This is a genomic window from Desulfovibrio sp., from assembly GCF_018379785.1.
Classification (GTDB): domain Bacteria; phylum Desulfobacterota; class Desulfovibrionia; order Desulfovibrionales; family Desulfovibrionaceae; genus Desulfovibrio.
Genome location: NZ_JAGZUV010000046.1, coordinates 1 through 42,698 on the forward strand (window position 1 = coordinate 1; position 42,698 = coordinate 42,698).

The 42,698-nt window shown below is 63.2% G+C and carries 36 protein-coding genes; 19 read left to right on the forward strand and 17 right to left on the reverse strand.

Annotation, left to right across the window (positions count from 1 at the left end):
• The 5 genes from KH208_RS10360 to KH208_RS10380 all read right to left on the reverse strand — a co-directional run.
• On the reverse strand, positions 1–445 hold a 445-nt coding region (locus KH208_RS10360; RefSeq protein ID WP_291436053.1), incomplete at its 3' end, for a transglycosylase domain-containing protein.
• A 377-nt stretch (positions 446–822) separates the two neighbouring features.
• A complete protein-coding gene (locus KH208_RS10365; protein WP_291436055.1) occupies positions 823–2,304 on the reverse strand; it encodes a DUF3999 family protein in 1,482 nt (493 codons plus the stop codon).
• A gap of 10 nt (positions 2,305–2,314) precedes the next feature.
• Positions 2,315–5,242, reverse strand: a complete 2,928-nt coding sequence (locus KH208_RS10370; protein WP_291436057.1) for a DUF2339 domain-containing protein — start codon at positions 5,240–5,242, stop codon at positions 2,315–2,317.
• Positions 5,243–5,396: 154 nt separating this feature from the next.
• Entirely contained in the window at positions 5,397–5,714 is a 318-nt protein-coding gene (locus KH208_RS10375) for a TusE/DsrC/DsvC family sulfur relay protein (RefSeq protein ID WP_008682206.1), read from the reverse strand.
• Between the two features lie 344 nt (positions 5,715–6,058).
• Positions 6,059–6,727, reverse strand: a complete 669-nt coding sequence (locus KH208_RS10380; protein WP_008682205.1) for a CBS and ACT domain-containing protein — start codon at positions 6,725–6,727, stop codon at positions 6,059–6,061.
• Positions 6,728–6,906: 179 nt separating this feature from the next.
• Here KH208_RS10380 and KH208_RS10385 point away from each other — a divergent pair, with 179 nt between their 5' ends.
• Complete coding sequence (locus KH208_RS10385; protein WP_291436063.1) at positions 6,907–8,055, forward strand: LarC family nickel insertion protein; 1,149 nt, start codon at positions 6,907–6,909, stop codon at positions 8,053–8,055.
• Between the two features lie 82 nt (positions 8,056–8,137).
• Positions 8,138–8,668: a hypothetical protein gene (locus tag KH208_RS10390; protein ID WP_291436065.1), complete on the forward strand. Its 531-nt coding sequence runs from the start codon at positions 8,138–8,140 to the stop codon at positions 8,666–8,668.
• A gap of 321 nt (positions 8,669–8,989) precedes the next feature.
• Here the strand turns inward: KH208_RS10390 and KH208_RS10395 are convergent, their stop codons facing one another.
• From KH208_RS10395 to KH208_RS10410, 4 genes are all read right to left on the reverse strand, one after another.
• Entirely contained in the window at positions 8,990–10,198 is a 1,209-nt protein-coding gene (locus tag KH208_RS10395; RefSeq protein ID WP_291436067.1) for an FprA family A-type flavoprotein, read from the reverse strand.
• Between the two features lie 115 nt (positions 10,199–10,313).
• Positions 10,314–10,451, reverse strand: coding sequence for a rubredoxin (locus KH208_RS10400; protein WP_009302824.1), 138 nt, complete (start codon positions 10,449–10,451; stop codon positions 10,314–10,316).
• 57 nt (positions 10,452–10,508) lie between these two features.
• Positions 10,509–10,889 carry a desulfoferrodoxin gene (locus tag KH208_RS10405; RefSeq protein WP_291436070.1) on the reverse strand — a complete coding sequence of 127 codons (381 nt, stop codon included), beginning with the start codon at positions 10,887–10,889 and terminating at the stop codon, positions 10,509–10,511.
• A gap of 237 nt (positions 10,890–11,126) precedes the next feature.
• Positions 11,127–12,263: a phosphodiester glycosidase family protein gene (locus KH208_RS10410; protein ID WP_291436072.1), complete on the reverse strand. Its 1,137-nt coding sequence runs from the start codon at positions 12,261–12,263 to the stop codon at positions 11,127–11,129.
• A gap of 283 nt (positions 12,264–12,546) precedes the next feature.
• Between KH208_RS10410 and KH208_RS10415 the strand changes: the two genes are divergently transcribed.
• The 12 genes from KH208_RS10415 (at position 12,547) to fliW (ending at position 25,297) form a co-directional block, all read left to right on the forward strand.
• Positions 12,547–13,416: a methylenetetrahydrofolate reductase gene (locus KH208_RS10415; RefSeq protein ID WP_291436074.1), complete on the forward strand. Its 870-nt coding sequence runs from the start codon at positions 12,547–12,549 to the stop codon at positions 13,414–13,416.
• Between the two features lie 43 nt (positions 13,417–13,459).
• Positions 13,460–14,833 (forward strand): MFS transporter, encoded by a 1,374-nt coding sequence (locus tag KH208_RS10420; protein ID WP_291436076.1) that lies wholly within the window; start codon positions 13,460–13,462, stop codon positions 14,831–14,833.
• A gap of 109 nt (positions 14,834–14,942) precedes the next feature.
• The gene (locus tag KH208_RS10425) at positions 14,943–16,334 is read left to right on the forward strand and encodes a DUF2235 domain-containing protein (RefSeq protein WP_291436077.1); all 1,392 of its coding nucleotides are present in this window, start codon (positions 14,943–14,945) and stop codon (positions 16,332–16,334) included.
• A 124-nt stretch (positions 16,335–16,458) separates the two neighbouring features.
• A complete protein-coding gene (locus KH208_RS10430) occupies positions 16,459–16,893 on the forward strand; it encodes a DVU0524 family FlgM-associated protein (protein WP_291436078.1) in 435 nt (144 codons plus the stop codon).
• An 88-nt stretch (positions 16,894–16,981) separates the two neighbouring features.
• Positions 16,982–17,290 (forward strand): flagellar biosynthesis anti-sigma factor FlgM, encoded by a 309-nt coding sequence (gene flgM, locus KH208_RS10435; protein WP_291436079.1) that lies wholly within the window; start codon positions 16,982–16,984, stop codon positions 17,288–17,290.
• A 188-nt stretch (positions 17,291–17,478) separates the two neighbouring features.
• Positions 17,479–18,591: a flagellar basal body P-ring protein FlgI gene (locus tag KH208_RS10440; protein WP_291436080.1), complete on the forward strand. Its 1,113-nt coding sequence runs from the start codon at positions 17,479–17,481 to the stop codon at positions 18,589–18,591.
• Position 18,592: 1 nt separating this feature from the next.
• Positions 18,593–20,071, forward strand: a complete 1,479-nt coding sequence (locus tag KH208_RS10445) for a rod-binding protein (protein ID WP_291436081.1) — start codon at positions 18,593–18,595, stop codon at positions 20,069–20,071.
• A gap of 227 nt (positions 20,072–20,298) precedes the next feature.
• Positions 20,299–20,766 (forward strand): flagellar protein FlgN, encoded by a 468-nt coding sequence (locus KH208_RS10450; protein WP_291436083.1) that lies wholly within the window; start codon positions 20,299–20,301, stop codon positions 20,764–20,766.
• Between the two features lie 3 nt (positions 20,767–20,769).
• Positions 20,770–22,905: a flagellar hook-associated protein FlgK gene (flgK, locus tag KH208_RS10455; protein WP_291436085.1), complete on the forward strand. Its 2,136-nt coding sequence runs from the start codon at positions 20,770–20,772 to the stop codon at positions 22,903–22,905.
• A gap of 17 nt (positions 22,906–22,922) precedes the next feature.
• Positions 22,923–24,482, forward strand: a complete 1,560-nt coding sequence (flgL, locus tag KH208_RS10460; protein ID WP_291436087.1) for a flagellar hook-associated protein FlgL — start codon at positions 22,923–22,925, stop codon at positions 24,480–24,482.
• 78 nt (positions 24,483–24,560) lie between these two features.
• Positions 24,561–24,800 carry a carbon storage regulator CsrA gene (gene csrA / locus KH208_RS10465; protein WP_008682049.1) on the forward strand — a complete coding sequence of 80 codons (240 nt, stop codon included), beginning with the start codon at positions 24,561–24,563 and terminating at the stop codon, positions 24,798–24,800.
• On the forward strand, positions 24,776–25,297 hold the full coding sequence (gene fliW / locus KH208_RS10470) for a flagellar assembly protein FliW (protein WP_291436091.1): 522 nt from the start codon (positions 24,776–24,778) through the stop codon (positions 25,295–25,297). Before csrA ends, fliW begins: the two co-directional genes overlap by 25 nt.
• Before the next feature lie 523 nt (positions 25,298–25,820).
• Here fliW and dnaJ read toward each other — a convergent pair.
• Both dnaJ and rpoZ read right to left on the reverse strand, forming a co-directional pair.
• Positions 25,821–26,936, reverse strand: coding sequence for a molecular chaperone DnaJ (gene dnaJ / locus KH208_RS10475; RefSeq protein WP_291436093.1), 1,116 nt, complete (start codon positions 26,934–26,936; stop codon positions 25,821–25,823).
• Positions 26,937–27,298: 362 nt separating this feature from the next.
• Positions 27,299–27,538: a DNA-directed RNA polymerase subunit omega gene (gene rpoZ / locus KH208_RS10480; protein WP_291436095.1), complete on the reverse strand. Its 240-nt coding sequence runs from the start codon at positions 27,536–27,538 to the stop codon at positions 27,299–27,301.
• Positions 27,539–27,824: 286 nt separating this feature from the next.
• Here rpoZ and KH208_RS10485 point away from each other — a divergent pair, with 286 nt between their 5' ends.
• Positions 27,825–28,604 carry a tRNA 2-thiocytidine biosynthesis TtcA family protein gene (locus KH208_RS10485; RefSeq protein ID WP_291436098.1) on the forward strand — a complete coding sequence of 260 codons (780 nt, stop codon included), beginning with the start codon at positions 27,825–27,827 and terminating at the stop codon, positions 28,602–28,604.
• A gap of 367 nt (positions 28,605–28,971) precedes the next feature.
• Here the strand turns inward: KH208_RS10485 and KH208_RS10490 are convergent, their stop codons facing one another.
• Positions 28,972–29,451 (reverse strand): SMI1/KNR4 family protein, encoded by a 480-nt coding sequence (locus KH208_RS10490; RefSeq protein WP_291436100.1) that lies wholly within the window; start codon positions 29,449–29,451, stop codon positions 28,972–28,974.
• A gap of 235 nt (positions 29,452–29,686) precedes the next feature.
• Here KH208_RS10490 and KH208_RS10495 point away from each other — a divergent pair, with 235 nt between their 5' ends.
• The 3 genes from KH208_RS10495 (at position 29,687) to KH208_RS10505 (ending at position 33,397) form a co-directional block, all read left to right on the forward strand.
• Positions 29,687–30,577, forward strand: coding sequence for a M23 family metallopeptidase (locus tag KH208_RS10495; RefSeq protein WP_291436102.1), 891 nt, complete (start codon positions 29,687–29,689; stop codon positions 30,575–30,577).
• Between the two features lie 304 nt (positions 30,578–30,881).
• Positions 30,882–32,081 carry a dicarboxylate/amino acid:cation symporter gene (locus tag KH208_RS10500; protein ID WP_291436104.1) on the forward strand — a complete coding sequence of 400 codons (1,200 nt, stop codon included), beginning with the start codon at positions 30,882–30,884 and terminating at the stop codon, positions 32,079–32,081.
• Positions 32,082–32,110: 29 nt separating this feature from the next.
• Positions 32,111–33,397, forward strand: coding sequence for a serine dehydratase subunit alpha family protein (locus KH208_RS10505; protein ID WP_291436105.1), 1,287 nt, complete (start codon positions 32,111–32,113; stop codon positions 33,395–33,397).
• A gap of 192 nt (positions 33,398–33,589) precedes the next feature.
• On the opposite strand, the gene gatA is transcribed toward KH208_RS10505, so the two are convergent.
• The 4 genes from gatA to dnaK form a co-directional block, all read right to left on the reverse strand.
• Positions 33,590–35,056: an Asp-tRNA(Asn)/Glu-tRNA(Gln) amidotransferase subunit GatA gene (gatA, locus tag KH208_RS10510; protein WP_291436106.1), complete on the reverse strand. Its 1,467-nt coding sequence runs from the start codon at positions 35,054–35,056 to the stop codon at positions 33,590–33,592.
• A 224-nt stretch (positions 35,057–35,280) separates the two neighbouring features.
• Complete coding sequence (gene gatC, locus KH208_RS10515) at positions 35,281–35,577, reverse strand: Asp-tRNA(Asn)/Glu-tRNA(Gln) amidotransferase subunit GatC (protein ID WP_291436108.1); 297 nt, start codon at positions 35,575–35,577, stop codon at positions 35,281–35,283.
• A gap of 26 nt (positions 35,578–35,603) precedes the next feature.
• On the reverse strand, positions 35,604–37,010 hold the full coding sequence (locus KH208_RS10520) for a hypothetical protein (protein ID WP_291436109.1): 1,407 nt from the start codon (positions 37,008–37,010) through the stop codon (positions 35,604–35,606).
• 298 nt (positions 37,011–37,308) lie between these two features.
• The gene (gene dnaK / locus KH208_RS10525) at positions 37,309–39,228 is read right to left on the reverse strand and encodes a molecular chaperone DnaK (RefSeq protein WP_291436111.1); all 1,920 of its coding nucleotides are present in this window, start codon (positions 39,226–39,228) and stop codon (positions 37,309–37,311) included.
• Positions 39,229–39,689: 461 nt separating this feature from the next.
• On the opposite strand from dnaK, the gene KH208_RS10530 reads away from it, so the two are divergent.
• Positions 39,690–40,529 (forward strand): C-GCAxxG-C-C family (seleno)protein, encoded by an 840-nt coding sequence (locus tag KH208_RS10530; protein WP_291436113.1) that lies wholly within the window; start codon positions 39,690–39,692, stop codon positions 40,527–40,529.
• A 194-nt stretch (positions 40,530–40,723) separates the two neighbouring features.
• On the opposite strand, the gene KH208_RS10535 is transcribed toward KH208_RS10530, so the two are convergent.
• A complete protein-coding gene (locus KH208_RS10535) occupies positions 40,724–42,364 on the reverse strand; it encodes a methyl-accepting chemotaxis protein (RefSeq protein ID WP_291436115.1) in 1,641 nt (546 codons plus the stop codon).
• Positions 42,365–42,698 lie beyond the last annotated feature (334 nt).

Sequence of the window (42,698 nt, forward strand, 5' to 3'; positions counted from 1 at the left end):
TCATCTTGCGCGTGTAGCTGCGCTCGAAGGTCAGCAGCAGCTGCTTGATGAGATGCTGGGTGATGGTGCTGCCGCCCTCGCCCGCGCGGCATTTGCGAGAGTTGTTGATGGCCGCGCGGGCGATGGCCACCGGGTCCACGCCCATATGGCGGTAGAAGGAGTCGTCCTCGGCGGCCAGGAAGGTCATGGGCAGAAAGCGCGACATGTCCTTGAGGCCGATGACGAAGCGTTTTTCATGGTAGAGAGTGCCCAGCACCGAACCGTCGCGGGCCAGCACTGTGGTGGCCTGCGGCGGGTTGTAGTCGGCGATGCGGGTGATGTTGGGCAGATCGCGGGAAGCCCAGTACAGCAGCAGAGCCGCGGCGCCGCCGCCCGCCAGGCCGCAGAACAAGAAGATGCCCACCAGCCAGAGGGTGAGCTTTTTCCAGGAGAATCTGATCTTCATGGCAGTGGCAGTATCGTTTTTTTGCCCCGACGTAAAGGGTGGGAGGGGAAATCCGAGGCCAGAGCATTTCAATGTCGAAATGCTCTGACGAGGCTGCGGGAGCGGTCCCGCGCTGCGGGCGTCAGCCGTTGGCCGCTGTGCAGCCTTACGGATGACGACAGCGGAGTTGGCCGTAAGCGCAATGTGTTTGCGCTGTTGCCTCTTCCGTTAGCGCATCTTCGAGCTTTACGGACGAAACCAGCTTTGCCAGGCGGCGGAGTAAGTGTGCCTTTACCTTTAACTCACGGCATTTCAAAGGTAATCTACCCCGGACAAAGCGGGCGTGCCGGTCAAAAGGCCGCCGCGCGAGCATTTCCCTGCAAAATGCGGACCGTCGCCTATTCCTTGGGCTTGCGCAGCAACTGCACGGCCATGAAGGCCATGCAGGCGGCTCCGAGCAACAGCACGCCCCAGAGCAGCAGGCGCTGGCCGCCGGAGGTTTCGGCATAAGCCGTGGGCGGCGTCTGCGCATGCAGCTTGTCCATTTCCAGTCTTGCGGGCGCGGCCTGCACGGGCAGTTCGCGCAGGGCGGCGTCCCGCGTGTCGGCGGCTTCCTCCGCCTTGAGACTGCCCACGGCCAGGATGTAGGGCCCGGGCCCTTCGGCCATGAAATAGAGTTGCTGGCGCGCCCAGCGCACCAGCAAGGCCGGGGCTTCCGCCCTGTCGCCCCGCAGGCGCAACAGCAGGGTGAACGGCGCGTCACGCAGCAGGGGAGCGTTGTTCTCCGGTCCCAGCCAGTCCCGGTCGAACGGAACCGGGTCGCTGTGCCGGAAGTCCCGGCCGTTGCCGCCCAGCCGATAGTAAAAAAGAGGCGCGCGTTCTTCCCAGACCAGTTCCGTTTCATTCTGCCGCCGGGCGACCCGATGCCGCGCGTTGCCTCTCTCGGGCAGAGCCGGAGTCAGAATGCGGCCGCGCAGCAGAACATTGTCCGAGTCCAGCTCGGGCTCCAGGTTGAGCACGGGCAGGCCGCGCGGAACAGCGTAGCCGAAGCCTCCGGCCTTGTCGTCCTTGCGGCCGTGCAGGCGGACGCTCTGGACCGACGTTGCGCTTTTGGCTTTCTCGCGCGCGAGGAGTTCCCGCACCGGAAAAAGTTCGCTCCCGGCGGCGGGCACAAGCAGCATGTAACGTTGATCAAGCTCTCCGACGGGCAGCTCCAGCATTTCCAGGCTCTGCCCGTCCACGCGCAGGCGGCCCAGGGAGGGACGCGCCGCCAGAGACCAGTGTTGCAGATCCCGGCTGACATAGAGCCGGGTGCTGAGCATGGAGCCGTGCTGGCCGTCCGGTCCCGCCGCACTGTTGGAAAGTGTCTCTCCCGGCACCAGCCGTACGCGATCGAAGCGCGGGCGCTTCTGGTCGAAATCCACCAGCAGGCCACGGGTTTCGTACGCTTCGTTTTTGTCGCGTCCCGGCCCGGAGGCGGGCGCGTCCCGGCCGTCGCGCAGCAGGGCGACGCCATCCGGGCTGACGCGCACCCTTAGGCTGAAACAGGGGAATGCGTGTTCCCGCCCCGGTTCCGGCAGAGATTCGGCGGCGTTGATGTAGATGGCTTCGGCCTGCCCCAAGCTGTTGAAAACACGCACGTCGCGCAGGGGAGACAGGCGGGAACGCTCATAGACGGAAAAGGGCAGATCAAGCCGGTAGACCGGGGCGTTGCCCTTGGTTTCAATGGGAATCAGGGTGCTGAAATCCCGTGGCGTCAATTTCTGCTCCCCCGTGGCGGCATGGACGGGCAGGGCCGCCAGCAGCGCGGCCAGGGCCAGAGCCGGGAGCGGAAGCCATGTGGACAGATGGAAGAAGGAAGGTCGGCGGCTGGAGGACATGGCGGCTCCTTTACGGCGCTGGGCTGGAGTTCTGTTCGGAGGCTTCTTCCCGCCGCTTGGGAGGCAGAGGGCAGAAATAGCCCATGCCCAGCATCAGCAGGCCCAGGAAAAGGAAGGAAATAATCCGGTAAACGGTCTGGCGGTCGGCCAGATCAAAGAGCAGCAGTTTGCAGAGGGTCAGGCCCAGCAGGGCCGCCCCGGCGAACCAGAGTTTCCGTTGCCGGAAGACGCGCGAGGCTGTGAGCACCAGGCCCAGGGCGATGCTGCCCCAGAGCACGGACAGCACGGCCTGGAGCACAGGCGAACGGACCAAGGCCGCCGCCGTGTAGGGGCAGTATGCGTACCAGGAAACGGCCCTGGCCGCGACGACCGTGCAGAGCGCGAAAGCGCCCGCGCCGAAACCCGCGAGCAGCCCGCGGTACAGGCGTTCGGGCGGGAAACCCGTATGCCGCATGCCGCGCAGCCAGTACAGGCAGGTCAGCAGGCAGAGACTCTGGGCCATGTCCAGGGGGCCCAGCAGGGGAATGTACGGAAGCGGCGCTGCCGCGCCGGGCAGGGCGCAGAAGAGGCAAAACCAGCAGGCCAGGACAAGGCTCAGGACAAGGCCGCTCCAGCGGACCGGATCGGCCGGGCCGGACAGAATCGGCAGGCGGGAACCCCGGCGGAGCAGGAAAAGAAAGGCGGCCGCCAGAATGGTCAGAAGCAGGAGACTCCAGGCCGGGCCGAGCAGCGGCAGGCGGCCCAGGCCGTTGCTCGCGGCCGGAAGCAGCAGGCCCGGCACGGAAAGCAGGACGGCGTTTGCCACGATTTTCCGGTAACGGTCGCCACTACTGGGCCAGGGCATGGTGCGGAGGCAGAAGACAAAGGAGGCCCAGGCCAGGGGCAGGGCCGCAAGGCCGCCGTGGCTCCAGGCCAGTGGGGAGACTGCGGGCGGAGGACGCAGGGGCAGAAACGGCAGGAGCCCAAGGTCCGGCAGAAAACGCCATTGCGAGAGCAGCAGGGCCGGAAGCAGCAGATGCCCGGCGGCGGCAAATGCCCGCCAGTTCAGGCGCGTCCCGATGCGGACCCAGAGCACGCAGCTCAGGACCGTGAAGACCAGAGCGGCATTGGCGAAAAGCTGTTCCTGAACGTCGAGGAAGCCGGAGAGTATGTTCAGGCCGGTGCTCAGCCACCAGATCATGGCCCAGATCTGCCAGGGCAGCAGCATTTCGCGTTCCTGCCGGCCCAGGACGTTCCGGTGCCGCGAGCAGAAATGCACCAGCAGCAGGGCCGCCAAGGTCATGACCAGACCGCAGACCATGCGGTTGTCCAGCAGGCCGCCGGGCAGAGAGATCAGTTCACGCAGGGAAAAGAGATCCATGAAGGTTGTCGCCGCCAGCAATTGCAGCGCATAACCCAGAAAACGCAGCAGGGGGCGCTTCTGCCGCAGGCCCAGCCAGATCAGGCCCAGGCCCTGCAAGGCCCAGGTGCAGGTGGTCCAGCTCAGATTCAGGGCCAGGGGCACGGCCAGAGCGGAGAAGCCCAGACCCAGCACCAGCAGCGCTTCGCGGGTCAGGCGCCGGGCCGCTCCGTCGCGGCGGCGCAGCCGCCAGCCCAGGCCTATGTGCCAGGCGGCCATGCCCAGCGCGCTGAAGGCGGCCATATAGGGATAGGGCCGCACCAGATAATACTGGTAGCTGAACGTCAGCAAGGGCAGGCCGAACAGCAGGGAGGCGTGCAGATAGCGCCGGGCCGCGCCGGCGCGCCCGGCCGTGCGGGCGTCCATGGCGTCGGCGTGCGCGGCCAGTTGCAGCTGCATGAAGCTGAACAGGACGAAGAAGAACAGCAGAAAGAGTTCCACAGGAAAGAACATCCGGGCTTCATAGGAGCGTCCGCCCCAGAGCCCGCCGATGCCGTAGACAGCGGCAAAGGAGATCAGCGCCGGGATGTCCCAGGCCCTGAAGCGGAGCAGGAAGGCATTGCCCAGACACAGTGCCGCGTAATAGCCGAACAGGCCGAGATAATCGGCGCTGCCCGTGGAGAGCAGCACCGGGGCCAGAAAGCCGCCCACGGCGGAAAGCGCGGCCAGCACCTCGGCGTCGGCGGCCAGAGCCAGCACGGCAACGCCCAGAACCAGAGCGACCATCATCCCGAGGGCGGCCAGGGGGGAGAGCAGTTCCAGGCGGGCGGCCGTGAACAGCACGAAGTAGAGCACCACCGCGCCGCCGCCCATGAGACCCAGGCCGTAAAGGGCATTGCGGCGGCGCAGCCGCCAGCCCAGAGCCTGCATGCCCAGACCGGCCAGACCCACCAGAGCCAGGCGGACTTCCAGACTGACGTAGCCGTGCCGGACCAGATAGCCCAGGGCAAAAGCGATGCCGGTCAGAAACACGCAGAGTCCGGCGTAGAGCATGGGATTGGCCCGCAGCCAGCCCCAGACCACGGCTAACGCTCCGGCCAGGGCGGGCGGGCCTGCCTGGGGAGGACGGCGCGGGCCGCATGGTGTCGCGGTTCTCGTGGGCGGCTCGGATTGCGCGGCCGGAGCCTCTTCTTCCAGCGCCGGGCCAGGGGGTGATTCCGGGGGCGGGCTTACATGTCCAGCACTGGCATCGCCCGCATCGGCAAAGCTGAACTCCAGTTTTTCAGCCGTGACCGGAAGAGCTTGCGGCAGCACCCGCGCTGTCGGGTCAGGCAAGGGATTCCCTTCGTCGGCGTCGTCGCTTTGGGGCTCAGCGTCCCCGGGGGGCGGCATTTCCTGGTCCAGCACGTCCTTCCGGCCGGATGCGGAAAAAGATGTCGCGTCGGCGCACAGGCTCCGGACTTCCCGGCGGAGTACGTCAACCTCGGCGCGCAGGGCCGCCAATTGCCGACGTTGGCCTGCGCCGCGCGCAAAAAGGACGATCAGACAGATCAGGATCGCCAGCGGCACCAGTACTATCAGAGCGACTATTTCCTCCACGCGGCCTCCCGGATGCTGTGGCCCGGACGGACAGCCCGGCTTTGGGCCAACATAGCGTGGACGGACACGGCGGGCAAGCTGAGGAGGCGGAACGCGGACAATAAAAAAGCGGAAGGGCGAACCCTTCCGCTTTTTCCGAAAATTGAAGCCCGGACTACACGCAGCCGGTGGGCTTGGGCAGGCCGGCCATTTTGCAGGCGCCTTTGCCGGGGCCGGAGGGGAAGAGTTCGTACACTTCCTTCAGCTTGTAGCCGGTGTTTTTGGAAAGAATGCGCACCATGGGAGCAATGCCGTTCTTTTTGTAGTAATCCTGCAGGAAGTCGAGGATCTTCTGATGATCAGGGGTGATCTCGGAGATGCCTTCGGATTCCTTCACATATTCCATCCATTCGGGGCACCAGTCGTCAAAACGCAGCAGGAAACCATCTTCGTCAACTTCAAAGCTTTTACCTTTATAGGTGATCTCAGCCATGCGTGTCCTCCTTGGACAGATATTGCTCAACTCGCCGGGACGATATGCCCTGGCGCTACGCCAGCCGGAATGTCCGACCCCGGCCGAATTCCGCTTGGAAGCGCGATTGAGAACCCAATCGCAATACACGAGCCCTTATGTCATAAAACGGTGTCGATGGCAAGCCCCGCGCACTTTTTTTCACGTCTCCCAGCACATTTGTCGGAAAAATTTGCTATATATTCCAAATAGCTATTCCAGATGGCGACGCGGCCCGGATCAAGCTCAGCCCTTATTTACCGCCGTTGTTTCGCGACGCGCCGCGCATGGTGAAGGCGCGAGAGCATTTCAACGTGAAACAGCCCCTAAACCAGATGCACTTCGTTGCGCGCCCAGTACAACAGATGGGCATGTTCCTTGACGTCGGCGATGACCGCTTCCTCGGCTTCGCGGTTTTCCATTTCGCGCAGACGCAGGAAGACCTTGCGGTTGCCTTCCTGATTGTTGGCCGAGAGCACGGAGAGTATCCGGGCCCCGTGCGCGCGCAGCAGGTCGAAGACGGGCTTCATGGCTCCGGGCTGGTTGGCGATTTCAATGCCCAGCTGGATGCCGCCCTCGCGTACGCCGGTAATGCTCACCAGGGCCTTGAATACGTCCTGGTCCGAAATGATGCCCACCAGGCGTCCGCTTTCCTCCACCACGGGCAGGCCGCCGAACTTGTTGTCCAGCATCAGCATGGCCGCTTTTTCCACGGTATCCGTGGGTTTGACTGTGAAGGGCCGGGGCGTCATAATATCTTTGGCCTTGAGTTCGGCCAGCAGGTAATGCATCTCATACATGTCGAGGGTGGTGGCCTTGGAAGGCGAGGCGTCCCGGACATCGCGGTCTGAAATGATGCCCACCACATGGCCCTTGTCGTCCAGCACGGGCAGACGGCGCACGCTGTTGTCGCGCATCAGCTTGCCGATTTTGAGCAGGGACGTTTCGGGCGTCACGGTAATCACCTCGGTGGTCATCCAGTTCTGTACGAGCATGCTTCCTCCCATGGGCGGTTGAAATCGTTGGCGCGGGCGTGGCGGGCGGCCGACCGGTTCGCGCGCCGGGAACCCTGTTCCCGGCTTTATCCATACACCAAGGGCGGGCTGCCGCACAAGCCCGTCATGGCGCGACGCCTGCGGGCCGCGCGTCTTTTTTCGGCGGAGGGAGTGGAGATATGGATTTGTATCTGGATTGCGGCAACGGCATCAGCGGCGACATGACCTTGGCCGCCCTGGTCCACCTGGGGCTGGATCTTGCCCCCCTGGCGGCGGCCCTGGCCCGCGCCGGTGCGGATTGCCGCATTGAGGCCCGGCCCGAAACGCGCGCCGGCGGCCCCGGCAGGCGGGTGGACGTGAGTTGGGATGAGGTCCAGCCCCTGCGCCATCCGGCGGACATCGCGGCCGTCTTCGCCGTTCTGGATATGGGCGACGCGGCGAGGCAGCGGGCCCTGGCCGTGCTGGATGCCCTGACCCTGGCCGAGGCCGAGGCGCATCAGATTCCGCCGGAAGAGGTGCATTTTCATGAGGTGGGAGCCATCGACACCCTGGTGGACATCGCCGGGGCCTGCTGGGGCCTGGAGCAATTGGGCGTGCGCCGGGTTACTGCCTCGCCCCTGCCCTGGTTTTCCGGCACGGTGCAATGCGCCCACGGGCTGATTCCGCTGCCCGCGCCCGCCGCGGCCTGGCTGATGCGCGGCAAGCCCGTGCGGCCCACGGGCGCGCGCGAGGAATTGGTCACTCCCACGGGCGCGGCTCTGGTCCATGTGCTGGTGGATGAATTTACGGACGGCCCGCGGGGCGTGCTGCGCGCCCTGGGCACGGGTTACGGCTCGCGCCCGGCCCCGGGGGGGCTGCGGGCCTGGCTGGCGGAGCCCGTGCCCGAAGCCGTGTCGCACGCGCTGGGCGGCCGGGAACAGGTGCTGCAACTGGAGGCCCATCTGGACCACCTCAGCGGCGAGGAACTGGGCATGGCCCTCACGGCCCTGGCCGCGTTGCCGGAAGTGCTGGATGTGCTCTGGCTGCCCGGCATCGGCAAGAAAAACCGTCCCGCGGGCCTGCTGCGCGTGCTCTGCCGCCCGGAGGACGAGGAGGGCGCGAGCCTGGCCGTGCTGCGCCATACCCACAGCCTGGGCCTGCGGCGGCAATGCCTGGAACGGCTGGTGCTGCCGCGCGAGGCGGCGGAACTGGCCGGCGCGGGCGAACGGCTGGAAGCCAAGGCCTATACCCTGGAGGGGCGGCGCTACGTGCGCGCCGAGGCCGAGGCCGTCAAATCGGCGGCGGCCCGCCTGGGCGTGGGCGCGCCCGCCCTGCGGTTCAAAGCCTGAAGCGCGGGCCGGGCTTGATTCCGCCCCGGCTTCAGCGTATGAGCGGGGTAAGGCATTCATGCCTTTTATTAGGAGGTAAGCAATGAAAATGTACGCTGTATGGCGGCCCTTGAGCCTGTGCGCCGTGGCCGCCGTCGTGTGGATGGCCGGAGGCTTGAGCGCCAATGCCGCGCCCGTCGCCGACACGGAAAATACCCCGGCCGTGGCCGGCCATGCCCTGCCCGGCAAAACCGTGGCGGACAGGGACGACGACCGTAAGCGCGAGGACTTTGAGCGCCGCCAGGACCGCAAACGCGAAGACTTCGAACGTCGTCAGGATCGCAAACAGGATCAGTTCGACCGGCGCGGAGACCGCAAGACGGACAAGCAGGATCGCAAATACGACCGTCGTAATGACCGCCGGGACGGTAAATATGATCGCCGGGACGACCGCCGCTATGACGGACGCCATGACCGCGACCGCTACGACCATCGCCGGGATGATCGCGATCACCGCCGCGACGGTCGCTATGACAAGCGTCGCGACGACCGGCGGGATTATGACCGCCGCGACCATCGCGGTCCTGGTCCCCGTCACGACGACCGCCGCCCGGACCACATGCGCACGCTGTAAAAAAATGAACTCGGATTCTTGAATCTGAATGGAAAAAGCGCGCCCCGTATGCACGGAGCGCGCTTTTTTGTCATTAATTTCCACGGACTGGGTTCAAGGCAGCCAGTTGCTGGCTTTATCCGTACGGATCATAAGTTTGCCTTTCCCGGCAGAGAACGGAAATCCTTATTCAGGAACAGCCCTCTAGTGAAATGTCACGCCTTACCTGTCGGTTCGGCGTGAAGATCATACAGCAAAAACCGCGGTTTTTGCTGTGCTTACGCCGCCTGCGGCGGCGCGCAACCCCTTGCGGGTTTGCGACATGTGTCGCTTGACGCGGCACTAGCCTTCCTGGCACTTCCGCTTGAGGGTCTCGGCCACGGTTTTGCCCAGCTCATGGCAGGCGCGGAATACGTCCTTGTCCGGAGCCCAGTTGCACTTCACGGGATCGGCGGGCATGTCCATATTCATGGCGGCCAGCTGTTCCTGGAGATATTTGGGCGCTTCGCCCGACCAGCCGTAGGAGCCGAAGGCGCCGCCCACGCGGTTGAGCGGCCGCAGCCCCTTCATATAGGTGAGCTGCGCGGCCACCAAAGGCAGCACCGTGTTGTTGTGAGTCGGCGAACCGGCCAGCACGGCGCCGCAGTCGGCCAGTTCGGTCATCACCGCGCTGTGGTGGTTGTGCTTCACGGACATGATCCGCGTGGGCACGCCGTTTTCCTCCAGGCCGCTGCATGCGGCGTAGGCCATGCGCTCCGTGGACTGCCACATGGTGTCGTAGAAGATCAGGGCGCGCTGCTGCGGCTTCTGCTCGGCCAGGTTGCGGTACATGTCGATGATAAAGCGCACGGCCTTCTCGCCCCGGTGGATCAGGCCGTGGTCCGGAGCGATCATGTCGATGTCCAGTTTTTCCACCACGGGCAAGGTTTTGAGCACCATGGGGGAATAGGGCAGCACAATGTTGTAGAAATATTCCTTGATCCGCTTCACGAATTCGCCGTCGTCCCCGAAATCGTCCGCGAAACGGGCGCTGCTGGCGATGTTCTGGCCGAAGATGTCGTTGCTGACCAGCAGTTTCTCCTCGGGGATGTAGGAAACCATGCTGTCCGGCCAGTGCAGCATGCGGGTTTCCTGGAAGACGATGTTACGGCTGCCGATGTTCAGGATGTCGCCGCTCTTCACGGCCTGCACGGGCCAGTTCTTGCCCGCGAAATACCCGGCCATGGACTTGAGCCCGGCCTGGGAGACGAAGATTTTTTCCGGCTTGACCCGCTCCACCACTTCGGCCAGGGAGCCCGAATGATCCAGTTCAATGTGGTTGCAGACGATGTAATCCACTTTTTCGGGCGCCAGAGTCTTGGCCAGACGGCAGAGCAGCGTGCCCGCGCAGCCAGGAGCCACGGTGTCCATGAGCACGTTTTTCTGGTCTTTGATCAGATAGGCGTTGTAGGTGGAGCCGTCCGGCGAGCGGGAATAGCCGTGAAAGTCGCGGTGATCGTAATCAACGCAGCCCACCCAGAAAATGTCTTTTTTGATTTCAACAGGTTGCATGTCAATTCTCCAGAAAGTGCAAAGTGGAAAGGAAATTCTCCGTTATGAAAAGCCCCGCCCCGCCGGGGGACCGGCAAGGCGGGGAAAGACGGAAAATACAAACCGCAATCAAAACTTAGGCGGGATTGAACTGATCCTTGCTCACGCCGCACACCGGGCAGACCCAGTCGTCGGGAAGCTGATCGAAAGGCACGTTGTCATGTTCCGCCGGGTCATATTCATAGCCGCAAACGCTACAGACATATTTCTGCATGGATATTCTCCTTTTCTCGCTACGCGCGCTCGAACCGCGCGTTTGTGTTTGCCTGAATCAGTTCTCAGCCTTCCACAGCCCGTGCAGATTGCAGTATTCACGGGCGGTCACCTTGGCGGCGTCAATTTCGAAGAAGGCTTCGGGCGCGTCGCCGGGCTTGAGGAACTTGGTGTAGCTTCTGCCGTCGGCCAGCAGCTCGATCCATTCAATGTAATGCTTTTCTTCCATGGGATGGGGCAGGCTGCCGATCTTGACCTTGTAGCCGCCGTCCACTTTTTCGATCACCGGCACGTGTTTTTCCAGCGCGCCGTCGGTGGAGCCTTCCTTCATGAGCTTCATGGGCTCGCCACAGCAGACGAGTTCGGCGCCGCCGCCGTGCAGAACCTCAACAATATTGCCGCAATGGGTGCATTTATAAATTTCCAACTGATTGGGCATAATATTCCTCACTATGTCATAAAAAACTATGAAGGCATCGGTCTCTCGGGGCCCGGATGCCCGGCCCGCAAACGGGGCGGATTTGCAAACACACCGGCGGGCCGGACCCGCTGGAAGGCCTTTCGGCGTTATGGCCGGGCCGACTGCGCCAACCTGCCGTTCACCGAAATTCCAATAAAGATTCTGGACTAAAAATGGTTTTTTGTAAAGGGCTTTTATAAGTAATAAGAATATTTCTTAGTTGTGGCCGGATTCAGGCAATGGAACCGGGTTGGACGATGCCGGATCAGTACGCGCCGGAGCGGGAGAGCTTTCAACCGGTCCCGCCGGTCTCGCAGGGGGCTGGTCAGAAGTTCGGGCGGAGGAGCCGGCGGCTTGAGCGGACGGCTTTGCGCCGGACGCCGGGGCGGTTGCCGCCTTGCGGCGCGCGCCCAGCACATTGGGCAGGGTGGCTTTGAGATTGCCGGTCACCAGAAAAGAGACGGCGTGGCGTCCGGCCAGCTCACGCCGGAGCGAGGCGGAACGCACCAGCAGACCGGCCTGGGCCCCGCCTTCCACATACATGACCGTGCGCACGTCCAGCGGCAGATGCAGGAGCTGCTGGGCAAAGGCATAGGCCTCCACGGGTTCGCGGCAGTGCAGGAAGAGGATTTGGCCGTCGCCGTCCTGGGCCACGGCGGAAATGGAGTAGAGCGGGCCGCCCGGCGCCCAGAGAATGCGCCGTTCGGCATTGATCATCCGGTAGTTCTGGACCACCAGGCCGTAGTGGTCGATGCGCTGCCGCCAGTCGGGGCTGTCGCGGTCCAGTATGGCCGCCGGGGGCAGGTCCGGGTTGTCGGGCCGGGCCACGAAAAAGGCCCCGAAGCGCTGGACCAGCCGTTTGTTGTTGACATGACCGTCCTGGCGCATGTAGCCGGTGCTCGTGCTGCCGTCGGGCAGGTACATGCTGGCGTTGATGGCCGCTGTAAGATCATACTGTTCGCCCCAGTCGCTCAGGGAGCGGGCCGGGCGGCCGTCCTGCGAGCTGGCGCAGAGTATGAAGTCGAACCGAGCGGGGTCAATGCGCAGGGCCGTGAGCCGCGCTTCGCTGTCGTTGAGCTGGAATTCGCCGAAAGCCAGGCCGGACTCCAATTGCGTCCAGGCCGCCCGGCCGTCCCGATCCACGCCCTGCTGGCCGGAGACCGGCGCGGGCGGAGGCATGTTGCCGTTTGTCCCGTTGCGGGCCTCGGATTCGCCGCCGGGGTGATTGTCCGCGGCTTCAGGAAGCGTGGCCTGATGAGCCGTGAAATCGGATGATCCGTCGGACGCAAGGTCCGCCGCCGGAGCGGCCGAAGACAGGAGCAACAGCCAGCAGAGCAGGGCCAGACCGCGCACGGGCGCAAACCTGAGGCGGGCACGGGGACGGGCGTGCTGCCGCGCGCGGGACGGCACCAAGGGGAAAAAAGCCGAAACGCTGTCATCACAGCGGGTTATCTTTGATCGTAAAGGCACGTACATAATTTCCCCTTACGTCCAAGTCCGGTATTTGGCAAGACGGGGACCAGAGAGCGACATTGACATATCAACTTATCTTGATATATACATAATTAAATTGCCCAAACGACACGCAAGCGGCCCGAAATTTTTGCAATCAGACACCAGGGCCAAGGAGCGGAACATGCAGATCGGCACGCTGATTCAAGCCGCCAAAGCGCCTTTTTTCTCCCTGGAATTTTTTCCTCCCTCGGACGAGGCCCAGCTGCCGGGCTTTTACGCCACCGTGGAGCAACTGCGCGCCCTTGATCCGCTCTTTGTGTCCGTGACCTACGGCGCCGGGGGGGCGCGGCAGCACAGCACCCTGGCCGTCACGGCCGAGCTGGTCCGGCGCGGCTTCACCACCATGGCCCATCTGACCTGCGTGGGGGCCGAACCCGGGAACATTGCGGCTTTTCTCAAGGAATTGCGCGCCGCCGGTGTGGACAATGTGCTGGCTCTGCGCGGCGATCCGCCCAAAACAGGCAACTGGGACTGGAAGCAGGGCTATTTTCAGCATGCCGCCGATCTGGTGGCCTTCACGCGCGAGCACGAACCGGACATGGGCATCGGCGTGGCCGCCTATCCCGCGCCGCATCCCGAATCCCGCTCCTTTGCCCTGGACCGCCGGTACACGGAGGAAAAACTGCGCGCCGGGGCGGGCTTTGCCGTGAGCCAGCTCTTTTTTGACGTGCGCGAGTATGAGGCCCTGGTGGAAGATCTGCGCGCCAAAGGGCTGAATGTGCCGGTGGTGCCGGGAATTCTGCCCATTCAGAGTTTCGATTCCCTGCGCCGGGTGCTCTCGCTGTGCGGGGCCAATATCCCGGGCAAGCTCTATCTCAGTCTGGAGGAGGCCCACCGCAAGGGCGGGGCCGAGGCCGTGCGCGACGCGGGCCTGGATTTCGCCGTGCGCCAGATCTGCCAGTTGCTGGAGTGCGGCGCGCCGGGCATCCACCTTTATACTCTGAACAAGGGTGACCTCTGCCTGCAGATTGCCGAGGAAGTGGGCATGTAGCGTGTGTTGACCCTCCCCCGCCGCCGGAGATATATGCTGCGGCATGCCCATTGAAAAAAATCATCGCCGTCTGCTGCTGGCCGTCTGCACGGCGCTGTTCTTCATGCCGTTCATGATGGCCGGGGTCAACGCCGTGCTGCCGCCCCTGGGCGAGAGCCTGCGGGCCAGTGCCCGCAAGCTCGGCCTGGTGGGGGCTTTCTATTCCCTGGGGCTGGCGGTGTTCCAGCTGGCTTCGGGCAGCTTGGGCGACATCTGCGGCCGCCGCCGCGTCTTCCTCTGGGGCATGGGCGTCTTTGCCCTGGCCGGAGCTCTGCTCGGCTTTGTGGATTCCGCGCCGCTTTTTCTGGTTTTGCGTTTTGTGCAGGGCGTGGGCGGGGCCATGTTCAACGCCAGCGGTCTGGCCCTGCTGGCCTCGGCCGCGCCGCCGGGCCAACGCGCCAGCTATCTGGGCTTCAGCGGCGCGGCGGTCTATGCCGGTATTGCCTGCGGCCCGCCCGTGGCCGGATTCATCGCGGGCTGGCTGGGCTGGCGCTGGCTGTTCTGGGGCAATGCCCTGGCCGCCGCCGGGGCGTTTCTGCTCATGAAGTACTGCGTCAAGCTGGAATGGCGCACGGCCGAAGGCCAGCCCTTTGACTGGTGGGGCTGCATCATCTACGGCTGCGCCATGGCCGCCCTGACCTTCGGCGCGTCGGAACTGGCGGAAAGCCCGGTTCTGGCCTGGAGCCTGCTGGCGTCCTTCGCGTTTCTGCTGGCCGTATTCTGCCTGTTGGAGCTGAAAAGCCGCTATCCCCTGCTGGACATCCGCCTGCTGACCCGCAACCGGGTCTTCGCCCTGTCCTCGCTGGCAGCCTTTGTCAATTACAGTTCCTTTTTCGGCATGTTGTTTTTTTTCAGCCTCTATCTACAGGTGGGGCGCGGCATGAGCGTGCAGGAAGCCGGTTTCTTTCTGGCGCTGCAATCCGTGGTGCAGGCTCTGACCACGCCGCTGGCAGCGCGCCTCTGCAATGCCTGGAATCCCGGTTATGTCAGCGCCGTGGGCGTGGCTCTGTGCGGCCTGGGGCTCACGGCGGCGGCCTTCCTGCAACTGGACTCCCCCCTGAGTCTGCTGCTGGGGGCGCAATGTCTGCTGGGCGTGGGCATCAGCCTGTTCGCCCTGCCCAACACCACCATCATTCTGGAAAGCGCCGGGCCGGATCACGTGGGCCAGGCCTCCGGGCTCACCGGGGCCGTGCGCACCGGCGGCCAGCTCTGCAATATGGTGGTCATCACCCTGACCCTGAGTCTTTTTCTGGGCCAGGAAGCCGTGAGCATGACCAATATCGACGGTTTCCTGTGCAGCATGCGCACGGACCTGATCATTTTCGGCCTGCTCAACCTGCTGGCCGTGGGTTTTGTCCTGGCGCGCAACCGGCAATAAGGCGGGGCCGCTTTTTGCCCTCCGGCCGCGCCGGGCAACCGTCCTGTAATGCCCCGGCCCCGGCATCAAGGGATGCCGACAGGCCCTGGCCGCAACCGGCGGAGTCGTTATGCCATCATCCTCTTTATCAACGGATACCGGCGGGCCGGACCTGCGTATCGGCATTTTTTTTGACGGCACGGGCAATCATAAGGATCTGCGCGCAACCGCGGCCCGGCCCACCAATATTGCCGCCCTGTATGATCTCTACGCCACGGACGGACAAAGCGTGTTCGCGGTCTATGTGCCGGGCATCGGCGTGTATGATTCCGCGGGCAATCTGCGCGGCGATCCCCTCTCTCTGGCCACGGGCCTGGGCAAGTCCGGCGGCTATGCCCGCATGGCCGACGCGGCGGAAGGTCTGCTGGCGGTCTTTCAGCGGGTCTGGCCCTTCCCGCCCGCGCGGATCGTGCTGGATGTCTTCGGTTTCAGCCGGGGCGCGGCTCTGGCCCGGCACTTCGTCAACGCGGCGTTACTGGCCGGTCTGCCGGACCCGCGCCGCCCCATGGACGCGAGCGCGGTGCCCCGGCCCATCCGTCCCAATCTACGGATCATCCGGAACCAGGGCCATGGCCGTCTGGACTGCCCGCTGGAGATCGGTTTTCTGGGCCTGTTTGATACCGTGGGTTCCTTCGGCCTGCCCGGCAATGCGGACGAAGGCGATTTCGACGTGACTCTGGGGCCGGAAGTCGTGGCCCGGACCCTGCACCTGACCGCCGCCAACGAGTATCGTCGGAATTTTCCCCTGCGCTCCATTTACGACGGCGCGTCCAATACCGGCAATGAGGCGGCCTGCCCCGGCGCGCACGGGGATGTGGGCGGGGGCTACGCGCCGCCCGGCGCGGCGAATCCGGAACATATCCTGGTGGGCGCGGCGGAGGCCAGCGCCCGACGCGGCGGCGGATCCACAGTGTACGTCTTTCCCGACACGCCCCCTGAACTGGAAGCCCTGTTCCGGCGCATACTGGCCCCCTGGCCCGGCAGGCCCCTGGCCGCTCTGGCCCGGGAAGCCCTGGATAAGCACGGCTTGGTGCTGCGCCGTGCTCCGCAGGCGGCCAGCGAGGGGGACGAGGTGTTGCGGGCGCGGTTTTTCGTGCCCACGCGCACGCGGGAGACGCTCGGCCTCGTGCCGCTGCGCCGCATGCGGGACAGTGCCGCGCGCCATGGCGCGCCTTTTCGGGAGCTTGATCCGGAGCGGGAGCGAGAGGCTTCGCGGGTCGCGGCGGCACGGGCGGAAGATCCCCCGGCTTTCTGGCTGAATTATATCCACCTTTCCGCCGTGGCGGATACCCGCTACAGCCGCTGTTTCAGCCTGGACGCCGACGGGCGGGTGACGCTGCGGCCCGGCTTGGCGGAGGCGGACCTGCCAAAAACGCGACATATTGTGGACGGCATTTTTCTTGTGGACGGTCCGGCGGCAAGCGGCAGACGGGTCATTTTTGATAACGGACAAAAAAAGTAAGAAATTTACTTTAATGTATTCCACTGCTTGTCTGAAAAAAATGGCGCCATGACGCCAAAAAGCGTAAAAAAGTCTAAAGTTTTACGGCAGAGGGTCGAAAACACCAACAGGGACGGAAAATACCATGGCCGATACGACCACCGCGCAAATGCGCATCATGCTGCAAGGCTATGAGCAGCAATTGCTGGCGGCCCGTCGGCTGGCCCGTTTCCGCGTGCGGCGGCGTCTGGCCGAGGGGTTGGAGCCGCAGGATCCCGATCCGTCCGTCAAACGTCGCGCCTATGTGGAAAAAGTGGCGCAGGAATTGTTCGACAGCCTGATCTTTACCGGCAGCGACAATCCGGTGGTGGAAGAAATCCGCCGGGAACTGGGCAAGGCCGTGGGACAGGATGTGCAGTTCACCTACCCGCCGGGCGGCAGGCTCTGCATCGTGGGCCAGGGCCCCGACGGACCGCGTCCCCTGAGCGAAGAGGAGCAGCGCCGTACGCGGCATGTCCTCTGGCGCATCACACGCCAAAAGGTTGACCAGAGCATGTTGGAAAAGCCGTCCGGGCAATAGCGGGTATGCGCCCCGTGCCGGACGCGAGCGGCGTCGGCGTCGAGAAGCTGTGACGCGTACGGACGCTGCCCCTGATTGGAGAAAAAGTATGGAAATTCAGACCAATACAAATCCGTTGCTGGATCCTTACACCACCGGCCTGGAAAAAAGCGGTGATGTCCGCGCCCGAACCAGGGCGGAAAGCCGGTCCGACGGGGATCTGGGCGATACGGTGAGCGTCTCCCAGGACGCTCTGTTGCTGACCGAGGCCCGCCGCACCGCGCAGAATACGCCGGACGTGCGCGCCGACAAGGTGGAGTCTCTGCGCATCCAGGTCGCCAACGGCACCTACAAGCCGGACAGCCGCCTCATCGCGGCCGGACTGGTCCGGGAGGAGCCCGGCCTCTTCCGGATATAGGCACGTGCCGCCGTCCCGTCCGCGTCGTCTGCTCGGCGGCGGGCGCATGCACGATGTTTTTCGCCGCCTCCCGCAAGGGGGGCGGCTTTTTTCATCAGGCCATACACTCAGCCCGCCGACATCTTTTATATCCAGGCATGCTTCCTGCATAAAGATTTACGCCGGTTCTCCGGCAAGGAGCATGCGCCATGATATTGACGATCACCCGCCATTACGCCCTCCGGCTGACCATAACGGCCCTGCTGCTCTGCTGGGCCTTGCCCGCCCAGGCGGTGCGCATCAAGGATATCGCCACTTTTTCCGGAGTGCGCGACAACCAGCTCATCGGTTACGGCCTGGTGGTGGGTCTGGCGGGCACCGGCGACAAAAAGGATTCCGTCTTCACCCTCAGTTCCATGAAAAACATGATGGACCGCATGGGCATCGGCGTGAATTCCTCGGCCCTGAAAATCAAGAACGTGGCCTCGGTCATGGTCACGGCGCGCATGCCGGTCTCCTCCAAACCGGGCAGCCGCCTGGACGTGACCGTCTCCTCGGTGGGGGACGCCACCTCTTTGCTGGGCGGCGTGCTGTTGCAGACCGCGCTCAAGGGCGTGGACGGCAAGACTTACTGTCTGGCCCAGGGATCGCTGACCGTGGGCGGCTTTTCCGTCACCGGCGCGGCGGCCAGCACCCAGAAGAACGTCAATACCGTGGGCCTGATTCCCGGCGGCGGCATTGTGGAGCGGGCCATCCCCTTTGAGTTCAACCAGCAGGACAAGCTGACCCTGAACATGCGCGTGGGTGATTTCTCCACGGCCCAGCAGATCGCCGAGCGCCTCAACGCGGCCATGGGCGGCCCTTACGCCAGGGCCGTGGACGCCATGAGCGTGAGCGTGGACGTGCCTCCCCAGTACAAGAGCAATCTCGTGCCCCTGATGGCTTCGGTGGAGAATCTGGAAGTAACCCCGGACACCGCCGCCAAGGTGGTGGTGGATGAAAAGACCGGCACCGTGGTGTTGGGCCGGGACGTGCGCATTTCGCGCGCGGCCGTGGCTCACGGCAACCTGCAGATCACCGTGCAGGAAAGCGAGCAGGTTTCGCAGCCCGGTCCCTTTTCCCAGGGCCAGACCGTGGTCACGCCCCAGACCGACATCAACGTGCGTGAGGAAAACCGCCGCCTGGTCATGGTGGAAGGGGCCACCCTGCAGGAACTGGTGGACGGTCTGAACGCCATCGGAGCCACGCCCCGCGATCTGATTTCCATTTTGCGCAGCCTGCAGGTGTCGGGCTCGCTGCATGCGGAACTGGAGGTGATCTGAGATGACCGCGCCCCTCAATGCCGTCCCGGCCGCGATCCCGCCGGAAAGCGCCCGCAGCGAAGGTTCCCGCCGCGAACTCCAGGCCAGGCTCGCCGGACTGGGCGATCTCGGCGGCAAAAAGATTTCGCCCGAGGCCAAAGCCAAGAAGCTGCGCGAAGCCTGTGAAGGTTTCGAGTCGGTCTTCATCCAGAAGATGTGGCAGGAAATGCGCAATACCCTGCCCAAGAACGGCCTTCTGCACGGCCGCGATGAGCAGTACTGGCAGGACATGTATGATCAGGAATTGTCCAAGAGCATGACCTCGGCCGGCGGCATCGGCCTGGCGGACATGATGTACGAGCAGCTTTCGCGCAATCTGGTTTCCGCCAGCCGCGGCACCGCCGGGTCGGGCCGCGGCGCGTCCTTTACCCCCTCGGCGGCTCCCCTGCTGCAAGCGGCGCCGAAAACTCCGGAAGCTCCGGCGGTTGCCGCCGCCGCGCCGTCAGCGGCCCAGACCGCTCAGGCCCCCCATGACGCAGCCCGCGGGGAGGCCGTGCCTTCCGTTTATGACGGCGCGGTTCCGCAGACCGGCGTTATCAATCGGCAAGCCGCCGCCGACAAGGGCACGGACGCGCACAGCGGGACAGAAGCCCTGAGTAATCCCGAAGTGGAGCGGGCTCTGGCCGCCCTGCGGGCGCAACAGGCCCTGACCGCGCCTGCACAGGGCCGGGTGGAAGCCGTGCCCGCCGGACAGGGCGTGAGGCGGCAGCAGGCGTCTTCCGGCCTGGAACTGGCGCAGATGGCCCAGCGCGAGGCCGGGGACAAGCTCGGCCCGCGTGCCGTGCGGCCTCCTTTGCGGCATCCGGCGCGGACCGACGGAACCCCGCTTCAGAACGCGTCCTTTACTCAGGCCGCGCCGTCGGCACAAAACATGGGGCAGCCCGCAGGCCAGGCGGGCATGCCCGCGGGAACGCCCACGGCCGTGCAGGCGGCCATGTCTTCCGCGGGAGCCATCCCCGGCGCGCCTTTGGTGTCGGCCGCGGCGGGGCCGGGCGTCATGGCCGCATCGCAGGCACAAGGCCCGGGGCAGGAGCCGGCGCGGACCGCCGAAGCCGCGCCGCAAAGCCGCACGGTGCGCTATACCACCAATATTCCGCAGAAAGGCCGCACTCGGCGCGGCCAGGAACTGATCCGCACCCTGAACACGGACGGCACAGGGCCGGGCAGCCGCGCGGGCGCGGGTCTGGCCGCTTATCATGCCGCCCAGGCCCAGGCACAGCCTCAACCCGCCGAGGACGCCGCCCAAAGCTCCGCGCGGAATTCCGTCCGGACTGTCGCCCCGGCTGCCGCGCAGGCGGCGAATCCGGCAACGACTCAGTCCGGCGGCCAGGCCGTGCCGCCGCTGACCGCGCGTTCGGCGGAGAGCCGGAACGCATCAGGCAACGGCGCGGCGGATTCCTTTGCCATCCCGCCGCTGACGGCCGGGGATCTGCGCGGCTAGGTGCTGTTTGCGTTTAAAATGTGTAAGCGGAAAACCACGTTTTTTGTACTGCCTTCACGCCGAACCGGCAGGTGGGGCGTGGCATCCCGCCAGGGGCGCTGATTCAGGCATGGTCGTTTAAAAGGGCATGGATTTTGCTTGATTGGGGTCAGGCGGCAGTTTCTGCCCGGCGCGCGGTATGCCGCCCACGGACAGCCCCCCTGATCGTCAAGGCCAAGCGAGGCAGTATGTACCAGAGAATTCAGGAAAGTTTATCCCGCCAGGACAAGGCGCTCGCGCTGTTGCGCGATCTGCTGGAAGAGGAATACCACATCCTGCTGGCGCGCGACACGGACGGCGTGGTGGCGCAGGAATTTTCCGTCCAGGAGCTGATCCGTCAGCTGGCTGTGGAAAAAACCACGGTCATCAAGGCCCTGGACGGCGTGCGCGTGACGGAATACGCCCGCTCGTTGCCCCGGGAGCAGGGCGAGGCCCTGCGCGCGTTGTTCCGTTCCGTGGACCAGAGCGAGCAGGAGGTTTCACGCCAGGCTTCGCGCAACGCCCAGCTTTCCCTGGCGCTGCTGGACCAGAGCAGCCGCACGTTGCAGGCCCTGACCAGCAGGGCCATGCCGCCCAGAGCCGAGACCTACGGGCGCAGGGGCGGCATGCGCCCTGAAATGCATCCTCAGGCGGCCATTATTTCCGGGAGGCTCTAAACCATGCTCTATGGTCTGCTCAACATCGGCCAGTCGGCCCTCAACGCCTCTCAGGCCTGGATCTCGGTCACCGGCAACAATCTTGCCAATGCGGATACCGAGGGCTATTCGCGCCAGTATGTGGATCAGCGCGACGCGGGCGGCCTGACGACCAAGCCGGGCGCGCAGGGGCTGGGGGTCAACGCTCAGCAGATCATGCGTTTCTTCGACTCCTTCCTGGAACGCTCCTACGTGCGCCAGGCCACCAATTCCGCGCGTTGGGACGAGCAGGACACCATCATGACCTCGCTGGAGAACATCTTCAACGAGTCCAACCGGTCGGGCCTCAGCTCCTCGCTGAACAAATTTTTCACTGCCTGGCAGGATCTGGCCCTGCGCCCGGAAGACACGGCCACCCGCGAGAGCCTGCTTTCCTATGCCGACAATCTCAGCGACATGTTCGGCAGCACCATGGACGGCATCAAGGCCATCCAGAAGGAGATGGACGTCTCCATCGGCCAGACCGTGGACCGCGTCAATGATCTTTCCAAGGCCATTGCGGACCTTAACCGGCAGATCACGTCCAACACCGTGGACGGCGTGAGCAATCCCAACAGCCTGCTGGACAAGCGCGATCAGTTGGTGCGCGAGCTGGCTTCCCTGGCGGACGTGGAGACCATCGACAACGGCAAGGGTAATTTCCGGGTGCAGCTGACCACCGGCCAGCCTCTGGTGGACGGGCAGAGCAGTTATGAACTGAGGGTCATGGGCCCGCAGGCCGAAAACCGGCTCACGGCCGATTCCGCCTACAGGGGCTCCGTGCAGTTTGACGGCGCGGACAGCCACGAATACACGGTGGAGATCGTCAACGGCGGCAGCGCGGGCGACGTGCCGCCGCCGCAGTTCCGCGTTTCCCTGGACGGCGGCAAGACCTGGCTGCGCGACGACGACGGCAAAGAGCTGCGTTTCGACATTACGGACAGCGACGGCGACGGCACGACCGATCAGGTGCTGGTCAAGAATCTGAAAATTTCCTTCAGTGCGGCGGACAATTTCCACGCCGGAGACAAGTTCGACATCACGCCCAAGGACGGCCTGTACTGGATCGAACCCACGCGCGGTCCGGAAAACATCACCCCGCAGGTCGGCTTTGACGGCACGGACAACCTCAGCCGTCTCACCGGCGGCAAGCTGGCCGCGTACTACAATATCCGCGACGACAACTGCGGCCGCTACATGGACGAGCTGAACGCCGTGGCCTCTTCCCTGATCTGGGAAGTGAACCGCATCCACAGCCAGGGCTCGGGCCTGAGCATGCTGGATTACGCGCAGGGCCAGCAGCGCGTGGAAGACATCACCAAGGCCCTGGGGTCGGCCCAGTCCATATTGCCCTTCTCGGACAAGCTCCAGGCGGGCAACGTCAATTTCCATTTCTACGACAAGACCACCGGCGACTACAAATCCTCCGGTATGCTGGACTTTGATCCGGCCACGCCGGGCATTCAGAATTTCGACCCCGACACGCACAGCCTGGAAGACGTGCGCGACGCCATCAACAATATGGTGGACGCCGACGGCAATCCCCTCGCGCCGCCGCCGCTCAACGCCAGCATCCAGGACGGCAAGCTGATCATTGAAACCAATCCCGCCGCCGATGTGACCTTCGGCATGGGCGCGGATTCCACGGGCCTGATGGCGGCTCTGGGCATCAATACCTTTTTCAGCGGGGACAGCGCGGACAGTCTGGCTGTCAACAGCCAGGTGCACAGCAATACCAACCTCATCGCCTCGGGTCAGGTCAACGGCCAGCATCAGGCCAATGCGGGCGACAACGCCACGGCCACGGCCATCGGCAAGCTGGCCGACAAAAAAATTACCATTTCCACCCTCTGGAAGACGGTGGATAATCAGAGCATTTCCGAATATTACGCCAACCTGGTCACTACCGTGGGCGCGGACCGGCGGCTTTCCAAGACCAATTCCGAGTACCACTCCGCCCTGACCAACGATCTGGCTGAACGCACGGCTTCGGTGTCGGGCGTGAACATGGACGAAGAAATGAGCAATCTGATCAAATTTCAGCACTCCTACACAGCGGCGGCCAAGCTGATCACCACCGCCGACCAGATGCTGCAAACCCTGCTCGGGCTCAAGCAGTAGGAAAGAAGGGAGGGCGTATGGCTATCCGCATTACCCAAAACATGATGTACAGCGACATGGTCGGCCAGATGCAGAAAAATCTGGCTGCCTATATGGAAAGCAACGAACAGGGCTCCACCCAGAAGAAGATCAACCGGCCTTCGGACGATCCCGCCGGAGCCTACCGGGTGCTGACCACCCGCGACGACCTCAATGCCACGGCCCAGTACCAGACCAACGTGGACACGGCCCGGGGTTGGCTGGAGCTGGCGGACAGCGTGCTGAGCACCCGGGTCAGCACGCTTTTCCAGGATCTGGAAAGTCTGGCCCAGCAGGCCAGCAATACCGAAATGTCCGCCGAGAACCGCAAACAGATCGGCGAGCGGGTCAAGCAGATTTTCGGTCAGCTTCTTAACCTGTCCAATACGGAATTTGAAGGCAAGAGTCTCTTCGCCGGGCATAAGTACGACAGCAACGCCTTTGAACAGGGTCTGGCCCTGACCAGTTGGGATGACAACTGGTCAGGCGACATCAGTCAGGGCAATTACAGCATTCAGGGCGCGTCCGACACCTCCATGATGCTCCAGTTCACCAGCAACGGCAATCTGAGCGACCCCGCCACCTACCGGTGGTCCAAGGACGGGGGCGCCACCTGGAGCGACGGGACGGTGCAGGTAAATGCGGGGCCTCCGCAGACATACGACATGGTGGCCGACGGCGTCACCGTGACCATGAAGCAGGACATGGCCGTCAAGGCGGCGGACGTGGACGCCGGGCCCGGAGCCGAGAACGGCACTCTGGTCTATATCCGGCCCACGGCGGTGTACCAGGGGGACGACAAGGACCCGCCGCCGGAAATGACCATCATGGGCGGCCAGCAGGGCCTCAAGGCCTCGGCCAGCGGCACGTTCAGCAAGAATATGCTGGTGCGCGTGGACGAGCCCGCTACGGGCGTGGACCTGAATACCAGGGGAGAGGAATTTACCTGGTCCTACAGCACGGACGGCGGTTCCACCTGGGTCACGGCCAAGGGCCAGACCTCCGGCGGCGGCACGGTGCGCCTGCCCGTGCCCGGCGGCTATATGGATCTGGACGCCACAGATCCGGGCGTGAGCCCTATCGTGCCGGCGGGCGCGCAGATCATGATCCATCCCTCCCGCGCGGATCTGAATTATGAAATCCTCAAGGATACCTACATTTCGGTGAACGGGGTGGGCAAGGACATTTTCGGCGGCTATTACCAGGGCAAACCCGCCATTGAAGGCGACGCCAATGTTTTTGAGGTGGTGGGCAATCTCATTGCCTACTGCGAAAACAACAACGCCACGGGCTGCGGCCAGTCCCTGGCCGCCCTGAAAAAAGCCCACGAGCGCATCACCACCGAGGCGGACCGCTACGGCGGCCTGGAAAACCGCGTGGAGATGGCCGCCGACGTGCTCAGCTTCCAGAAGCTGGACCAACAGGAACGATTAAGCTATACTGAAGACATTGACCTGACTGAACTGCTGACCAAACTTACCCGGCAGCAGCTCACGTACCAGACGGTGCTCCAGTCTTCATCCATGATCATGAAATTGAGCCTTGCCAACTATATTTAGAGCGGCGCTCCAGCCTGAAAAAACGGACGATCAGAAAACCGTGAGCTGCTCCGTGAAAGTACTCCATATGGACAAGCCATGCTGATATTGACGCGACGCCCCGGTGAAAGCCTTTATCTGGGCGAAAACATACGCATAACCGTCCTGGGTATGCAGGGGAAACAGGTCAAACTCGGCCTGGAGGTGCCCGGCGATACCACAGTGTACCGCGAAGAGGTTTACAAGCGGGTCATTGAGGAAAACCGCCGCGCGCTGGCGACAAGCAACGAAGACTTCATGGTGGCAGCTGAACTATGGCACGAGACAAAGAAGAAATAGAGATCGACACCCGTCTTGGACGGCGCCGCATCGATACCGATAAAGTGATCCGCTTCCCTCACGGCCTGGCCGGATTTGAGGGAGAGCGGGATTTCATCCTGCTCCAGATCAGGCCCGAAGCGCCGCTGCTCATCCTGCAAAGCGTGACCGAGCCGCAGGTGGGCCTGCTGGTGGCCGATCCCTACAGCTTTCTGCAATCCTACCCGGTCATGGTGGGGGATGCGGAACAGCAGCTGCTCCAGATCAAGCGCATGGAGGACGCGGCCATTCTGGTCACGGTTTCCATCCCGGCCGGCGAACCGGAAAAGGCGGCACTCAATCTCACCGGGCCCATCGTCATCAATCACAATGCCCGCATCGGCCTTCAGGTGCCCCAGAGCAGCGAAGGGCCGACCCAGATCAACATGCATTCGCTTGAGCCCATGGAGTCCGCTCCGGCCTCGCCGGAAGACGAAAAGGTGCCCGGCCCGGATTCCGGCACGGCCCCCGGCGCGTAGCGCGGTTCCATACCGGAAGCGGATCGGTTTCCGCGATGGCCGGCACCGTTGCCTGTGCCCGAAGCCAGGGAAAAGCCGGGCTTTTCCGATGGACTGAAACCGGACCCAATTCCCCGCGAATCCTCATCCAACAAGCGCGGTATTTTTTCACGCACCATAATTCAGGGCCGCCCCCTTCCGGGAGCGGCCCTGTGGTTGCTGATAGAGCAATTCATTCATTTCAAACCCGAATTACTCCGGAAAGCTTAGGCTCTGCTCTCATTAAAACGCCGTCCGCGAAAAGCTGAATTTTTTCGGGCAACAAGGCGCAAAGGAGAAATCGGGCGAAGCCGTGCTTTAGCCGTTGGCGAACTTGTGAGCCGTACGGATAAAGACAGCAGTCAGGTACACGAAAGCCTGTCCGGAGAAATCGCTGTCGCTATCCGTAAGCCGCTTTGCGGCAACGGCTACCAATTTCTTTTTTGCAACGCGGCCGCACGGAAAAAGGCGGCTTTGCAGCAGGCGCTTTTAATGGGGGCTGAACCTAATCCAGGCCCATGGCCTTGCTGATTTTTTTGGCGGCTTTTTTTACTTTTTCCAAAGGGGTCTGTTCCCCGGCCTGCTCAAACTCGCGCAGCAGTTCCTCCTGTTTGGAGGAAAGGCGGGTGGGAGTGAGCACTCTGACTTCCACCAGCAGGTCGCCGCGCTCTCTGCGGCCGGGATAGGGCAGACCCTCGCCCGCCAGGCGCAACAGTGTGCCGCTCTGCACGCCCTTGGGAACTTCCAGGGGCAGGGGGCCGTCGATGCCCGGCACTTCCACCTTGTGGCCCAGGGCGGCCTGCACGAAGCTGACCTCCTGGCTGTAGATCAGGTTCTGGCCCTGGCGCTGCCAGCGTTTGTCCTGCTCCACGGTGAGCACCACATAGAGGTCGCCGGGAGGACCGCCGTGCACGCCCGCCTCGCCCTCGCCGCGTACCCGCAGACGGGTGCCGGTGTCCACGCCGGCGGGTACGCGCACCACCAGTTCGCGCGTATCCGTGACAATGCCTTCCCCCCTGCACTTGGCGCAGGGTTTGGTGATCATCTGCCCCGTGCCCTGACAGATCGGGCAGGGCATGGCAATCTGGAAAAAGCCCTGGGAGCGGCGCACCTGGCCCGTGCCGTTGCACTGCCGGCAGCTTTCGACCTTGCTGCCGGGCGCGGCGCCGCTGCCCTTGCAGTCAGGACAGGTGACGTGCTTGGGCAGGGACAGGGTGATTTCATCGCCCTTGGCCGCCTGGGCGAAACTGACGGTCAGGTTGTAACGCAGATCCGCTCCGGCCATGGCGCGCGGACCGCGCGAAGCCGAGGAAAAGCCGAAGAGATCTCCGAAAATGTCGCTGAAATGGGCGAAAATGTCCTCGGCGCTGCCGAAGCCTCCCACGCCGCTGTTGCCCTGCACGCCCGCGTGCCCAAAGCGGTCATAGCGGGCGCGTTTGTCCGGATCGCGCAGTATGTCGTAAGCCTCGGCGGCCTCCTTGAATCGCTGCTCAGCCTCGGCGTCGCCGGGGTTGTGGTCCGGATGGTATTTCATGGCCATTTTCCGGTAGGCACGCTTGATTTCGTCCTCTCCGGCGGTACGGCTGACACTCAGAACTTCGTAATAGTCGCGCTGCATCATAATTTTCAGGTGCTGTTGCGTTGAGAGCAATTCACAATTGAAAGGAGTGAATTGCCCAGGTGGCCGCATGAGCGGACATCCGCGCCCAAGTGCGAGGAAGCTGCCGGAGGCGGGCAGCCGTGCCCGCTGGCCCAAAAGGGCTTACGGGTATCGGCGGCAGTGCTGAACCGCATCCGTACGGCTCGAAGACTCCCCAACGGCTGCCGCTTCCGCGGCACACGGGCGGCGTAGAGTTTGAAGTGTGCGACATTTCAAACGTAAAAGGCTGTGGTTCCGGTAAGGCGGCGCGCCCGATGCTGACGTCTGTCCCCCGGTTCGCCGCGCGGACCGGGGGACAGAAGGGGCACGCGAATCTGACTCCGCTAACCCTCGGTATTGGGCACGTCCTGCCCGTCGGACAGGGGGTTGTACAGACTTTTGTCGTCCGGCATAACCTTGCCAGCGGCGATTTCACGCAGGGCGGTGACCACTTCCTTGTTGCGCGTTTCCAGCAGGGGTTCATACCCTTCACGGTACTGATGCACGCGTTTGATGGCCATCTGCACCAACAAGAAACGGTTGTCCACGCGTTCCTGACAATCTTCCACAGTAATACGGGCCATGCTGCCTCCGTGTCCGGCCGACCTTGGCGCGCCGACCTCTGTTCCGGGAAATCCGGTTGAAAAATAATACCGCCCGGCCTGTTGTAAAGAGGGCGGGCGAACGAATGCGCCTGAATGCTGAAGCTTTGCCTGCTGAAATAAGATATGATAGAGGGTGGATCACGATCTGTCAAGGACCAACCGCCGCCGGACGTCCGGCGTTTTTCGGAGGAGCCATGCGTTTTGTCTGTCTGTTCGCGGCCTTGAAAAAGCCGTCCGTACCGCCGGGCCAGAGGGTGGATCGCCCGTGAGCCGCGAAAAACGCTCTTTCGCCCAGGAGGTCTGCGTCAAAAGCGCGGGCAAGGCCATGCAGAAAACCGGCATGCTCTGGCCCGGCTGCCGGGTGGGCGTGGCCGTATCCGGCGGCGTGGACAGCTTTGTGCTGCTCAAGACCCTGAAAATCCGTCAGGGCATCGTGCCCTTCCGCTTCGAGCTCATGGCCGTGCATCTCAATCCCGGTTTTGATCCGCACAGTCACGCCGCCCTGCTGCCCTGGCTGGCCCGCGAGGGCATTCCCGCCCATCTGGAAGTGACGGATTACGGACCACAGGCCCATTCGGAACAGAACTTGCGCCGCTCGGCCTGCTTTCGTTGCGCCTGGCTGCGGCGCAAACGCCTGTTCGAGCTCTGCGCGCGCTACGGCCTGACCCATCTGGCCCTGGGTCACAACGCCGAGGACCTGGTGGAGACGTTTTTTCTGAATCTCTGCCGCAACGGCCGGGTGGACGGCATGAGCATGTGCGAGCCCTTTTTCAACGGCGGGCTGCGCCTGATCCGGCCGCTCCTGCTGGTGGAAAAGAAGTACATCCTCAAGGCCGCCCGGCAGTGGGAACTGCCGGTCTGGGCCAATGCCTGCCCTTCCGCCGGACGCACGGCGCGCAGCGCCATGGCCGAAACCTTGTCCGGCCTTTACGGCCTGACCAAGGATGCCCGCCGCAGCATATTTAACGGCCTGATCCGCTGGCAGCTGGATAAAAACAGTCGGCCCGGGGATCAGGACGGCGGAGCGGAGAACGTGGCGCGCTGAGCGGGAGCGCCATCCGGCGAACATTATTTTCAGATGGGCGACAGGCCGCAGGAACCGGCGTCAAGACCGGATTCAGAGTATTTCAACTTTGAAATGCTCTAACGCCGAATATCGCGTTCTTCGGCTGAATGAGCCTTTGAAACGCAAAGCGTTTCAAAGGTAATCTGCTCTAGGAGCTGTTTCTAAATTGGTTCTTTTACCTTCCAGCTTCGTCAAACGTCGCTTTTCACTCTGGTCGAATACCGGATCGCTGCTGTCCCCATTCGTGAGCAGCTTCGCTGCAACGACTGAGGCAAAAGTATACTCCCGTCGTAAAAAGCTCGTTTTCCTCGCTGGAAAGGCAAAACTCCCTGATTTAGAACAACTCCTAGTCCGAGTATAGGTATTTCACCAGCGTTTTGTTGAAAAAGTTGAGCACGCCGTCGGCCATTTTGGTAATGGCCCCGTTGCGCTGCTCCAGATAGTAGACCGCCGGATCGTCGGGCAGCATGAGCAGGCGGTCGCCGGGATTATAAAGATAAAATTCGCCGATGATCAGAGCGTCCGAGCCGGGCATGACGATGGGGCCGAACTCGTCGGCCTTCACGGACAGGCCCGCCATGGAGACGACGGCGCAGTGCGTGAGCAGCTCCCTGAGTTCTTTGGAAAAACCGAACTCCAGCTTTTTCTCCAAAGCCGCCACCGCCTCCGGGCTGAGACCCGGCGCGGCCTTCAGGTCCTCAAATCCGCCCACGGCCGCGTAGAATTCGGGCAGCAGAGCCTGCAAGGCCCGCTTCGCCGGATCCTCAGGAGCGTTGGAAGCGTCGGCAACGGAAGAAGCGGGGGACGTGGGGGTATTTTCCGGCATGAGCTTTTTCTCCTTGCTGCGGATGCGATGCAACGCGAACCGCGAGAAGAACCATACACGTCTGCCGCCGCATTGTCAGCAATGGGAGAGCCGCCCGGCGGGGCGGAATCTCATGACTTGGGGAGTACGCCGCATGGATGAAGGATGTACCGCCCCCCGCGCGGGGCAAGTCCGGAGAATCATTTACCGCCCGCGCATTGACAGGGGCCGGAGCGCACCCTAAACTATTCGCTCCATGCTGTTCGGCAAATACCACATCGTCATCTTCAAGGAAGGGCGCAGCGGCAGCCGCAATCTGCGGATGCGCGGCTGGTTCGGCTTCACGGCCGGCCTGCTGATCCTGGCCTTGATCGCCTGCAACGTCTGGCTCTGGCGGGCCTGGCTCCAGGCGCGCCATCTGGACCAAAACCTGAACAACGCCCAGCGGGTCATTGAGGAGCAGCGCCGCCAGATCGTCAATCTGGCCGGGCGGATCACCGGCGTCAGCCAGGATTTGCAGCGCGTGCAGCGCTTTGATTCCAAGCTGCGGATGATGATGAACATGGAAAAGGACCCGGCCGAAGTGGGCGGCGCGCCCGGCGACTTTTCGCGCGCCTATCTGCCCTTGCACCGGCAGGAACTGGCCGCGCGCAAGATGCAGGATTTTCTTTCCCGCCTTTCCGAATCCGTACGCCTGGAAGAAGTGCGCCAGCAGGATCTTTTGCGCGCCCTGCGCGAAAACCGCGACGCCCTGGCCTCCATGCCGTCCATCTGGCCGGTGGTGGGCTTTATCTCATCCAGTTTCGGCGGACGTTCCTCGCCCTTCGGCGGCGGAGGCCAGTTCCACAAGGGCCTGGACATCAGCAACCGCATGGGCACGCCTGTTCTGGCCCCGGCCCAGGGCGCGGTGATTCTGGCCGCTCGCGACGGCGCCTACGGCAACAGTGTGGAAATCAACCACGGCGGCGGCATTGTCACCAAGTACGGGCACATGCAGCGCTGGGCCGTGCAGCCCGGCCAATGGGTCAAACGCGGCGAGATCATCGGCTATATCGGCATGAGCGGGCGCACTACCGGCCCGCACCTGCATTACGAGGTGCGGCTCAACGGCGTGCCCGTGAATCCCATGCGCTATATTCTGGAGTAGCCCCCGCCTCCGCTTTCGTGTCTCCTTATATTTATGTATAGCTTTGGCTATTGCGGAACAGGGCGGCCCTGGCGTATAGTAAACAGTACGCTGTCGGCACGGTCCGCGCGTATCCGCGTCCTACAGCATTTTGCGTTTGAAATGTGCACATTTCAAACTCTATGCCGCTCGCGTGCTGCGGAAAACGCGGTTTTTCCTTGCACTCGGGCGCAGGTGTCAGTTTACGCGGCCACCAGAGCAATTCACTCTTCAAAGTTGAATTGCCCTTGGGCGTGTATTTTATTCAACTTTGCGGAGGATCAGGATGGCCAAGATCGGTGATATTTCGCTCATCCTCAAGTTGCTGGCCGGGCTTGTGCTCGGCGCGCTGCTGGGCTTTGTGGCCAATGAGGCCGTCATGGACGTGGTGGTGTCGCTGCGGCATATTTTCGGCCAGATCATTTTCTTCCTGGTGCCGCTGGTCATTGTGGGCTTCATTACCCCGGCCATCGTGCGCCTGGGGCAGAACGCCAGCAAGATCCTGGTGGCGGCCGTCTGTCTGGCCTATGCCTCCTCACTGGGCGCGGCCCTGTTTTCCATGACCTCGGGCTATCTGGTCATTCCCCATCTGTCCATCGCCACGGAAACGGAGACCCTGCGAAAGCTGCCGGAAATGGTCTTCCGCCTGGACATTCCGCCGCTGTTCAGCGTCATGAGCGCCCTGGTCACGGCCCTGTTTTTCGGCGTGGCCATCGCCTGGACCAAGTCGGAAACCCTGGGCAAGGTCTTTGCCGAACTGGAACGGATCATGACTTGGCTGGTGACGCGGGTGCTGATCCCCATTCTGCCTTTTTTCGTGGGCCTTTCCTTCATGGGCCTGGCCTATGAAGGCTCGCTGACCAAGCATCTGCCCATTTTCGTGACCATGGTGGTTCTGGTGATCTTCGGCCACTTTATCTGGCTGACCGTCTTGTACGGCATCGCCGGGCTTCTGTCGGGCCGCAATCCCTCCCAGGTCTTCCGCTATTATACGCCCGCCTATCTTACCGCCGTGGGCACCATGTCCAGCGCCGCCACCCTGCCCGTGGCCCTGGAGTGCGCGCGCCGTTCGCCGGTGCTCAGCCGGACCATGGTGGAATTCATGGTGCCGCTGGGCGCCACCGTGCACCTCTGCGGCTCGGTGCTCACGGAGACTTTTTTCTGTATGACCATCAGTCTGATCCTTTACGGCACGTTGCCCTCGGTGGGCACCATGCTGCTGTTCTGCGTGCTCCTGGGGATTTTCGCCGTGGGCGCGCCCGGCGTGCCCGGCGGCACAGTGGTGGCCTCGCTGGGCATCGTGACCGGCGTGCTGGGCTTTGACCAGACCGGCGTAGCCCTGCTCATCGCCATTTTCGCCCTGCAGGACAGCTTCGGCACGGCCTGCAACGTCACCGGCGACGGCGCTCTGACCCTTATGCTGGACGGCATCTTCAACCGTCACGGCGAATTGGGGCCCTTGCAGCACTCGGAGCCTGGTGTTTGATCGTAAAAATTAGGCACTGGGGAGAACGCATGAGCCCGTCCAAACAAGCCTTTCTTGATCTGATCCACCAAGAGGTGGTGCCCGCCCTGGGGTGTACCGAGCCTATCGCCGTGGCCCTCACGGCGGCCAGGGCCGCTGAAGCTCTGGGAGCCGTGCCGGAGCGCCTCTGTGTGGAGGTCAGCGCCAATCTGCTCAAGAACGGCATGGGCGTCATGGTGCCCGGCACCGGCGAGATGGGCCTGAACATAGCGGCGGCGGCGGGCGCGCTGGGCGGCAAGAGCGCCCTGGGGCTGGAATGCCTGCGGGACCTGACGCCTGTCCAGGTGGAAGCGGCCGGGGCCATGCTCAAGGCCGGTCAGGTGGAACTGAAGCTGCCGGGCAATGATCTGCTGCTGTACTGCACGGTGACCGCCGCGGCTGCGGGGCATACGGCCAAGGCCGAGTTGCGGGACAGCCACGCCAATATCACCAGGGTCTGGCGCGACGGTGAGCTGATCTTCGAGAAAGAAGACGCCGCCGGGGAGGGAAACCGGCGCGCCGCCGGAGAGGACTGGCCTCTGACGCTGGCCGGTATTTACAACTTCGCGGCCACGGCCCCGCTGGAGGATATTGCCTTCATTCTGGAGGCCGCGCGCATGAACCGCCGGGTGGCCGAGGAAGGCCTGACCCGCCAGTACGGTCTGGCCGTGGGCAAAAGCATGGACGCCCAGGTGCGGCGGCGCATCCTGGCCGACGACATGCCCACCTTCGCGGTCAAACTCACGGCGGCCGCGGCGGACGCGCGCATGGCCGGGGTGATGATGCCGGTCATGAGCAATTCCGGCAGCGGCAATCAGGGCATCACCTGCACCATGCCGGTGGTGGCCTGCGCCATCCGCCAGGAAAAGAGCGACGAGGAGCTGGCCCGCGCCCTGATCATGAGCCATCTCACGTCCATCCACATCAAGCACCATCTCGGGCGGCTTTCGGCTCACTGCGGGGCCATGGTGGCGGGCACGGCCGCAGCCTGCGGCATTGCCATGCTCCTGGGCGGCGGGCTGAAGGAAATGGAAATGACCGTGCGCAACATGGTGGGCAACATCGCGGGCATGATCTGCGACGGGGCCAAGAGTTCCTGCGCGCTCAAGGTCGCTTCGGCCGTGGGAGCGGGCATCCAGGCCGTGATGCTGGCCATGGAGGGTTCCGCCGTGCCCGGCAACGAAGGCATCGTGGACGAGGACATTGAAATCTGCATCGCCAATCTGGGTCGTCTGGGCTCCACGGGCATGCGCGAGACGGACAAGGTGATTCTGGACATCATGCTGCATAAAAAATAGGCCGCTATGGGAATTTTGCCCGCCAGCTGCGCCAAACGTCGCTTTTTATTCCGATCGCGTACGATAAGAGTACGCTCTCGTCATAAAAAGTTTGTTTTCCTTGCTGGCGGGCAAAATTCCCATAGCGAAAGTGAAAAAGCAGCCCGGAAGTGAGAGCCTCCGGGCTGCTTGTGTTTGTTTTATAGTGGAGAACTATATCCTGGGTTGCCCGATGCCCGGCAGGGCCCGCTCCAGGGCATGCCCGATGCCCAGAAGGCGGGCTTCGCCGAAGGCCGGGCCGATGAGTTGCAGGCCCACGGGCATCTTGCTTTCCGCGCCCAGGCCCACGGGCAGGGACAGGCCGGGCAGGCCCGCCAGATTCAGGGACAGGGTATAGGCGTCCATGAGATAGGCCTGCAGCGGATCGGCGGCATGGCTGCCCAGATCCCAGGCCGTCACCGGCGAGACCGGGGCGCAGAGGACGTCGCACTGCTCCAGGGCGGCCAGGTATTCATCGCGGATCAGGCGGCGCACCTGGGCGGCTTTGCGGTAATAGGCGTCATAATAACCGGATGAGAGCACATAGGCTCCGAGCATGATCCGGCGTTTGACTTCCTGGCCGAAGCCTTCGGAACGGGATTTGACGTAGAGTTCTTCCAGATTTTTAACGTCCGGAGCGCGGCGGCCGTAGCGCACGCCGTCAAAGCGGGCCAGATTGGAACTGGCCTCGGCCATGGCGATGATATAGTAGGTGGCGATGGCCGCGTCGGTATGCGGCAGGCTCACTTCCACCGGTTCCGCGCCCAGCTCCCGCGCGCGCGCCAGGGCTGTTTCGCAGGCCGCGCGCACTTCCGGAGCCAGACCGTCGCCGAAGAATTCTTTGGGCAGGCCCAGGCGGATGCCCTTGAGGTCCGCGCCGTTCCCGAGCAGGGCCGCCGCGTAGTCTTCCACGGGCCGGGGATCGCAGGTGCCGTCGCGCGGGTCGTGTCCGGCAATAACCGAAAGCACGCGGGCGCAGTCTTCCACCGAGCGGGTCAGGGGACCGATCTGGTCCAGGGACGAGCCGTAGGCGATGAGCCCGTAGCGGGACACCCTGCCGTAGGTGGGCTTGAGGCCCACGCAGCCGCAGAACGAGGCGGGCTGGCGGATGGAGCCGCCCGTATCCGTACCCAGCGAGGCGAAGCACTGCCCGGCCGCCACCGAGGCCGCCGAACCGCCGGAGGAGCCGCCCGGCACCTTGGCCGTGTTCCAGGGGTTGCGGGTTTTCTGGTAGGCGGAATTTTCCGTGCCCGAACCCATGGCGAATTCGTCCAGGTTGGCCTTGCCCAGCAGCACGGCTCCGGCCCGGCGCAGTTTTTCCACGGCAAAGGCGTCGTAGACGGGCACAAATCCTTCCAGAATACGCGAACCCGCCGTGGTGGGCAGCCCTTTGGTGGACAAGGCGTCCTTGACGGTCACGGGCACGCCCCAGAGCGGTTGGGCCGGGTCCGGCCCGGCCGCGTCCAGCTCACGGGCGCGCGCCAGCGCGCCTTCCGCGTCCACGCGCAGCATGGCGGCAATCCGGGGTTCCGTGGCCTCCATGCGCGTCAGGCAGGCCCGCGCGGCTTCCTCGGCGCTGATTTCCTTTTTCTGCAAAGCCCCGGCAACAGCCGTGAGCGAAAGCGAACAGATCTCGGTCATGTAAACGTCCTTAGAGCATTCTTACAATAAAATTGCCCTGTACTGTTAGAGCATTTTGCGCTTGAAATTATCGCTTAACGGCAAAGTAAACTCGCCTTGCGATAATTTCGCGGTGCGGATTTTCCGTGAAAATCCGCACCGCGCGTTGAGATATTTTCAATATCAAAACGCTCTAAAATGCCCGGCCTTGTGAAACGAAGCAAACAAGGTCCGCGAAATTTATTCTATACGATCCGTGGGACGATGAAGTATTCCCCGTCCGCTTCCGGCGCGTTGGCCAGCACTTCCTCGCGCGAGCGCCGGTTGACGGCCCGGTCCTCGCGGCCCTCGGCCGCGTGTTGCACCGGGCTGTACAAGGGGTCCACATTCTCGGTGTTCACCCGGGCGAGCACATCCATGTAGCCCAGAATGTCCCCGAACTGGCGGGCGAAGAGTTTCTGTTCCTCGTCGCTGACGCGCAGCCGGGAAAGCGCAGCCATGTGCGCCACTTCCTCCCGGCTGATGTTGTTAGGTTCTGCCATGGTCAATCCTTATTCCGTGTTCGGTCTCAGCGCCGCGTGGGCAGGCGCAGTTTGTACGAAGGTTGCGGCGTGCTGCTCAGGGGCAGCGCCGACGGCGTCGCGCCGGGCTGGACCGTTCCGCTCTGGTCCGGCGTCTGCCCGGCGGCGGGCGGCAGGCCGGGCACCAGGGGGTTGCCCTCGGCGTCCACGGCGGGCAGGCCCTGCATGCGCAGCGCGGCACGTTGCAGCACGGCGGCGCGGGTCTGCTGGAATTGCCCCAAGTCCAGCGGCGTCATGCCCGTGGGCGAGGCCTGGAAGATGAAGAGCTGCTGATGGGCCACGCCCGTGCTGTCCCAGGTGATGGGGGCCATGGCCCGGATCATCTGCGTTGCGCGCCCGGCCCTGGCAGTGATTTCCGGCGCGCTCAGGCGTGAATTCAGCCCCAGGTTGACGGCGAAACGGGTGAAATCATAGCCCAGGGCCACCCAGAAGTCGTTGCCCGGCGCCTGCAGGGCGCGCGGGGCACGCGCCGCGTTCCACGCGCCGGGAAACACGGCCAACGCGTATTTTTCCGCATTGGGCACTATCTTGCCGGACAGGCTCTGCTCCCAGAGGGTTGTGCCCAGCAGCACCAGGCGGTCTTCTCCGTTATAGAGCAGGCTGGTTGTCAGCATGTCCATGCTTTTCCAGGAATCGGGCAGGAAGAGGGCCTCAAAGGCGGTCTGGGGCACGGGCGTGCTGCTGCCCTCGGCCTGGGTGGCGTTGATCAGCGGGGCCACGGCGGTACTCCAGGAACTGACGTCCGCCGGATCATAGGAGGCCTTGTGCAGCACCATGTTCTGGCCGGCGAGGCTCTGCTCCAGCATGCCGGTCATGCGCGCGCCGTAGGCGTCCGTGGGGTAGAAGGCGCCGTAGGTGCGGATGTTCAGATCGTTTGTGGCAAAGCTGATCAGGGCGTCGATCTGGTCCTGCGGGCTGGGAAAAAAGCGCCAGGCGCGCGCGCCCTCGTCGCCCTGCTCCAGACTGGGCAGGAAGGTGAAAAAGGCCCGTTGGTCCACGGCTCCGGCGGAGCGGGCCTGGGCATAGTTGCGGGCCTGCAGCGGCCCGCCCACCACAGCGCATTCCGGGGGCAGGGCCGACAGCCTGCTCAGCCAGTCCGGGGCTTCGGTGTTCACGGTTTCCAGACGTATCTTGATGCCGTCGGCGGCCAGTTCCTGACGGGCCAGACCCGCGCCTCGGCTGATCTTGCCGCCGATGGGCGCGTACGGGCCCGAGGCGGGCAGAGCCAGGACCACGCAGGGGCCCTGGGCCGCGGCGGGCGTGGCGGGTCTGACCGGCGCGGTATCGCGTTTGCCGAAGGGCATCTGGCAGGCTGCCAGCATGAGCAGCACGGGCAGAACAAGGGCCGGCCGCGGGAAAGCATGCCGGGGGAAAAAAGTCGGGCGGACGGACATAGGCGCTACCTGCCCGCCCGGTACGGCAGTGGTCCCCGGCGGCAGGCGGCCAGGTTGAAAAAGGCCGCGATCAGCGGGGCGGGGGGACAGAAACGCAAAAAATGACGCAGGCTACGCATGGCGGCTCCTCCGAAAATAAAAAAGGCCTGACCTTTTATGGTCAGACCTTTTTAGTACAGCACAGGAATACTGGCAAGCCGGGCAACCCGGCACTCTGTCTTTTTCCTTGCTGCCGGGTCAGAAAAGCGGGCTTATCTTCCTGACAGGCGAACAAAATCCTGTGCCGCCAAAGGGGTTCTTATTTCTTTACTTCAGTGTAATCGGCGTCCACCACGTCGTCGTTGCCGCCGGCGGAGGAAGCGCCCGCTCCGGCGTCAGGACCGGGCTGGCCGCCCGCGGCCCCGGCGTTCTGCTGGGCCTGCTGCTGGTAGAGCTGTTCGGCCAGCTTGTGCGAAGCCTTGGCCAGTTCCTCGGTGGCGTTCTTGATGGCTGCGGCGTCTTCGCCTTCCATGAGCTTGCGCAGGGAGGCGATTTTGCCTTCAATGTCGCTCTTCACGGCGGCGTCGGCCTTGTCGCCCAGGTCGGCCAGGGATTTTTCCGTGCCGTAGATCAGGCTGTCGGCATGGTTGCGGGCCTCAATGATCTCCTGCTTCTTTTTGTCGTCGCTGGCGTGGGCTTCGGCCTCGCGCACCAGACGCTGGATATCCTGCTCGGACAGGCCGGAGGAAGCCGTGATCTTGATGGACTGTTCCTTGCCGGTGCCCATGTCCTTGGCCGAGACGTTGACGATGCCGTTGGCGTCGATGTCAAAGGAAACCTCGATCTGCGGCACGCCGCGCGGGGCCGGCGGAATGCCGGTGAGGTCGAAGCGGGCCAGGGTCATGTTGTCGTTGGCCATGGGCCGTTCGCCCTGGAGCACGTGGATGGACACCGAGGGCTGGTTGTCCGCCGCCGTGGTGAATATCTGGCTCTTGCGCGTGGGGATGGTGGTATTGCGCTCAATAAGCTTGGTGAACACGCCGCCCATGGTTTCAATGCCCAGGGAGAGCGGCGTCACGTCGAGCAGCAGCACGTCCTTCACGTCGCCGGTGAGGATGCCGCCCTGGATGGCGGCGCCCATGGCCACGACTTCGTCGGGGTTCACCGAGCGGTTGGGCTCCTTGCCGAAGAATTTGCCCACCACCTGCTGGATCAGAGGCATACGGGTCATGCCGCCGACCAGGATGACTTCGTCGATCTGGTTGGGGTCAAGGCCGGCATCGGTCAGAGCCTTGTTGCAGGGCTCAATGGTACGATCCGCAAGATCGCTGACCAGGGATTCCAGCTTGGCCCGGCTGAGCTTGATCAGAAGATGCTTGGGGCCGTTCTGGTCGGCGGTGATGAAGGGCAGGTTGATCTCGGTCTCCATGGCCGTGGACAGGTCTTTCTTGGCCTTTTCCGCGGCTTCTTTCAGGCGCTGGAGGGCCATGCTGTCCTTGGACAGATCGATGCCGTTTTCCTTTTTGAATTCTTCCACCAGCCAGTTGATGATACGCTGGTCGAAGTCCTCGCCGCCCAGGAAGGTGTCGCCGTTGGTGGCGCGCACTTCCACGACGTTGTCGCCCACTTCCAGAATGGAAATATCAAAGGTGCCGCCGCCCAGGTCGAAGACGGCGATCTTTTCATTGGCTTTTTTGTCCGAACCGTAGGCCAGGGAGGCGGCCGTGGGTTCGTTGATGATGCGCTTGACTTCCAGGCCGGCGATGCGGCCCGCGTCCTTGGTGGCCTGGCGCTGGGCGTCGTTGAAGTAGGCGGGCACGGTGATCACCGCTTCGGTGACCGGCTCGCCCAGATAGGCTTCGGCGTCGGCCTTGAGCTTGGCCAGGATCATGGCCGAGATTTCAGGCGCGCTGTAGATGCGGCCGTCCACTTCCACCCCGGCGTCGTCATTGGGGGCCTTGGTGATGAGATAGGGGGAATGCTCTTTCCAGCGTTCAACTTCAGGGCTGTCGTATTTGCGGCCCATCAGGCGCTTGATGGCGAAAATGGTACGTTTGGGGTTGGTCACGGCCTGGCGTTTGGCGATTTCGCCCACCAGCCGTTCCTTGTCGGTAAAGGCGACCACCGAAGGGGTGGTGCGGCCGCCTTCGGGATTGGTGATGCATTTGGGGTCCTTGCCCTCCATGACGTAAACGCAGGAGTTTGTGGTACCCAGGTCAATACCGATGATTTTGGACATATGTGTATCCTCCTCAGGGAAATCTAGAGCATATTACCTTTGAAACCTTACATGTTTCAAAGGGGCATTCCGGCAAAAACGCGGTTTTGCCGGAATCCGCGCCGCTTCGCGGCGCGCCTCACCGGGTTCGGCGTTAGAGCGTTTCAAAGGTGAAATGCTCTAAGCCTTGTCGAAGTCATATTTCCCGCGCCGCGGACGGCGTCGGCGCTCTCTTCCGTCAGGCTGCCGACCCGGGCGAATCCGCCTGTTCCGGGGCTGCCGGCGGACGTTGAAAATACAAAGTTTCAGGCGGCCATGCCGCGCGGAGAATAAAGTAAGTCCTTCTTCGGCCGCGTCCAGTGCCGGGCGGAAAATTTTTACAAAAAAACCTGTTTTCCGTGGGGATTCCGTTGACGCCATTTGCGGCACGGTGTTAGTGATTTTTTTAACAATATAAACGGGATTGTCGCAAAGGAGGACATATGGACAGCAACAGACGGCATTTGCTCTGCGGCCTGGGGGGATTGGCCGTGGGCGGCGCCATGGCGGGGCTGGTCGCTCCGGCTCTTGCCGCGCCGCAGGCCGCGCCCGCTCCCGGCGCGCGTTTCGCCCAGGTGGGCGGCGAGTTCGGCTGGCAGCCGCACAAACTCAATGCGGACGAATGCGCGCCAGTGGCCTATGAAGGCTACTGGCACAAGGGCTATGCCTGCGGTTACGGCACGTTTTACGGCATCATCGGCATGATGGGCGAGAAATTCGGCGCGCCGTACAACCAGTTTCCCTTTGCCATGCTGGAAGCCAACAAGGGCGGCATTTCCGACTGGGGAACCATCTGCGGCGCGCTCTACGGCGCGGCGGCGGCCTTCGCCCTGTTCTGGGGCCGCAAGGAGCGCACCCCCATGGTCAACGAGCTGTTCCGCTGGTATGAAGCCACGGCTCTGCCCATCTACAATCCGGGCGACGCGGCCACGGGCTTCAAGGGAACCCTGCCCGCCGGCGTTTCGGATTCCGTGCTCTGCCACATTTCAGTATCCAAATGGTGTTACCAAAACAAGATTGAGGCCAACAGCAAACAGCGCAGCGAACGCTGCGGCCGCCTTACCGCCGATGTCTGCCGCAAGGCCATTGAAATCATGAATGCCAAGATCGAGCAGGGCAAGAATTACAAGGGGACGTTCCCGATCCGGAAAGCTGTGGCCGGTTGCGGCGAATGCCACATGACCAAGGGCAACGAGGCCAACTGGGGCAAGGGCGTTATGGACTGTACCCCCTGCCACAGCGGCGGCAAGGCTGTGGCGGACAAGTTCAAGGACCACCCGTAGGAGCTGCTGCCCCATCGGTGTTGTCTTTATCCGTCGCTCTCTGGCCTCATCCGTATGCAACTCCGCTGCAACGGCTGAGGCCAGAGTATACTCCCCCCGCAACAATTTGTTTTCCTTGACGGAAAGCAAGAGGCCGGAGCAATGCTCCGGCCTCTTCCGCTGCTTATGGACGACGTTGCGGCAACGGCCGCCGGTCAGGCAGCCGGATCGGAGGATGCGTTGAGTTCGCGCGGCCCTTCTTCACTATGCAAGGCGGCGGCTGTTTCGGTTTCCTCCACGCGGATTTCATTCAGCAGTTCTTTGAGGGAATGGGCTTGATCCGTCATTTCCCGCACTTCCAGGGCGGCCTTTTTCATGGCTTCGGCCATGGTGGCGCTCAGGACGTTTACATCGGAAATATGCCGGTTGATTTCCTCGGCGGCGGCGGACTGCTCCGTGGCGGCGGTGGCGATGGCCGCCGCGCGGCTGCTGGAATCCTCGGCCAGGGCGGAAATTTCTTCGAGCGAACGGCCTGAATCCTGGGCCATGCCGGTCACTTCCTCAATGGCGGCCACGGCGTCCTCCACCGTGGCGGCGCTTTTGTCCGTACCCTGCTGGATGGCCTCAATGGCGGATTCCACTTCGCGAGTGGCGTTCATGGTCTTTTCGGCCAGCTTGCGCACTTCGTCGGCCACCACGGCAAAGCCGCGCCCGGCCTCGCCCGCGCGGGCCGCCTCAATGGCCGCGTTGAGCGCCAGCAGGTTGGTCTGGTCCGCGATGTCGCGGATCAGGGTGAGCACCTGTTTCAGGCCCAAAGAGCGTTCCTGCACGGATTTGATATTCTCGATGGTGCGCAGCATGAGGTCCGTGCCGCCCTGGGCCCTTTCCTGCACCGAGGCCGAGGATTGGGCCGCGCTTTCGGCATTGCCCGCCACTTCCAGCACGGTGGAGTTCATTTCCTCCATGGCCGTGGCGGTTTCCGCCATGCGCTCGGCCACTTGATCGCTTTTGGCCTTGGTGTCGCCCAGTTGGGCGCTGAGGGCTTCGGCCGCGGCGTTGAGCCCGGTCACCACGCTTTTCAGACGGGCGTTCACGGAAATGCGGGTGCGTCTGGAGTTGTCTTCCACCTGCTTCAGGCGCAGTTCCTCGGTGACGTCCATGCCCATTTCCACATGACCCACAGGCGTGCCCTGGGGATCGAGCAGATAGTGGATGACCATTTTCATGGCCTTGCCGTTGGGCATATGGTTGATGACCGTATGCTGCCCCCGGCGCAGGCATTCAATGCCGCAGTTGGGGGTGTCGCAGAGATTGCCCTTGCGGGTCGAGCAATGCCGCCCCAGAATCTCGGCGGGCGAGGTCTTGCCCATGGATTTGAGCGCCGCCGTATTACAGAAGGTCCAGTGCATGTCCATATCCGTGACGGTCACGGAGTAGGGTATGCTGTTGAGAATGCTCTCATACCAGTGGGCCTGCTGGCGCAGCTTGCCGACCATATTCCGCAGGGATTCGGCCAGATGGCCGAGACAGTCCGCGCGGTAAAATTCCAGTTCCCGCTCTTCGCCCCGGCTCACGGCGTCGGCATAGGCCACCAGAGTGTAAATGGGATTGAGCCGGCGGTGGATGAACACGCCGCCCACAACCGCGATGAGCGCGATGAACACCAGGCTGTACAGCAGGCTTTCACGCGCGGAGCTCGCGATCAGCTCGGTGGCCTCCAGGCTTTGCTGGAAACGCAGCAATTCATGGAAAGGTTGTCCTACCAGGGCGTAACCGATGACCAGCAGACCGGCCCAGGCCAGAAGCATGGCGACGACAAACGCAATAATGATTTTAGTGCTGAGCCTTAGACGCATGAAACCCCCTTGGCTGCTGTGGTCCCAGAAGCAAAGGCCGTTTGAATCGGCGGGATACGACATCTCATGTCGCCCGATCCGGCATGGAGCCCAAATAACATATCGCTGCCGATAAGTGCTTTTTCGGACAATGTCCGAAAAACATGATACCAAGGAATTTTTTTTATGAGTATGCGGCAGGAACGCGCTCGCGTCCAGACAGGAGGCGTATTTTTCAGGCGCTTTCTTTAAAGAGAATCAAAACCACCCGCATAGCGGGTGGTTTGCTCCAGCCCTATAAGGGCTTGTTACCGGCCAGCGTCTAAAGGCGCCGGCTTTCACTTTGTTCAAGCCC

Excerpts from the sequence above, each read along its gene's own strand:
- KH208_RS10365 (WP_291436055.1), bottom strand. The coding sequence starts at position 2,304 with ATGTCCTCCAGCCGCCGACCTTCCTTCTTCCATCTGTCCACATGGCTT.
- KH208_RS10375 (WP_008682206.1), bottom strand. The coding sequence starts at position 5,714 with ATGGCTGAGATCACCTATAAAGGTAAAAGCTTTGAAGTTGACGAAGAT.
- KH208_RS10380 (WP_008682205.1), bottom strand. The coding sequence starts at position 6,727 with ATGCTCGTACAGAACTGGATGACCACCGAGGTGATTACCGTGACGCCC.
- KH208_RS10385 (WP_291436063.1), top strand. The coding sequence starts at position 6,907 with ATGGATTTGTATCTGGATTGCGGCAACGGCATCAGCGGCGACATGACC.
- KH208_RS10390 (WP_291436065.1), top strand. The coding sequence starts at position 8,138 with ATGAAAATGTACGCTGTATGGCGGCCCTTGAGCCTGTGCGCCGTGGCC.
- KH208_RS10395 (WP_291436067.1), bottom strand. The coding sequence starts at position 10,198 with ATGCAACCTGTTGAAATCAAAAAAGACATTTTCTGGGTGGGCTGCGTT.
- KH208_RS10400 (WP_009302824.1), bottom strand. The coding sequence starts at position 10,451 with ATGCAGAAATATGTCTGTAGCGTTTGCGGCTATGAATATGACCCGGCG.
- KH208_RS10405 (WP_291436070.1), bottom strand. The coding sequence starts at position 10,889 with ATGCCCAATCAGTTGGAAATTTATAAATGCACCCATTGCGGCAATATT.
- KH208_RS10415 (WP_291436074.1), top strand. The coding sequence starts at position 12,547 with ATGCAGATCGGCACGCTGATTCAAGCCGCCAAAGCGCCTTTTTTCTCC.
- KH208_RS10420 (WP_291436076.1), top strand. The coding sequence starts at position 13,460 with ATGCCCATTGAAAAAAATCATCGCCGTCTGCTGCTGGCCGTCTGCACG.
- KH208_RS10425 (WP_291436077.1), top strand. The coding sequence starts at position 14,943 with ATGCCATCATCCTCTTTATCAACGGATACCGGCGGGCCGGACCTGCGT.
- KH208_RS10430 (WP_291436078.1), top strand. The coding sequence starts at position 16,459 with ATGGCCGATACGACCACCGCGCAAATGCGCATCATGCTGCAAGGCTAT.
- flgM (WP_291436079.1), top strand. The coding sequence starts at position 16,982 with ATGGAAATTCAGACCAATACAAATCCGTTGCTGGATCCTTACACCACC.
- KH208_RS10440 (WP_291436080.1), top strand. The coding sequence starts at position 17,479 with ATGATATTGACGATCACCCGCCATTACGCCCTCCGGCTGACCATAACG.
- KH208_RS10445 (WP_291436081.1), top strand. The coding sequence starts at position 18,593 with ATGACCGCGCCCCTCAATGCCGTCCCGGCCGCGATCCCGCCGGAAAGC.
- KH208_RS10450 (WP_291436083.1), top strand. The coding sequence starts at position 20,299 with ATGTACCAGAGAATTCAGGAAAGTTTATCCCGCCAGGACAAGGCGCTC.
- flgK (WP_291436085.1), top strand. The coding sequence starts at position 20,770 with ATGCTCTATGGTCTGCTCAACATCGGCCAGTCGGCCCTCAACGCCTCT.
- flgL (WP_291436087.1), top strand. The coding sequence starts at position 22,923 with ATGGCTATCCGCATTACCCAAAACATGATGTACAGCGACATGGTCGGC.
- csrA (WP_008682049.1), top strand. The coding sequence starts at position 24,561 with ATGCTGATATTGACGCGACGCCCCGGTGAAAGCCTTTATCTGGGCGAA.
- fliW (WP_291436091.1), top strand. The coding sequence starts at position 24,776 with ATGGCACGAGACAAAGAAGAAATAGAGATCGACACCCGTCTTGGACGG.
- dnaJ (WP_291436093.1), bottom strand. The coding sequence starts at position 26,936 with ATGATGCAGCGCGACTATTACGAAGTTCTGAGTGTCAGCCGTACCGCC.
- rpoZ (WP_291436095.1), bottom strand. The coding sequence starts at position 27,538 with ATGGCCCGTATTACTGTGGAAGATTGTCAGGAACGCGTGGACAACCGT.
- KH208_RS10490 (WP_291436100.1), bottom strand. The coding sequence starts at position 29,451 with ATGCCGGAAAATACCCCCACGTCCCCCGCTTCTTCCGTTGCCGACGCT.
- KH208_RS10495 (WP_291436102.1), top strand. The coding sequence starts at position 29,687 with ATGCTGTTCGGCAAATACCACATCGTCATCTTCAAGGAAGGGCGCAGC.
- KH208_RS10500 (WP_291436104.1), top strand. The coding sequence starts at position 30,882 with ATGGCCAAGATCGGTGATATTTCGCTCATCCTCAAGTTGCTGGCCGGG.
- KH208_RS10505 (WP_291436105.1), top strand. The coding sequence starts at position 32,111 with ATGAGCCCGTCCAAACAAGCCTTTCTTGATCTGATCCACCAAGAGGTG.
- gatA (WP_291436106.1), bottom strand. The coding sequence starts at position 35,056 with ATGACCGAGATCTGTTCGCTTTCGCTCACGGCTGTTGCCGGGGCTTTG.
- gatC (WP_291436108.1), bottom strand. The coding sequence starts at position 35,577 with ATGGCAGAACCTAACAACATCAGCCGGGAGGAAGTGGCGCACATGGCT.
- KH208_RS10520 (WP_291436109.1), bottom strand. The coding sequence starts at position 37,010 with ATGTCCGTCCGCCCGACTTTTTTCCCCCGGCATGCTTTCCCGCGGCCG.
- dnaK (WP_291436111.1), bottom strand. The coding sequence starts at position 39,228 with ATGTCCAAAATCATCGGTATTGACCTGGGTACCACAAACTCCTGCGTT.
- KH208_RS10530 (WP_291436113.1), top strand. The coding sequence starts at position 39,690 with ATGGACAGCAACAGACGGCATTTGCTCTGCGGCCTGGGGGGATTGGCC.
- KH208_RS10535 (WP_291436115.1), bottom strand. The coding sequence starts at position 42,364 with ATGCGTCTAAGGCTCAGCACTAAAATCATTATTGCGTTTGTCGTCGCC.